Source organism: Collinsella sp. OF02-10, assembly GCF_003463445.1.
Classification (GTDB): Bacteria; Actinomycetota; Coriobacteriia; order Coriobacteriales; family Coriobacteriaceae; genus Collinsella.
Window position 1 is genome coordinate 1 of record NZ_QSCW01000011.1, and the last position, 57,671, is coordinate 57,671.

Genomic DNA, 57,671 nt, shown 5'->3' on the forward strand with positions numbered 1-57,671 from the left:
CGGTTCTCAAGGTGCACGCCTGGCGGCTGATCCGGTCCGACCGGGCCACGCGGCAAGGAGATATATTGCCAGACCGCGAAGCCCTGTGGGACGTCAATTCCACTCTTCACAAGTCCTACACAACATATCGCTTTCTATAGCTAATAGAAAGACTGGTGCGGATCTTCCGCACGTATCAGATGATGACCCTTTGGTTCAGGAATATATAGAGATCGGTCACCTGTAAGTGTCTATCTACCCGCGCTTTTAGCAATGTAAACCGCGCTTCAGATAAAAAGAGGGAGCGCCGCGCACAACGCGACACTCCCCTAGCGATTCAAGAGAATCTATTAGGCTTCGAGAGCCTTCTTGGCGATGGTAGCCAGCTCGTTGAAGGACTCGATGTCCTCGTAAGCCATCTGAGCCAGGACCTTGCGGTCGAGCTCGATGCCGGCAACCTTCAGGCCGTGCATGAACTGAGAGTAAGAAATATCGTTCAGGCGAGCAGCAGCGTTGATACGAGTGATCCAGAGAGAACGGATCTCGCGCTTCTTGTTGCGGCGATCACGATACTGATACTGCAGGGAGTGCTGGACCTGCTCTTTAGCATGCTTGTAAGTACGCGAAGCGGCACCGTAGTAACCCTTCGCACGGTGCATAACGGTACGGCGCTTCTTCTTGGCGGCAACAGCGCGCTTAATACGTGCCATGTTCTATCAACTCCTAGACGGTAAAACGAAAAACGGGAACGCGAACTTAGGCGAGACGCGACTTGATGACCTTGCGGTCGGCAGCGGCGATCTCGGTCTCCTGACGGAAGCCACGCTTACGCTTGGTGGACTTCTTGCTCAGGATGTGGCTCTTGAAAGCCTTGGCGCGCATAAGCTTGCCGGTACCAGTCTTGCGGAAACGCTTCTTGGTGCCGCTGTGGGACTTCATCTTAGGCATGAAATACTCCTTAATCGGTTACAGAACACTAGTTACTTGCTATCGCTTGCCGCTTTATCCTCATCGAAGGCGCCCTTAATCGGGGCGAGCAGCATAAGCATGTTACGGCCTTCCATCTTAGGCTTGGACTCGACCGTAGCGTAAGGCTTGAGATCCTCGGCGAGACGCTCGAGAACGTTAAGGCCCTGCTCCGGGTGAGCCATCTCGCGGCCGCGGAACATGATGGTGATCTTAACGCGTGCGCCCTTCTTGAGGAAACGCAGAACGTGGCCCTTCTTGGTCTCGTAGTCGCCAACGTCGATCTTGGGTCGGAACTTCATTTCCTTGACCTCGACCTTGGACTGGTTCTTACGAGCAGCCTTGGCCTTCATGGCCTGCTGGTACTTGAACTTACCGTAGTCCATGACCTTGCAGACCGGCGGCTCCGCGTTGGGAGCGATCTCGACCAGGTCGAGACCCTGATCGTCGGCGACGCGCTGGGCATCGCGGATGGCGAACAGGCCGAGCTGAGAGCCATCGACGCCAATCAAACGACACGAAGATGCAGTGATCTCGTCGTTGATGCGGGTGTCATCAGACTTAGCTATTTTCCCTACCTCCATTCATAAAAAAATAACCCGGCGCTTCTCAGCAACCAGGTCGTACACATAGACTTCCTCGATTTGAGGAAGGGAATCTAAGTTGTATGACCAGTCAGCTGCTCATTGGCGCCAAAAGGTGGGAACCCTCAGGTTCCTCTTTAGGGCATTGTGGGAACAACGCCTTGCGAATAATAACACGTACAGCGCGTTATCACATTACGTACACGAAAAAGGGACCTTGACCCCCTTGAACACTCGCTTGCATGTATGGTGCTCGAGGCGAGACTCGAAGGGCCTTCGCTTCGCGAAGCCCCGGGCTTCGGGCGCGTGGCGCCCTCGCCACGCTCCGCTACAAACAGGCCACAGGCCTGTTTGCTTAACGCTTCGCGCGCTCACGCGAGTTCGGCACGAAAAAGGGGGCCGCAACCCCCTTGAACGCTCACTTGCATGTATGGTGCCCGAGGCGAGACTCGAACTCGCACGTTGTTGCCAACGGTGGATTTTGAGTCCACTGCGTCTGCCAATTCCGCCACTCGGGCACGCAATGCGTGAGTTAGTTTATCACAGCTTTCTACCGATTAGTCCGAAAATGGAACTTCGAGCATTTCGATGAGTTCGACCGTGCGGAGCATCTCGCGCCGACGGCATCCGCGACCGTCGACCGAAGCCTCACCCATCTGGTTATCGTAAGGGTCCTCGCGCATGCCGTCGAAAGAGGGCTCAAACTCTGCCTGGAATCGATTGTTGGCCACCATACGCCACGGGTCGAGATTGCCAAAGTAGTGACGGCGGCGCCACTCCTCCCCCATCCTGCGAGCAGAAGATCCAAATGACACGTCGGCGTTGAGCCATCCGGTCTGCGGCGTATAGAACTCTGCCCAGTCGTGCGACCCCACCGAATCGGGCGCAACATACAGGCCGCTCTGCCAACGGGCAGGCACGCCCGCGATACGGCACATGGTGATAAACGTGAGCGCCATAACGCCGCAATCGCCGCGGAGCGAATGGGCGCAGTCATCGGCAATAGATCCCAAAAGCAAGTACGGCGGCTGATAGCGATAGTCGATGTACTGCGTCAGGTAATCATAGATAGCACGGGCGCGATCGAGCGGATCCTCGAGCCCGTCAATGACACGGGCTGTCAGCTGCTGTAGATACGGCGTGAATGCAATGTGCGGACGGTCCTCGGAGGTGTCCACGGGCAGTGGCGCGTCCATGCAAGGATGCACCGGAAGCGCACCCCCATAGACATCACGATAAGCGGCATCAATTTGATAGCGATAGGTCACCGAGAATGAGCGCTCACTCGAAGAAGACCACGAGGCGGTACGCGCCGAAGCATTCGCGGGGGCAACAGCACCCTCCGGCGTCATATCGAGAACCTCGATATGAGACTGTTGACGACAGGCGGCGGCAACGGGTAGCCACGCGCGAACGGTCTCCCCTTCCAGAGCGCCGGGGACAGACACGGACGCTTTAAGCGTAATGACGCGAGCCAATCCGTTTTGTGACTCCATCTCCTTGAGCATCTCGTTGCGCAGTGCTATTCCGTCCGTAGAATCGGGCCGCATGCCGGGAACCTCTTTGGGATATACGCGAAGCGAATCGAGGAAGTTGTCGAGAACGAACAGTTCGCCATCGATAAAGCGCCAGTCAATACGCTTACGATTAATCAGGTCATCAAACTGCTCTTCGGTAAACTCTGGCCACTCCTCGCGAATCATCGCAATAGCCTGGTCGCGCGACACCGAAAAATGAAGCGGCGTCTCGAGCATGCGATACCGCTCGGCACGAACACAAGCAGCCAGCGAAGGCTCGGGGTTCTGCTCCAAAAGGCGATCGCAGGCAGCAACAGCCTGCGTCAAATACCCGGCATCCATAAGACGAAGAATCTCGGGCGGCAGTCCAACATCGAGATGACGAAAGTCATCACAGCAAACATCAGCAGAGCAACCAACTGGACCCTCGTCAATAACCTTCCCATCCGAAGGCAGCACATTAATAACAGCCATACCAAAACTCCAAGTCACTAGAACGCTTGAAGCCCATTGTAGCGAGATAAAAAGAAAGCCCCAACAAGGGAGCCATCAACACCGCTGAACGGTAGTCAAATAAATAATTCAGCCTCGTAACCCTGCGGCGTTAAACGAAGGAAGCCCCGTCCCCCGGAGCTGTTTTCTTGGCGCGACTTCTGGCAAAGCCAGGTGAGCGCAAAGGAAACAGTGTAGGGGGACGGGGCTTCCGGCGGGAAGTTTAGCGACGCTTACGCCTTGTTGACGGAGCCAAACTCCTCCATGAGCTCCTTGGTGCGGGCAACGATGTTGTCGCGACCAGGCTTGAGGAGCTTGCGGGGGTCAAAGCCCTTGCCCTGCTGATCCTTGCCAGCCTCGATGTACTCGCGGACGCCCTTGGCGAAGACGAGCTGCAGGTCGGTGTTGACGTTGATCTTGGAGATGCCCAGGGAGATGGCCTTCTTGATCTGATCCTCGGGGATGCCGGTGCCACCGTGCAGAACGAGGGGCAGGTCACCGGTCTGGGCCTTAATCTCGCCCAGACGCTCGAAGGAAAGACCAGCCCAGTCGGCGGGGTACACGCCGTGGATGTTGCCGATGCCGCAGGCGAGGAAGTCGACACCCAGGTCAGCGATCTGCTTGCACTCAGCAGGATCAGCGAGCTCGCCGCTGGAGGTCACGCCGTCCTCGGTGCCGCCGATGCCGCCGACCTCGGCCTCGATGGACATGCCCTTGGAGTGGGCAAGCTCAACGAGCTCCTTGGTGCGGTCGAGGTTAAGCTGGAAGGTCTCCTCGTGAGAGCCGTCATACATGATGGACGTGAAGCCGGCCTCGATGCACTTGAAGCAATCCTCGTAAGAACCGTGATCGAGGTGAAGGGCGACGGGAACGGTAACGCCCGTGGCCTCGACGGCAGCCTTGACCATGTCGGCGCAGACCTTGAAACCGCCCATCCACTTAGCGGCACCAGCGGTGCACTGAAGGATCAGCGGAGACTTGGCCTCCTCGGCGGCCTGGAGAATAGCCAGGGTCCACTCGAGGTTGTTGGTGTTGAAGGCACCAAGACCGTACTTGCCGGCCTCGGCCTTCTTGAGCATGTCTGCTGCGTTGACGAGCATAAAAGAAACCTCCTGTAAGGTTGCTCCGATAACGCCTGAGATTTTACCACGGCGCACCCGAGCATAAACGTTCGTTTGTTCACGAATATCGTCCAAACAGACTTTTTTGACCGTTTGCCCTACGAAATCGACCCGTTGGGGAAAAATAGCTTGACGTTTGGACGCTTCTCGTGCTTCAAAAGCCGACTATTAAGCTAAATCTGCATGAAAGGGTTCTGCATGAGCTCGCGTGCCATGGTGGTCGAATCGCCATGACCGGTTAGGCAAACGGTATCGGGCGGGAGAAGCCGGGCGAGCTTGGAGAGCGAGCGCAGAATCGCCGCCTCGTCTCCTCCAGAAAGATCGGTGCGGCCGTGCCCACCCGGAAACAGGGTGTCGCCCACAAAGGCAATGTTCCCCTGCTCGGTGGCAGCAAACAAGACGATCCCGCCCGGCGTATGCCCTGGCGTCTCGATCACCTGCAGGTAGATATCGCCCACCTTGATAGCATCTCCCTCGGCGAGCAGGTGCGTCGGCTCCCCGGGGTCAGGCGTCTCAATGCCCCACATAGCTCGCTGTTCCTCGATGTTCGCATGCGGCACCGCCACATCCTTAGCACACAGCTCATACTGGCAGCCCTCGCCAACGGTGGTTCGCACGCCGGCAACACCACCAACATGATCGGCATGGCCATGAGTGCATACGGCGCCAAACACGCGTACGCCGGGATGCTCGGCTCGAATATGCTCCACCAAGCGCTCGCCTTCCCATGCGGGGTCGATAATCACGCACTCATTGTCCGAAATGACAGCATAGCTATTGGTCTGAATGGGACCGTTTACGAGCGTCTCGATCTCGATCGATCCCTTGGGAGTTAAATCCAAGGACACAGCACTCATGTCCCTCTCCTCTCTATAGAACTCGAGGCATCAAACGATGCCTCGAGTGTAGCGAATATCGATAATGTGGCACGTTCGTCGCGACTAAACGCGGCGCTTAAGCTGGGCTCCACCCTCGCCGGGCATCAAGCGACGCGCGTCGTAGACCGAGTCAACGCTGCTGATAGAGGCCAGCAGCGGATCCAGACCACTCGCGTCCGAGATCTCGACCATAAAGCGCAGGGTTGCAATACCCTCGCGGTTGGTCGACGTGGCGGCAGAAAGGATATTGCCACCCGCATCGCCAATGGCAATGGTGACATCCTTGAGCAGGCCCATGCGGTCCAGGCACTCGACCACGATCTCGACCTGGAAGAGGGTGTCGGCAGCGCCGTCCCATTCCACATCGATCATGCGCTCGGGATGCTCCATAAGACCCTTGACGTTGGGGCAGTTGGCGCGATGCACCGAAACGCCACGACCGCGCGTGATGAAGCCGACGATGTCGTCGCCCGTCACGGGGTTGCAGCAATGGGCCAGACGGACCAGCAGGCCGCTGTTGCTCTCGCCCTTGACGATAATGCCGTTGCTGGCGCTCTTGCCGCGCTTTTGCGGCTTGCGGTTGGAGCCGCGGGCAGGCTGCTTGACGACCTCGGCGATAGCCTCGGCCTTGGTGAGCTGTTCCTCGGGTTTGGGGTCCAAGATTTGCTCGACCTTATTGCCAACGGCACGTGGGGCGACTTTGCCCGCACCAACGGCGGCAAACAGGTCCTCGAGCTGTTTATAGTTAAACTGCTCCGCCACGGCGTTGAGCGCACGCGTGGATCGTGGCGTAGAGATGCCATATCCGCGCTTGCGCAGGTCCTTAGCCAGTATATCGCGGCCGGCGGCAGCGTCGTCGTCCTTGGTCGCGGCGGCGAAGTAACGGCGGATCTTTGACTTGGCGGAAGGTGTCTTAACGATCTTGAGCCAATCACGCGACGGCTTGGAACTCTTGTTGGTCAGAATCTCGACACGGTCGCCCGTCTTGATCTCGTGCGTGAGCGGGGCCACCGCACCGTTGATCTTAGCGCCGACGCAGTGGTTTCCCACCTCGGTGTGAACGGCGTAGGCAAAGTCGAGCGGCGTGGAGCCGGCACGAAGCGCCATGACCTCGCCCTTGGGCGTAAAGACGAAAATCTCCTGATCGAAGAGGTCGACCTTCAGCGAATGCAGGTATTCCTTGGCGTCGGTGATCTCATCAGACGCAGCCCAATCGAGCGAATGTTTGAGCCAGTTAATCTGGTCGTCCAAGCGCTGGGCATCATTGGTCTTAGACGCGGACGATCCGCCCGACTTCTTATAGAGCCAGTGGGCGGCAATACCGTACTCGGCCTGCTCGTGCATCTCGTAGGTACGAATCTGAATCTCGAGCGGACGAGCCGTGGGGCCGATAACCGTCGTGTGGAGCGACTGGTAGTTATTGACCTTGGGCATGGCGATATAGTCTTTAAAGCGCCCGGGCATGGGGTGCCACAGCGTATGCACCGCACCGAGCGTGGAATAGCAATCGCGCACCGAATGCGTGATGACGCGCAGTGCCACCAGGTCGTAGATCTCGGAAAATTCCTTGCCCTTGCGCTTCATCTTTTGGTAGATGGACCAATAGTGCTTGGAACGGCCGTTGATCTGAAAGCCCTCCAGGCCAATGCGGTTGAGCTCGTCGGTGAGTGTCTTGATGGTCTCGGCCAGATAGCGCTCACGGACCTCGCGCGACTCCGCCACCATGCGTGCGATGCGCTGGTAGGCGTCGGGTTCAAGGTAGAAGAAGGACAGATCCTCGAGTTCCCATTTAATGGAGCTCATGCCCAGACGGTCGGCCAGGGGCGCATACACGTCCATGGTCTCGCGGGCCTTAAACAAGCGACGGTCCTCACGCAGGGCCGCAAGGGTGCGCATGTTGTGCAGACGGTCGGCAAGCTTAACGATGATGACGCGGATGTCCTTGGACATGGCGAGGAACATCTTTCGCAGCGTGAGCGCCTGTTTCTCGTCCATGCTGTCGACTTCGATGTTGGTGAGCTTGGTCACGCCATCGACGAGCTCGGCCACCGTATCGCCAAACAGGCCGGAAACATCGGCAAGCGAGGTCTCGGTATCCTCGACGGTATCGTGCAGCAGCGCGGCGCACACCACATCGCAGTCCATCTTGAGATCGGCCAAAATGATGGCTACCTCGACGGGATGGTTGATGTACATCTCACCCGAGCGGCGCTTTTGGTTGCAGTGCTTCTCGGCAGCAAAACAATAGGCCTGCTCCACCTTAGAAAAGTCGTCCTCATTCATATATTTGAGGCACAGGCGCTCCAGCTTGTCGTAGCTGTCCGCCATAATCTCGGGCGGCAGCTCATCGGCATGCTTATAGTGCTCCATCTCCGAGAACGGCTGGAGGGCGGAATCATGGGCGGTACGGGCTGCGGCATCCATCGAGGTCCCCTTCCCCTAGGCCCGCGGTACGATCGGGCGGTTAACTTTGGCTAGCATATCAGAAGCGCACGAATCGAGCGCCCAACTCCGGAAAGCCGAGAACTCCATGCGCGAGCGCAAGCCCTCCAAATAGCGAATTGACCTGCTCAATTGCACACGGCCGGGGTTTTCGGCCATCGCGATGCGACGGGTGTCGTCAAACCCCGAAACGCGACAGAAGCCAAGCTCTTCGAAGATTCCCAGGCCACTTTCCACCGAGCGCTCATCGACCGGCGTGCGAGCATCGATGGCAAGGCACATCTGCGCGATGTCGATATCGCTCGCGCTAAAGGAATCGTCCCCGGTCTTGCCGCGGTTGGAGCGCCACATGGTTTGCAGCGCGCGATAGAGCGTGACGAGCTCGTCGCGCTCGGGCGCATAGCAGTCGAGTAGGCGCTCGTTAATGCGGGCGTCGCGCGACGAATAGAGCAGGTGAATCACGGCGGGCTGTCCATCGCGACCGGCGCGGCCACTCATCTGGTTAAACTCAATCGCGCCAAACGGCATGTGATAGAGCACGACATGGCGAATATCGGGAAGGTTGACGCCCTCGCCAAAGGCCGAAGTCGAGACGATGCAACTGAGGCTGCCGTCTCGGAATGCTTCCTCCACGCGGCGGCGATCGGGGCGCGCAAGACCCGCGTTATAGAACGCGATATGGGTTGCGCAATCGGGCACACGCTTGCGCAACGTCTTGGCGAGCGCCACGGACTGGTCGCGCGAATTAACGTAGATGACGGTCTTCTCCCCCGTCGCCACGATCGACACCAAACGGTTCTCGCGGCTCGCAAGGTCGCGGTCGTCCTCGAGCTGCAGGTTCTCGCGCACCGTCTCGTCGACCACCGTGCGAGTGATCGGCAGCATGCGGGCAAGCTCGGCCACGACCGGAGCCGTTGCGGTGGCCGTCGCAGCCATAACAACCGGGTCGCCCAGGGCTTTGAGGATATCGGGCATGTCGAGATAGGCGCTGCGGTCGCCGCCCTTGGCAAGGCCGGCGTGGTGCGCCTCATCGATAACGACAAAGCCGATGCGGCCCGAACGCGCGAAGCGGTCACGGTGGATAGATAGGAACTCGGGCGTCGTGAGCACGATACCGGTGCGGCCCGAAGCTAGGCCGGCGAACACATCATCGCGTGCGGCCTCCACGGTCTCGCCGGTCAGCACGCCAACGCCAATGCCAAGCGCTGCCATCGTCGACGAGAGGTGATAGGCCTGGTCGGCAACAAGCGCACGCAGCGGATAGACAAAGATGCTCGCACGTCCGCGAAGGACAGCCTCGCGCGCAGCATGTACATGGAAGATGAGAGACTTGCCGCGGCCCGTTCCCATAACGGCCAAGACGCTCTGGTGGTCGGCCAAGGCATCGAGCGCCTCAACCTGCGCGCGGTGCGGCTGGTTCGATCCGATAAAGCTATGGATAAGCGAGCGCGTGAGCTCGGTATAGGAAAGCTGGGCGAGCGTCTCGCGCTTACGCGACTCCAGGCGCAGGCCGGAATCCGCCGGCTGTACGCCACGACGAAGCTCGCATGCCGGATCGTCGACGCTGGGCAGCGTGGTATCGCGGACCAGAACATCCTTGATCATGAGCTTGGGCTTCACGCGTCCCTGCCAATGCTCGGCCACGGCCTCGAACACCAAGTCGACGGCGCTGTCGCAATTGATGAGCCTATCGATCTGCGGCACGCGGAACATGATGGCCGGCACACTCGCGGCGCCATCGGTCGCCACGAAGCGCATGTGTTCGCCGGTTTTGCCCACCACGGCGCGATCACACATCGTCACGCCCTCGGCGGCCAGCAACGGCACCTTATTGCCCTGGCCAAACGGCTCAAGACGGGAAATCTGCTCGATGGTCTCGATATTTAACTCGGAGAGGTCGACGGTGGCGGCAACCTCGTCGGTGTCTTCAAAGTCCTCGGCGGGAAGCTCCGATAGCACGGCGGAAAGGCGGCGGCGGAACTCATCGAGCTTGGATGCCTCGATGGTCACACCCACCGCACCGGCATGTCCGCCGCGACGAATCAGCAGGTCGGAACAACGCTCGACGGCGTCGAACAGGTTGACCTTGCCCACCGAGCGACCCGATCCGCGCGCAACGCCGTCCTCAATCGAGAAGAGCAGCGCCGGCACGTGATAACGGTTGGTCAGGCGGCTCGCTACGATACCCTTGACGCCCTCGTGCCAGCCCTCGCCACCCACGACGATTGCGCGACCGCCGTCATAGGTCTCCTCGACCTTTGCCATGGCGTCGCGTGTGAGCTCCGCCTCGATCTCGCGGCGCTGACGGTTGATTTCCTCGAGCTCGGCTGCCAGTGCACTTGCCTCGATAGGATCGCGGGCAAGCAGCAGGTCGAGCGCCAGTTTGGGATCAGCCATGCGGCCGGCAGCATTCAGACGAGGGATGAGCGAAAACGACAGGCCGTCGGCCGTAATGGTAGAAAGGTCGGCCTTGGCAAGTGCGGCAAGCGCGATATAGCCGGGACGGGCCGTCACGCGCATCTGTTGGATGCCCTCGGCGACCAGTGCGCGATTCTCGGGCGTGAGCGGCATCATGTCGGACACGGTGCCAAGCGCCGCGACCTCGATCAGCGAACGCCAATACGACGGCTTGCCCAAACGCTCGCCCAGGACCTGCACCAGCTTGAGCGCCACACCGGCACCGGCAAGCTCGCGCGAGGGACCCTCGTCCTCGAGCTTGGGGTCGGTCAGGGGCACGCCCTGCGGCACCTGGTCGGACGGCTCGTGATGGTCCGTGACCACCAAATCGATCCCCAGGCTCTCCAGATAGGAGACCTCCTCCTTGGCGGCAATGCCGTTATCGACGGTCACGATCAGGTTGGGTTGGGCGAGCTCGTTGACGCGGTCGAGCGCCGCACGCGACAGGCCGTAGCCCTCGTCAAAGCGATGCGGAATAAACGGCGTGACGTTGGCGCCAAACGAACGTAGCGCCTCGGTCAACAGACAAGTCGACGTAATGCCGTCGACGTCAAAATCGCCAAAGACCGCGATGTGCTCGTGGTTGCGAATAGCGCGCTCGACGCGGTCGGCAACGACCGCCATGCCCGGAATAATGAGTGGGTCGGCCCAGTCGCGATCGAGCGAAGGCGTCAAAAACAGCTGGCCTTCCTCGATGGATGTTATGCCGTGCGCAACCATAATGCGCGCCACCAGCCCGGGTATGCCCAGGCCAGCCGAAAGCTCCTTTTCGAGCTCGGGGTTTTGCCGAGCGACTGCCCAGCGATGCGTCGTCTTAAGCGATGACATAGGCGCCCACCCCCGATAGGGGCAGGTCGCCGCGATACCTCTCACGGTTCATAGCGATGAGTCCTCTGTGTATACCCGCTTCGGCAGGCAGATCTGTTGAACGGATTTATTATACCGTGCAGCGCGGACGCACAACGTCCAGCACGCCGCGGTTTCGATAAACGAGGGCGGTAATACCCTCGAAATAATCGAGCGTTTCTGACGCACGGACGCATGCGAGCGTCTAGCATATCCATTCAAAACGGATTCACGAGCAAAGGGAGTCACAAGAGCATATGAAGCAATGGGTTGGACTGGGCAAGTTTCTTGCGGGGCACATGCAGGTCATCGTTCCGATTTGCGTGGCACTCGGCGTGCTCTTTCCCCAACAGATTGGCGTACTCAAGCCCATCGTTCCCACCTTGTTTGCCTTTATGACGTTTCAGGGTGCGCTCAGCAACACCTTTCACCAGGTAACCGAGGTGTTCCGCCGTCCGTTGCACCTAGTCTTGGCGCTGCTCGTCTCGGCGGTGCTTATTCCCATCGCGGCGTATGCCATGGGGTCACTCTTCTTTGGCTCCAACCCCAACCTTGTCTGCGGCATTGTGCTCGAATACAGCGTGCCCGTGGCCGTCACCGCTTTTATGTGGATCAGCATGTTCGGCGGCAACGGCCCGCTCGCGCTCACCATCATCCTGACGTCCTCGGTCATCTCACCTGTGACGATTCCGCTTACGCTCAAGCTCCTGCTGGGCGCCACCGTCTCGATCGACGTGCCGAGCATGATGCAGAACATGGCCTTTATGATCGCCATCCCCGCTGTGCTCGGTATTGCCATCAATGAACTCACGCGCGGCTGGGGCCACGAGAAACTCTCTCCCGTGCTCTCGCCCGCCTGCAAGTTCATGATGATGGGCGTCATCGCGTCCAACTCCACCGCTATGAGCGAGTACGTGCTACACATAAACGCGGTGCGCCTGGAAGTCGCCCTCTTTATTTTGGTCTTCGCCATCAGCGGCTTTGTCGTCGGTTTTCTGGTCGCACGTGCGCTGCATCTGCCATATAGCGAGACGACTACCATGTGCTTTACCTGCGGCATGCGCAACATCTCTTCGGGTGCCGTCATCGCCACGCAGTACTTTCCGGGCGAGGTCGTGTTCCCCGTCATGTGCGGCACGCTGTTTCAGCAGGTGCTGGCCTCGATTATCGGGCATCTCTTTGAGCGCCTGACCGGCGAGGAGCGCGCCGCCCAGCGCAAGCGGGTCAAGGCTGGCCGCGATGCCATGGCGCGCTAGGCTGTCCGCATTACGTGGGTGTTAGTCTTGCTATACGAGCGTTTCCAGATGCGCACGCAGACGCTCAGCATCGATATCGAGCGTCGTCTCGGCATTGACTTGGGCCAAACGATAGCCGACAAAGTAGGGCGAAACCACCCAACGTGGCAACGCCTTGGCAATGGTCCGGCCGTCCATGTGGTAGAAGAACAAGTTGTACGACTCCGCGCGACCGCCGTGGTGTTCGTGCAGGATATAGCGCAGGGCCACCTGAATCGCATCGGCAAACAGGTCCGCTTCGGCTTGGTCGCGGGCGTCGTCGCTGGCGGCGATTCCCTGTGGAGCCGAGACGTTAACCTCAAAGAATCCCATGATCGGCTCGGTTGAGACGTTGACCGAGATTCTCCCCTGCCGCCAGACATTGATGCCTTCGAAATTGGCGGAAGCCAGCGAAGCATAGCCGTCTTCTTGCTCCAAACCCACAATCTGCATGTGCGGATGGACCAGACTGCCGCCCGAAAGTGGGCCCTTGTTCTTGTACATGAGAACGCTGCGATACTGTCGGGAGTCAATCATCCGCTGCCAGCAATCCAGGGCAAACCGCATAACATGATGCAGCTCGTCCGGCGCATAGGTCACCAGGTCGGCGTCGTGGTCGGACGACTCAATCAATACGGTCTGGCGAGTGGCCCGCAAGGTCTTAAACTTATTCTCGAGCCAGATGCAGCCACCGTCGCGCCGGATGATATTGGCGAGTTCCTCGGTATCGCAAAAGGGGCACGCGGTGCCGGGACGACGGTTGTCGTCGGGCTTACCGTTCGCCTGCTGAACGTCAAATACCAGCGCCACGGGTTATACCTCCAGCGGCACGATCTTGGTGCCATGGAGTTCGGAGACGCCCAGTGCCGCCGCCACGGTATCGCGATTGGCCGTGGAAATGCCGCCACCGGGAAGAATGGTCAGGCGGTCGCCCGCATACTCGACAAGACGCGACAGGTGCTCCAGGTTGTCCTCGATCGGCGTTCCGGCAGCACCACCATGCGTCAGGATGCGCGTGATGCCGCAGTCGGCGAGTGCGTCAATGGCATCGAGCTGAGCCTCGAGCGAGAGCTGGTCAAAGGCCATGTGGAAGGTGATATCGATGGCCCCGCGCTTGCACTCCTCGGTCGCGCAGCCCGTAGCCATCACGAGGGCGCCGAGGGTGAGCTCGTCGAGCGCCCAGCCGCCGGCACAGGGCTTGCAGCAGCCAAAGACCAGGCCGTCAACGCCGGCGCTCACGGCAAGACCCAAGTCCATCTCCATCATGCGCAGCTCGTCCTGGTTGTAGTGAAAGTCACCGCCACGCGGGCGAATCATGCACATCACTCGCGCGTCATGCTCGTGAGCATAGCTGACCGTAGTGCTGATAACGCCGGCCGAGGGCGTGGTACCACCGACGGCAAGGTTGTCGCACAACTCGATGCGCTTAGCACCGGCATCGATAGCCGCCGGCACACGCTCAAAGTTCTCGGCACAAAACTCGTACAGCATAGATAGCCCCCAGGAGACATTTCGATTTTCATACGGCATTGTCGCACGTTAAATAGCAACCCGCACGATGGAACAAAACCTTGACAAGGAGTGTCCCAAAGTGCCGGCACATAAGGAACGTCCCCAGGTGCCACCTTGAGCGATGGGTACTCATTTAAGTACGTCCCCAATGAGTACCCGCAGGGGACAGACAGACCGGACTCCCTATACGACAACTGTTGACATCATATACTATGTGTCATATAGTAGGTGTTACACAGTATACTACGAAAGGAGGTGTGCGGATGGAGGCACAGATGAAGCGCGGCTTCCTCGAGGCCTGCGTGCTCGCGGCCGTCTCGGGCGAGGAATCCTACGGCTATCAGATCGTGAAGGACGTGCCCGCGAGTATGGGGCTCACGGAATCCACGCTCTATCCGTTGCTCAAGCGCCTGGAGAAGGCGGGCTGCATCACCGCGCGCTCCGCCGAACACAACGGGCGGCTGCGGAGGTACTACCGCATCACGGACGCCGGGCGCGAGCGTATCGCCGAGTTCCTCGCCGAATGGCCATCCGTGCAGGAGATCTACCGTTACGTGGAGGGGGCGCACCATGACGCGCGATGAGTTCTTGAACCGGCTGGGCGAGCTTCTGGCCTGCCTGCCGGCAGATCAGGTAAAGGAAACGCAGGAGTTCTACGCGGAGGCCATCGCCGACCGTATGGAGGACGGCATGACGGAGGCCGAGGCTGTGGCCGCCATGGGCACGCCCGGTGAGGCCGCCGAGGCAACGCTCGACGAACTGCCCGCCGTGCCGCGCGCGATCGCGAGGACCAAGCGCAAGAGCACGGCACTTCTATGGGCGCTCGCCATCGTGGGCTCTCCGGTATGGATTCCGCTGCTGCTCGCGTTCGTCGCCGTTGCCGCTGCAGTCTACATCTGTATTTGGGTTCTTGCGCTCTGCGTGTGGATCGTGGCCGCGGCATTCGGGGGCGCGGGCCTGGTAGGGCTCCTGTTCGCCGTGGACGGCATCATTATCGGGCATGTTCCGTACGTTTTGGCCTCGATGGGAATGGGATTCGCTTCCATCGGTGTGGCGCTCCTCACGGGAGCCGGCGCCTGGACGGCGTCCAAGCAGATCGCGCGCCTCTCTGCCCTTTGGGCGAAGAAAGCCGTTTCGCCCTTCTGGAAAGATCGAGGCAATAAGAGCCGCATGGGCGCTGAAGCGGCGCCGCTCACGGCATAGGAAGGAGTGCAAACATGTCCAGCGTAAAAAGGATTTACCTTGCCGTAGCGGGTGGGCTTGTTGCCACGGGGCTCGTCCTGGCTGCTATCGGATTTGTGGCCTCCGGCTTTAACCTCGCTGTGTTCAACACGCAGATCGACCTGCGCGATGACACCATCATTCTGGGTGGTGTTGAAATAGACGACCCGACAGGGCTTCCACTCATCGAGCAGCTTGCCGAGGTCGGCGAGATCCATATTGGATCTGCAACGACTGGTTCGTCTTCTCCTCGCAAATGATCGAGCTCGTAGCAGCCGTCCCCCCTTCGGGCGCACCACGACGGGCATGAGCACACCGCGCTCGGAGCCTTTTTGCGAGACCTTCCGTCACGCTCTTCCTGCGTGGTGAACCGGTCATCGACCGACGAGAGGCTGATGGGAATCTCTCGACTTCGGGCCAATCCCGCTCACCGATCTGGTCTTCCTTCGTGATGCGCACATAAGCGAGCAGACACCGCGCAGAGCTTCAGCGCGGCCGCACTTCCACGTCTATGACGGAGGTGCCCGGCGGCGTCTTGGCGATCCCCTTGTTTGCAGGCGTTAGCGCGTGGGGATCGCCCACTCGGGGGCCGAGGCCGCCGAGGACGGCGGCGAACCTCGCGGTGTCATTCGACATCGCGAGGTTCCCGGACCATGACCACCTGGCCTCGTACCGCGGCATAGCCCCAAGGGTGAGGAGCTTCGGCACGTCGATCAGGGCGCCCGCACAGCGCCGGCCGGTCCGCCGTTCGGCAGAACGGCGGAAGTCCCTAGCCGCCCAGATATGCCTTGCGAACGTTATCGTCGTGGAGCAGCTCTTGGCCGCTGCCGGTCATGGTGATCTTGCCGGTCTCGAGCACATAGCCGCGTGTGGCGATGGAAAGCGCCATCTGTGCGTTTTGCTCGACCAGGAGCACCGTGGTCCCGGCCTTATGCAGGTCCTCGACGATCTGGAAGATCTGCTCAATCAGAATCGGTGCCAAGCCCATAGAGGGCTCATCGAGCATGAGCAGCTTAGGGTTACTCATAAGAGCGCGGCCCATAACGAGCATCTGCTGCTCGCCGCCCGAAAGGGTACCGGCGACCTGGCGACGGCGTTCCTTCAGGCGCGGGAACTGCTCGTAGACGCGCTCAAGGCCCGGAGCCACCGTTGACTTGGGCTGCGTATAGGCGCCCATTTCCAGGTTCTCCTCGACCGTCATCTGCAAAAAGGCGCGACGACCCTCGGGAACCTGAGCCAGACCCTTACCAACCAGCTTGTCGGCGGGCGTATGGGTAATGTCCTCGCCCATAAACTTGATGGAGCCGGTCTTAGAGCGTAGCAGGCCCGAGACGGTCTTGAGCGTCGTGGACTTACCGGCACCGTTCGCGCCGATCAGAGCCACGATCTCGCCCTCGTTAACGTTAAAGGAGATGTCCTTGATGGCGTGGATGGCGCCGTACCAGACGTTGATGTTGTAGACGGAAAGCATCGGCTCTGCCATTTAGTTCTCCCCCTTATCCTGCTTGCCCAGATACGCCTCGATAACGGCGTCGTTGTTCTGGATTTCCTCTGCCGTGCCCTTAGCGATGACCTTACCAAAGTTGAGCACGCAGATGCCCTCGCAGATGTTCATGACGAGCGACATATCATGCTCGATAAGCATAATGGCGATGCCAAAGGTGTCGCGGATCTTGACGATGTTCTCCATGAGCTCCGCGGTCTCGGACGGGTTCATGCCGGCGGCAGGCTCGTCGAGCAGCAGCAGTTTGGGGTTGGTGGCAAGCGCGCGGACGATCTCCAGACGACGCTGGGCGCCGTAAGGCAGCGAGCCGGCCTGCTCGTTTGCCAGGTGCTCCATATCAAAAATGGACAGCAGCTCCATGGCGCGCTCGTGGGCGGCCTTCTCGTGCTTCCAATACGTCGGCAGGCGCAGCACGCCCTCAAAGCCGGAGTAGCGCTCCTGGTTGTGCAGACCGACCTTGACGTTGTCCTCCACCGTCATGGTGTTGAACAGGCGAATGTTCTGGAAGGTACGGGCAATACCCATGCGGTTGACCTGATAGACCGACTTGCCCGAGGTGTCCTCACCGTCGAGCAGGATGGTACCGTGCGTGGGCTGGTACACCTTGGTGAGCAGGTTGAAGACCGTGGTCTTACCGGCACCGTTGGGACCGATCAGACCGGCGATCTCGGTCTTACCGATGGTCAGGCTAAAGTCGTCGACTGCCTTAAGGCCGCCAAATTCAATGCCCAAGTGGATGCACTCGAGCGCCGGGCGCTGGCCCAGGTCGCGGTCGGGAACGATGGCGCCAGAAGGATACGGGACCATCTTGCCCTTGTTGAACTCAAACTTACTGGGCATCGGCTGCCACCTCCTTCTTGGAAGCAAAGCGGTCCTTAATGCGTGCGAAGAACGACTTGAGCTGCGGGTTGTTGGTAAAGATCATGACCAGAATCAGCACGATGGCGTAGATGAGCATGCGGTAGTCCGAGAACTGACGGAGCAGCTCGGGAAGCACCGTGAGCAACGCCGCCGCGATGACGGAGCCGCGCATATTGCCCAGACCGCCCAGGACCACGAATACCAGGATGAGGATGGACGTGTTGAAGTCGAACTTGGTGGCGGAAAGCTGCGAGAAGTTACCGCCGAAGAGGGCTCCGGCAGCGCCGGCGAGAGCGGCGGAAACCACGAAGGCGATCATGCGGTACTCGGTGACGGAGATGCCCACGGACTCGGCAGCGATCTTGTTGTCGCGCACGGCCATAATGGCACGGCCGGTACGGCTGCGAACCAGGTTGAGCACGATCACGAGCGCGACCATGACCAGGATGGCACCGGCGAGGAAGGTCGAGTACGTCGACACGCCCGATGCGCCCTGCGCGCCCTTGATGATGGCGGTGCCGTCCTCGAGCAGGTGCAGGTCGTCGATCGTGGAGTTACCTGTGATGTTAAAGATCACATGCAGGCCGCGGGAGTCGACGCCCACGATAAGGCAGGTGACGATCTCTTTGATGATCTCGCCAAAGGCCAGCGTCACGATAGCCAGGTAATCGCCGCTCAGGCGAAGGACCGGGATGCCGATCAAGAAGCCCAGGATGGCGGCAGCGATGGCACCGACCACGATGCTGATGATAAGGCGCACCGGATCGGAGGGAACGGCGCTCTCCAGCGCGACGGCGGTGACGATTCCCGTATAGGCACCGACACTCATAAAGCCCGCGTGGCCCAGCGACAAGTCGCCCGCGATGCCGACAACGAGGTTAAGGGAGATGGCCATGACGATATAGGCCGTGATGGGAACCAGCTGACCGGCGATCATGCGCGGAATCATGTGGTTGGACTGCATAAAGAACACGATGGCGAACGCCACAAGGCACATGGCGTACGTAACAAAGTCGTGACGCGTCTGCTTGTCTTTAAGAAACTTCATAACGCTCACCTACACCTTCTCGGGGACGTACTTGCCCAAGAGGCCGGCAGGCTTGACGAGCAGGACGATGATCAGAACACCAAAGACGATGGAGTTGGCAAGGCTCGTGGAAATGTAGGCCTGCGCCATCGCCTCGATGATGCCGATGAGAATGCCACCGACAAAGGCGCCAGGGATGGAGCCGATACCGCCGAAGACGGCGGCGTCGAAGGCCTTGATGCCAGGCATGGCACCCGTCGTGGGCTGCAACACCGGCGAGTAGGAGCACAGAAGCACACCGGCGATGGCGGCAAGGGCAGAGCCGATGGCAAACGTCATCGAAATAGTGCGGTTGACGTTGATGCCCATGAGCTGAGCGGCGGCCTTGTCCTCGGACACGGCGCGCATGGCTTTGCCCATCTTGGTCTTACCTGTAAAGAACATCAGGCCGGCCATGATAACCAGGCAGGCGACGATGGTGACGAGCGATACGGCGCTCACGTTGAACTTGGCCAAGAACTCCGGCACCGGGAAGGTGACGAGCGAAGTGAAGTTCTTGGGCGTGGCGCCCCACAGAAGCTGCGCGGCGTTCTGCAGGAAGTAAGACACGCCGATGGCCGTGATCAGAACGGCCAGCGGGCCCGCCTGACGCAGCGGCTTGTATGCCAGGCCCTCGATGAGAACACCGAGAACGGTACAGACCACACAAGAGAGAATTACAGATGCCCAGCCCGGGAGGCCGAGATACGACGTGGCACAGAACGAGATATAGGCACCGACCATGATGACGTCGCCGTGAGCGAAGTTTAGCATCTTGGCGATACCGTAGACCATGGTGTAGCCCAACGCGATGATGGCGTAGACGCTGCCCATGGACAGGCCGTTGACCAGGTATTGGATAAAGACCGTCATGTTCCACATCCCCCTTTCGAATAGGTTTCCAGTTAATGTATGAAACAGGGACGTTACACTGTCCCTAGATACCAAGCAAGCAGGGAAGGCCAAAACCTCCCCTGCTTGGGATCAAAACCGCTCAATGTAAGGCGGTCTATTAGGCCTGTACGTACTTGCCGTCGGTGATAACGTACGCCGTGGGGTCCTTCTGGACCTGGCCCTTATCGTTCCAGGTGAGCTTGCCGGTCAGACCGTCAACGGTAATCTTGAGCATAGCCTTGGGCAGCTTCTCGGCGACCTCGGTCGGGTCGGCGTCGACACCAAGACCGGCCTCCTTGAGGGCCTCGGCCACCGCGTGCACGCCATCGTAGGCGTCGGCGGCAAACTGGTCGGGGGTATCGCCGTACTTATCCTTGTAAGCGATGACGAAGTCGGCGTTCTTCTCATCGTCGGCGGAGAACGGGGTCATGAGCAGCAGACCCTCGGCAAGAGAGGTGTCGAAGCCCTCAACGCCCAGGATGCCGTCCATGCCGTCGCAGCCCATCATCTTGACGTCGTAGCCCATGTCCTTGGCATTCTTGAGCAGGACGGACGCCGGCGTGTAGTAGATCGGCGCGAAGATCATGGTGGCACCGGCCTGTTTGGCCTTGGTCAGCTGGTTGGTAAAGCTCGTGGCGGAGTCGTCCTTAAAGGTCTCCTCGTCGACAACCTCGAGCTTGGACTCAGCGGCCTGGGCCTTAAAGGCATCCGCGACACCCGAAGAATAAGCGTCGCCGGAGTTATAGAACAGCACGAACTTCTCGTCCGCATACTTCTGCGCCAGGAACTTGGCAGCGTTGACGCCCTGGTTGGGATCGGTAAAGCAGACCTGGAAGACGCAATCCTTGCCGTCGGTGACGTCCTCGGAGGACGCGGACGGGGTGATCATGAACGTCTTGGGGTCGTTACCGCACTCGGCGGCAACGGCAACCGACGCACCCGTGGTGGTTGGGCCGACGAGGGCCTGCATACCCCAGTCGAGCAGGGTGTTGAAGGCGTTAACGGCCTTCTCGCCGTCGGCCTGGTCGTCCTCGGCCTTGCTGGCAAGCGGCAGCTCCTTGGTCGAGAAATCCTTGCAGCCAAGCTCGACGCCCTGGGTAACGGACTTGCCGTAGGACGCGGCGGCACCGGTCAGCGGGCCGATGGTGCCGATCTTAAATGAAGCGTCGCCCGAAGCGGAGCCACTGTCGCCGCCGTTGGAGGAGCAGCCCGCCAGAATGGACATCGCCCCCAGACCTGCTGCGCTCGCGATAACGCTCCTGCGATTCATTACAGGGTTAAATGACTTACCGGTGAGGCTCGACATGCGGCTCTCCTCTCAAATCTCGTCGGGTTTTGGTTACCCGACAGGCCATCCTTCGCCGTGTTCGGCGTTCGCAAAATAGTAGACGCTTTAGTTAGGAAAAGTGGCGATTATTTCAACTTTTCTTTGGATTTGTTCATTTATCCATGTTACTGCGTATTTCTATTATTTTATGCAGTAATGCCACTTTATTATGTAAAAGTAATGTTTCCATTCTGTTACAAGCGTCCCTGCCCTGAATAATACAGCCTCACCGGTCGCGTTTTATGCGCACTTAGGCAGCGATGTACTTGCCGTCCTGGATCACATAGGCTGTAGCGGGCTTCTCGACTTGGCCCTCGTCGTTCCACGTGAGCTCGCCCGTCAGGCCCTCGATCTTGATCTTGCGCATGGCCTTGGCAAGATCGCCGGCAATGTCGGCGCCGTCGGCCGTAATATCGATGTCTGCCTTATCGATAGCCTCGACAATCGCATGGACGCAGTCATAGGCATCGGCGGCGAACTGGTTGGGCGTCTCGTCGTAGGCGTCCTTATAGGCCTTGACGAAGTCGGCGTTCTTCTCATCGTCGGCAGAGAACGGGGTCATGAGCAGCACACCCTCGGCAAGAGAGGTATCGAAGCCCTCAACGGAGAGCAGACCGTCCATGCCGTCGGTGCCCATGAGGGTCATGTCGTAGCCCATGTCCTTGGCGTTCTTGAGCAGGACGGACGCCGGCGTGTAGTAGATCGGCGCAAAGATAAGCGTGGCGCCGGCCTCCTTGGCCTTGGTGAGCTGGTTGGTAAAGCTCGTGGAAGAGTCGTCCTTAAAGGTCTCGGTATCGACGATGTCGAGCTTGGATGCCTTGGCCTGCTCGGCAAAAGCGTCGGCAACGCCCGAGCTATACGTATCGCCGGAGTTGTAGAACAGGGCGATCTTGGCGTCTGCATACTTCTCGGCCAAGAACTTCGCGGCGCTGGCACCCATGGTGGGATCGGTGAAGCAAACCTGAAAGACCGTTGTCTTATCCTTGGTCACGTCGAGCGACGAGGCCGAAGGCGTGACCATGAGCATATCGTCGGCGATCTCGCCCGAGACGGCGACGGCAGCACCGGTGGTGACGGGGCCGACGAGCGCCTGCATGCCCCAGTCGCACAACGTATTGAAGGCGTTGATGGCCTTCTCGCCGTCGGCGACATCGTCCTCGGACTTAAGCGAGAGCTTGAGGTCCTTGGTCGAGAAATCCTTGGCGGCGAGCTTGGCGCCCTTCTCGGCCGAGACGCCATAGGTTGCCGCGGCGCCGGTCAGAGGGCCGATAACGCCAATCTTGAAGGTCTTGCCGTCATCGGCGGAGCCGCCGTCCGAGCCACCCGACGAACAACCAGCGAGTGCCGCGGTGCTGCCGAGCGCCGCGGCGCCGGCGAGAAAGTTCCTTCGGCTGAGCGTGCTGTTGATGTTGAACATGGTGTCCCCCTTTTTAGCTGGCCGCAGTGCGGCCGTCTTGCGGTACGGGGCAAACCTTATGGCGCAAACGTTGACAGTTTGTTACGGAGTTCCGTTTGTAGCGAGCATGTTTCCAATGTTTCCGCAGCGTTTCGGGGGTGCCGTTTTGTGCGACTCCTGTTGCCTGGCGAGCACGCGCCCTCGGTTCACGCTAGAATGCACTCAACCTTTAAGCGGTTAATCCATCCATAAGATGCACGAAGGAGCTATCTATGAGCGAATCCCTGCGCACCGTGAACGTCGGTCTGATCGGTCTGGGAACCGTCGGCGGCGGCGTGGCCCGTCTGATCAAGAGCCACCACGATGAGTACCTGGCAGCCTACGGCATCGACCTTAAGCTGACCCGCGCCTGCGCGCTTGCCTGGGAGCAGGCCGAGGCAGCCGGTATTGAGCACGAGGCCTTTACGAGTGACTGGCATGACGTCGTCACCGACCCCGCCGTCGACATCGTCGTCGAGCTGATTGGCGGCGAGCACCCCGCGACCGAGATCTTCACCACCGCCTTTGAGCACGGCAAGCACGTCGTCTCTGCCAACAAGGCCCTGCTGGGCCGTCATGTCGAGACGCTCGCCGAGAAGGCGCGCGCGTGCGGCGTGCAGATTAAGTGCGAGGCCAGCTGCGGCGGCGGCATCCCCATCGTGAGCACGCTCGAGCACGACCTGGTGGGCAACAAGATCCTGACCATCGCCGGCATTCTCAACGGTACCACCAACTATATCCTGTCGCGCATGGACGCCGAGGGCGCCGATTACGCCGACGTACTTGCCGACGCGCAGGCCAAGGGCTATGCCGAGGCCGACCCGTCCGCCGACGTCGACGGCTTCGATGCCGCCAGCAAGACGGCCATCCTCGCCTCCATCGGCTTTGGCACCCGCGTTACCACCGATGATGTGTACCAGCAGGGTATCCGCACCATCGGCGCCGAGGACATCGCCCAGGCCCGCGAGCTCGGCTACACCATCAAGCTGCTCGGCATCGCCCGCAACACCGACGCCGGCGTCGACGTTCGCGTGCATCCCACGCTCATCCCGGCAGACCATATGCTTGCCAAGGTCAACGGCGCCATGAACGCCGTCTACGTGGTAGGCGACGCCGTGGGCGAGACCATGTTCTACGGCGCGGGCGCAGGCTCCTTCCCCACCGCGAGCGCCGTCGTGGGCGATATCCTGTCGCTCTCCGAGCAGATCAGCCGCGGCGTGGCTCCGCTGCCCGAGATTGAGCCCTATGGCCACAACCTCACCTTTAAGCCCATGGACGAGCTCCAGACCAAGTACTATGTGCGTCTGAAAGTCGCCGACCGCGTGGGCGCCCTGTCCGAGACGGTCGACATCTTTGCCAAGCACAACATCTCGATCTCGCTCATCAACCAGGTCGAGGACGGCAAATCGGGCGTCAGCGATGCCTGCTCGGTCATCTTCCTGACGCACCGCGCGCTCGAGAAGGACGTCCAGGCTGCCGCCGCCGAGCTTGCCAGCGTCGGCTGCGTGGCCGAGGTCGCCAACGTCCTGCGCATCGAGGACGTTGAGGCTTGGACCGAAGGCGTCATGGCGAACTAGCCCAACGCTCGCCTAGCAATACGCGCCTTGAGGGCTCCCGTCCGATGTGGGACGGGAGCCCTTTTGTCACCTGCCCTAAGCACAACGGCAAAGCATATTTGCGCGAGCCGCTCATCGGTAACGCGGGCTACCGTTCACCGATATGCAAACGCGGCCGATTCCGACTACCGCTACGCTGTGCTGCGAATGTCCGCCCGCGATGAGAGGAAGCACCATGTTGCTCGAGGGCAAGAAAGCAATCATCACCGGAGGCACACGCGGTATCGGCTATGCCATCGCCTGCCGTTTTATCGAGGAAGGCGCTGCCGTCACCGTCTTTGGCTCGCGCCAGGAGACTGCCGACACGGCCGTTGAGAAGCTGACAGCCGCCTATCCCGACGCCAAGGTCTGGGGTCGCTCCTGCGATCTCACCTCGCTCGAGGCCGTGACTGAGGCCTTTACGCAGACTGCAGCCGACATGGGCGGCTTGGACACGGTCGTCAACAATGCCGGAATCTCCCAGCGTTCACCCCTCTTGGACTACACGGCCGAGGAGTTCGCAAAGGTCATGGACCTTAACGTCGTCGCCGTCTTTAATGGCCACCAGGCTGCCGCCAAGATCATGACCGAGGCCGGCCACGGCGGCACCATCACTACCACAAGCTCGATGGTCGCCAAGTACGGCCAGCCCTCCGGCGTCGGTTACCCCACGTCCAAGTTTGCCGTCAACGGTATGGTCCAGTCGCTCTCGCGCGAGCTCGCCCCCATGGGCATCCGCGTCAACGCCGTCGCCCCCGGCGTGACTAAGACCGACATGGTCGCCAACCTGCCCGAAGAGGTCATCAAGCCCATCATCGCCACCATTCCGCTGGGTCGCATGGGCGAGCCCGAGGATGTCGCCAACGCCTTTGTTTTCCTGGCGAGCGACATGTCCTCCTATGTCACGGGCGCCGTGCTCCCCGTCGACGGAGCCGCCCGCTCCTAAGGAGCCACAAGCTTTGGCTTCAAGCTTCAACATAGCTCAACCAAAAAGGCGCGCCGTCTGAATCAACTGCAGACAGCGCGCCTTCTCCTGTTATGAAAGGGAAACTATGTCCCAGTATTTCGGATCAGAACGGGGCACGGTTTCCCCCAGGACTTCCTTGCGGAAACTGCATCCCACTCTGAGCGCCCATTCCGGGACACAGTTTCCCAACGGCCCCCGTTTCGGAAACCACATCCCGTTCCGAGCCTTCAAAGCGGGACGCGGCTTCCCCGAGAAAGTATCGACTACTTACCGTCGTCGTCTTCGGCTTCTTCGCGCGCATAGAGCTCCAGCATGCGGCGGCGGTATTCGCGCACAGCGAGCTTGGCGCGCTCCAGGCGGCGGCGCTCACGCGGAGTCAGCTCGGACGGGTCGACCTCGTCTCCATAGGTCTTATCGGCAAGCAGGTGCGCCGCGTCCACGATGCGGGCATCGATGTGGCCGCTCGCTGCCTCGGCGGAAAGACGCTCGGCAATCGTATCGAGCGTAGGCAGGCCCTCGAATACGCGACCATGGCCATGCGAGGTCAGCAGCTCGTGCTCGCGCGCGAGCAAGCTCGCTAGGTCGTGGTGGGCGCGCAAGATGTCGAGCGCATCGGATGGATGCTCGGCAACCTCTGCCACGGCGGCGACCGGTGCGGCATCCACCACGCGGTAGAAGAGCTGCGCGAGCAATGGCATCAAGAACACCGTGATGGCACCGGCGGCAACCATGACCGACGCAATATCTTGCGACAGCGCGCCCGCGTTGACGGCAACGCTCGTAACGGCAACGATGATCGGCAGCGCCGTGGTGCAGTACAGGGCCACGGTAATGCGACCATACGCCGACACATCGCGCGTCGCAGGACAAATGCTCATGGAAATAAGAATAGGCACGGCACGAATAATCAACAACGCCACGATAAAGCCCGCGAGCAAGCCCGGGCGCGACGCCACGGCCGTCAGATCGATCTTTGCGCCCGATACGGTAAAGAACACCGGAATCAAAAAACCGTAGGCCAGACCGTCGAGCTTGGTCTCGAGCGTATGGTTGCCCTCGGGGATGATATAGCGCAGGACAAAGCCGGCGGCAAAAGAACCCAACACGATGTCGAGATCAAAGACGGCCGAGAACGCCACGAGCGTGACCAGGATGAGCACCGTCAGGCGCACGAAGGTCTGCGACGTGGTATCGGCGCGCTCCTCGACAAACGCAAAGAAGCGGCTGCCGACGCGCTTGGAGCGGCTTGGGACCACGGCCAGCAACACGCAAACCACCGCAAACAAGCCAAGGATTACGAGCGTTTGGATGCCAGTGCGGGCAGACAGCAGCACCGACATGGCGAGCACGGGACCGAGCTCGCCCCAAGTGCCATACGCGAGAATCGAGTCGCCCACGCGCGTGCCGGTGAGCGAGCGCTCGCGCATGATGGGCACAAGCGTACCGAGCGCCGTCGAAGTGAGGGCAAGCGTCACGGCGATACCGTCGAAATGACTGACTGAGAACCACGGGGTAAAGCGCACGGCAAGCCAGGCGATACCAAACGTGACGACCCACGTCGCCAAGCCGTAGCGCCCCTCGACGCCCGTGATGCTCTTGGGGTCGATCTCAAAGCCGGCAAGCAGGAACAAAAAGGCCAGGCCGAGCTCGGACACGAGCGAGACCTCGGCATCCACATGGATAATGCCGAGCATATGAGGTCCCAGCACCGCGCCGAACACGAGCAAAAAGACCGTCTCGGGAACGGGTTTTCCGGGAATCGCCGAGGCGATGAAGGGGCTTGCAAAGGCCACGAGTGCGATGATGGCGAGCGAAACAAATGCCATGTGATGCCTTTCTCTTGTTTGCGCTCCACTGTAGCACCCTCGCCGTCCTCAACGCGCCACGAGCTGTCGTATCATAGTGAGGTTTAAAAGTATGCGGCTCAAGGCGACCGCGAGGCTTGCCCCGCAAACCGACCGCTGCCGCATACCGTACCGTACGCCCAACCGATCAGGAAGGCAGGAACCAATGGTCTCTCGTATCTACGTGGAGAAGAAACCCGGGTTCGACGTCGAGGCTCAGCAGCTCAAGGGCGAGCTGACCGAAATTCTCGGCATCAAGGGCATCGAGGCCCTGAGGATTATCAACCGCTACGACGTCGAGGGCATCGACAAGGAGCTTTTCCGGTCCTGCGTGCCGACCGTCTTTAGCGAGCCCCAGGTCGATGTGACCTACGACGAGCTCCCCGCAAGCGATGGCGCCGTCTTTGCCGTCGAATTCCTGCCTGGCCAGTTTGACCAGCGCGCCGACTCCGCCAGCGAGTGCGTGCAGCTCATCAGCCAGGGCGAGCGCCCCGCCGTGCGCTCCGCCAAGGTCTATATGATCTTGGGCGCTCTGGACGAGGCCGCCATCGATGCCATCAAGCACTACGTGGTGAACCCCGTCGAGGCGCGCATCGCCTCGCTCGACCTGCCCGAGACGCTGTACATGGAGACCCCCGAGCCCCAGCCCGTCGAGGTGCTCGACGGTTTCCGCGAGCTCGACGAAGCCGGCCTTGCCGCCTTTATTTCCGAGCGCGGCCTTGCCATGGACGAGGCGGACATCGCCTTCTGCCAGCAGTACTTCCGCGATGAGGATCGCGACCCCACCATCACCGAGATCCGCGTGATCGACACCTACTGGTCCGATCACTGCCGCCACACCACCTTCGGCACCGTCCTGGACGACGTGACGATCGACGACGCCGTGGTGCAGCAGGCCTTCGACCGCTACATGGAGATGCGCCACGAACTCGGTCGCGACACCAAGCCCGTCTGCCTCATGGACATGGGCACCATCGGCGCCAAGTACCTCAAGAAGACCGGCGTCATGACCGATGTCGACGAGTCCGAGGAGATCAACGCCTGCACCGTCAAGGTGAAGGTCGATGTCGACGGCGAGGACCAGGACTGGCTGTTCCTCTTTAAGAACGAGACCCACAACCACCCGACCGAGATCGAGCCCTTCGGCGGTGCCGCCACCTGCGTGGGCGGTGCCATCCGCGACCCGCTGTCGGGCCGCAGCTACGTGTACCAGGCCATGCGTGTCACCGGCGCCGGCGACCCCACCGTCCCCGTGTCCGAGACGCTCGAGGGCAAGCTGCCGCAGCGCAAGCTCGTAACCACCGCTGCCGCCGGCTACTCCAGCTACGGCAACCAGATCGGCCTTGCCACCGGCCAGGTCAACGAGCTCTATCACCCCGGCTACGTCGCCAAGCGCATGGAGGTCGGCGCCGTCGTGGGCGCTACCCCGGCAAACCACGTGCGTCGCGAGTGCCCCGCCCCCACTGACAAGATCATCCTGCTGGGCGGCCGCACCGGCCGTGACGGCATCGGCGGCGCCACCGGCTCCTCCAAGACCCAGAACACCGAGTCCATCGAGACCTCGGGCGCCGAGGTCCAGAAGGGCAACGCCCCGGTCGAGCGCAAGCTGCAGCGTCTGTTCCGCCGCGGCGACGCCTGCCGCCTGATCAAGCGCTGCAACGACTTTGGCGCCGGCGGCGTCTCGGTCGCCGTGGGCGAGCTTGCCGACGGCCTGTATGTCGACCTGGACACCGTGACCAAGAAGTACGACGGCCTGGACGGCACCGAGCTCGCCATTTCCGAGTCCCAGGAGCGCATGGCCTGCGCCGTCGCCGACGGTGACGTCGAGGAGTTCATGGGCTACGCCGCCGAGGAGAACCTCGAGGCGACCGTTATCGCCGAGGTTACCGCCGAGCCGCGCATGCGCATGGCCTGGAACGGTGTCGCCATCGTCGATCTGTCCCGCGAGTTCCTCAACTCCAACGGCGCGCCCAAGCACCAGGTCGCCCACGTCTGTGCCCGCAGCGTGTGGCAGCCCAGCTGGGCCGGCACCACGCTTGCCGAGCGCATGACCTCGCTTGTCACTGACCTCAACGTCGCCTCCAACAAGGGCCTGTCCGAGCGCTTCGACTCCACCATCGGTGCCGCAACCGTGCTCATGCCCTTTGGCGGCAAGACGCAGCTCACCCCGAGCTCGGCCATGGTTGCCAAGTTCCCCGTGGACGGCGAGACCACCACGGCGAGCGCTATGGCATGGGGCTTCAACCCCTACCTGATGGAGGCCGACCAGTTTGCGGGCGCCTACCTGTCCGTGGTTGAGTCCATCGCCAAGCTCGTGGCTGCCGGCTTTGAGCACAAGCGTGCCTATCTCTCCTTCCAGGAGTACTTCGAGCGTCTGCGCACCGAGGCCGAGCGCTGGGGCAAGCCCATGGCAGCCGTCCTGGGCGCCCTTATGGCCCAGGTCGATCTGGGTGCCGGTGCCATCGGCGGCAAGGACTCTATGAGCGGCTCGTTTGAGGACGAGGCCGGCGAGCTCAACGTTCCGCCGACCCTGATCAGCTTCGCCGTCGCCGTGGGCAAGGCGGCCCGCGCTGTCTCCCCCGAGTTCAAGGGCCTCACACACCGCGTCGTCCGTATCGCCCCCGCCACCTATGGCGAGGACTACCGCCCCGATGCCCAGCAGCTGCTCGCCGCGTTTGACGCCGTCGAGGCGCTCACCGCTACCGGCGACGCCCTGGCCGTCTCCACGCCCGGCTACGGCTGCGGCGCCGAGAGCCTCTTTAAGATGTGCGTCGGTAACCAGATCGGTATCGAGCTTGCCGAGGACGTGGACGTGGAGAGCCTCTTCACCCCGCTCTACGGCAGCTTTATCGTCGAGCTCGCCGAGGACGCCGAGCTGCCCGAAGTCGCCGACGGCGTTGTCGTCGAGCCCCTGGGCACCACCGTCGAGGGCTATGTCATCGACACCGGCTCCGAGGTCATCGAGCTCGCCGAGCTCCAGGAGGCCTGGGAGAGCGGCATCGAGGGCGTCTTCGCCTACCGCAGCATCGGCGAGACCGCCGAGGTCGAGACCATCGACTTCCGCGCCAAGGATATCCACGTGTACGGCGGCGCCAAGATCGCCCGCCCGCGCGTAATCATCCCCGTGTTCCCCGGCAACAACTGCGAGTACGACAGCGCCCGCGCCTTCCGTGCCGCCGGTGCCGAGGCCGACACCTTCGTGATCAACAACCTCACGCCCGAGGCCGTCGCCGAGAGCACCCACGAGCTCGCCCGCCGCATCCGTGCAAGCCAGATCGTCATGATCCCCGGTGGCTTCTCGGGCGGTGACGAGCCCGATGGCTCCGCCAAGTTCATCACGGCGTTCTTCCGCGCTCCCGAGGTCACCGAGGCAGTCCGCGACCTGCTCAAGGCCCGCGACGGCCTGATGCTGGGCATCTGCAACGGCTTCCAGGCCCTGGTCAAGCTCGGTCTGGTGCCCTATGGCGACATCGTCGACGCCACGCCCGATGCGCCCACGCTGACCTTTAACACCATCGGCCGCCACCAGAGCCGTCTGGTGCGCACTCGCATCTCGTCCAATCTGTCCCCGTGGCTGTCGCAGTGCAGCCTGGACGACCCCTACACCGTCGCCATCAGCCACGGCGAGGGCCGCTTTGTCGCCAACGACGAGGTACTCGCCCAGCTGATCGCCAACGGCCAGGTCGCCACGCAGTACGTGGGCGAGGACGGCAAGCCCAGCATGGATCTTTCCGTCAACCCCAACGGCTCCGTACTCGCCATCGAGGGCATCACGAGCCCCGACGGCCGCGTCCTGGGCAAGATGGGCCATGCCGAGCGCCGCGGCGACAACCTGTACCGCAACGTGCCCGAGCATGTCCCCGGCGATAAGTTCATGCCGATCTTTGAGAGCGGCGTAGCCTACTTCGCTTAAAGCTTTCCCATCGGGTACAATCCCCTCGGGTAACAACGCCCGCCACTGGCACACCCGGTGGCGGGTTCTTTTTTGCTTCGCGCATACAGGAAGGACATCATGGAAAGCCGCAAGCCGCATCTCGCCACCCTGCCTGGACTCATCCTGGGCTGTCTTGTTTGTTGCGCGCTCTGGGGGTCGGCTTTCCCCTGCATCAAAATCGGCTATGCACTCTTTGGTATCCCGGCGCACGATAGCGCCTCGCAGCTGCTCTTTGCAGGTTTGCGCTTCACGCTTGCCGGTATCCTGGTTATCGCCGGTATGAGTGCAGCCCAGCGCCGCCCGCTCGTCCCACAGGTACGCGACATTAAGCCCATCTGCATCCTGTCGCTCTTCCAGACTATCGGACAGTATTTCTTTTTCTATCTGGGACTCTCGCGCGCCAGTGCCATGTCGAGCTCCATCATCGAGGCCAGCGCCAACTTCTTGGCCATCCTCTTTGCCGCCCTGGCGTTTCGCACCGAAAAGCTCGATGCGGCCAAGGTTCTTGGCTGTGCGCTGGGCTTTGTCGGCGTTGCGCTCGTCAACCTTTCAGGCGCGGATGGTACCTTTGGCTTCAGGCTCGATGGCGAGGGCTTTATCCTGGCCTCCACCGTCGCGGGTGCCCTTTCGACCTGCCTGATCGGCATCTTCTCGCGCAAGCATGACGGCGTCTTGCTCGCCGGCTGGCAGTTTTTAGTCGGAGGTTTGGTCCTTACCGCCATCGGGTTTTTGATGGGCGGCGCGCTCTCCCCCACCGCGATCATCCCCGCCATCGCACTCATTATCTATATGGCACTCATTTCCGCCGTCGCGTACTCGCTATGGTCGCGTCTGCTTGCCGTCAACCCCGTCAGCCGTGTGTCGGTCTTTGGCTTTATGAATCCAGTCTTTGGCGTACTGTTGAGCGCTCTGCTGCTCGGCGAGGGCGCTGGCACGAGCCCTGTTACCGTACTTGTTGCCCTTCTGTTGGTCTGCGGCGGCATCATCATCGTCAACAGGCCCAAAAAGGCCTAGCGAGCTCACCTTTTTAGGGAGGATGTTCGCACACTTTAGCTTAATGGAGTACATCGGAGAGCCGAGGGCCGCCATGCACGCAAGCTTGCACCCCTTTATCTAGCGTATCTGGATGCCAGCTTTCTTTTTCTCGGCCTTGACACGGTAGAGCTCCGCATCGGCAGCGCGAAGCAAGTCTTGCCAGGTATCGACGCCATCACCAACCCGTGCGTAGCCGATGGACATCCGCAACAGATACGGAACCTCGGCGCGCGCGAGCTCATCGTTGATTGTCGCGCACAGATGCATGATATCCTGTTCCGCCACTGCCTTTTGGAGCACCACGAACTCATCGCCACCATAACGTGCGATAAAGCCGCCAGACGCCGAGCAGACTTCTTTGAGCGCAGCGGATATGACCTGAAGAGCGTGGTCGCCCTCCACATGCCCATAGCGATCGTTAATCTGCTTAAAGCCGTCGGCGTCCATCATAAGCAGATATACATCTTCGGCCTGATCCACATTTGAGAAGAGCGACAGCATATAGGTCTCAAAACGGTTGCGATTGTTAAGTCCAGTCAACGGGTCGGTCGAGATGAGCTGCTCCTGGTAGATGATGTAAAGCAGCAACATGCTAATCATTATGCCGACACAAAGGCCGGGCACCGAGTATACGACCTGAAAGGTACCGCCCACCAGAGCCGGAATGGCGAAAAATGCCAAGGTTCGATAGATGGCCTTCGTCTGCAGGCTCTCGACCCTGCGAGATTGCACAAACGCATGCAGGGACGTATGTATAACGTAACAGTAGCTGACGATGGGCTGGATCATATAGGCAAAGCCGCGACGATACACGCCCTGCGAATCGATATAGAACAGGGCGTGCGTCCAGTAACTGGTAAACGCCAGCACGACCACCAGAGCCGTAGGCAACGCTACAAGCACCACCCTATAGCGCGAGGTCAAAAGACGAGAACCCTGCACCGTCTCGGAATAGATAAACCAAATGAGACACGCGATAGCAAAGAGCGAAAACGAAACCGCGTTGGAAATCCAGTTGGCAGCAATGCCCAACGTGCCGTCCACACCGTCCGAAAGCGTCCAGATCATATCGAATAATATGTACGCGGCAGAGGTGTAGCCAAGCATGCTAAACAATAGCTGCTGGGTGCTCGAGAACAAGGAGCAACGACTTCGCACGGCAAGCCCGATAAGAACAATCATGCATAGCACGAATATCTCAATCTTGAGTGCCTTAACCACTAGCGCCATCCCTTCAATACCCAAGTGGTCAGAATCGCCCAATTCGAATCAGGGCAATAAACACCCCTTTACTCCGCAGGGGTAAAGGGGATAATAGCAGAGCGCCCGAACATCACTGCAAAACAGTTTCTGTTCGGGCGCCCATACGGCGCGAATTGCACACGCCGGCATCATTGATGGGTATCGATTGCTACTCGCCATCGATGTCAGTCGCGACGGCCTCCTCGATGGCCTCGACACCGACAGGCGACAGATCCTCCTTGCCTTGGCAGAACTTCTTGTCGACCCAGCCAGTCAGAATCGGAGCCATGATCGCCGTGATGATAACGGCGGTGGCGATCTGAGCGTACGCGGTGGGCGCAAGCTCGGCGTAACGCGGTGCGACCTCGGCGAGGGCAACCGGTGTGGTCATAGCCGTGCCGGCAATGGTGGAGCAAGCCACAGCGGCCTTGCCATTGCCGCCGCACAGACGCTCGAACGCAAAGGTGATGGGACCGACGACAAACAGCGTGACAAGGCCCAGCAAGATGCCGGAAATACCGCCGGTGATAAAGCTCGACAGGCTCATGGACGCACCGAGCTGAAATCCGATGACGGCAATCGCGGGATTGGCACCGGGAACCAGCAGGTTCTTGATAAACGGGAACAGGTTGCCCAGAACCATGCCAATAACGAGTGGCAAGATGGAGCCGATAATGGTGCCAATGGGAATGTTGGCGAGGCCGGAAACACCGAGGATGATCATCGTGACGGCGGGGCCAGCCGTAAAGAACAGGATACCGACGGCGCCCTGCTCGGACTCATCGCCGAACTCGCCCATGATGCCCGTATAGAGCGCCATGTTGCAAAACGTGATGCCGCCGATGATAGACACGGAGCTCAGACCCAGGAAGTTGTCGTTAAAGAAATATGCCACGCCCAGGCCGAGAGCCGCTGCGACGACCAGCTTGGGGATCAGCACGACGATACCGGTCTTGATGGCACCCGGCGTGGACTTAAAGCTGATGCCGGCGCCCACAAACAGCAGGATCGCGGCGACGATGGTATTGGAGCCACCGCGGCAGGCAGCCGTAAAGAAGCCGCCGATCTCAAAAACCTGCGGGCAGAAGGTGTTGAGCAAAAGACCGACGATCATCGGATAGATCATGATGTCGCCCGGGATGCGCGGGACCTTGAATTTCTTTTGCTCGTTGGCGGTCGCTTCCTGTGCCATGAAACCCCCATTTCCGCTGACGGGGTACAAAAGCCCACGTCACGCTTTGCTACAGTAAAGTTTGACCATGGTACCAGAAGAAATAGACCAGCTCGGTGAAAAATTGGATTCGTTGGCCGGGATGCTAAACGTGTCCCGCTCTTATACGAGGCTCAAAACGATATAGAGCACGATGCCCGAAACACAGCACCACAACATCGACTTTGTCCTGATTGCCACCACCACGACGCCGGCAGCCGCAATCCAGGGAACCAAGGCAGGCCAGAGTCCCGCGTCGAACGCCCCGGGGCTCACCAAGTCGTTGGCGACCAGCGCGGCAAAGGCAGCGGGCGGGATATAACCCAGGGCCTCGGTAATGCGGGGCGACAGCGTTCTCCCGCGCAAGGCAAACGCCGGCGCGATGCGAAAGAACGCGATAACAGCCCACGACGACAGCCACAGAACCAAGAACTCGTTAACGGGCATCGCGGGCACCTCTTCCGTCTAATACAGCATCGCACGCCAGCGCAATGGCAATGCCGACCACGACGCTTGCCGGCACGGCAATATTCGTGAGGCCCAAGAACTTGCATACGGCGACGGACACCGCGCCCGAAACCGCCGCGACAACGTTGCCGCGCGACAGCCGCTGCGAAAAGAGTAGACAGATAAAGAGCGACGTGCAGACGAAACTCGCAATAGCGGTGGGAACATCGACAACGGCACCGACGATGGCACCCATCGTGCACGAAGCGCCCCATGTCGCGATGAGGATCACGTTGAGCACGAAGGATTCGCGCGGGCCCCAATCCTCCCCCTCAACCAGCTTGGCAAGCGAGATGCCGTATGCCTCCTCGGTGAGCGTCGCGGCAACAGCCAGCGTCTGACGCTTCGAGGCGCCCGCCAGATGGGGTGCGATCGATGCCGAGTAAAGAGCGAAGCGCGAGGAGATGGCGGCGACGCTCGCGATAATCGAAGGTGCCGGTACGCCCGCCAGCCAAAGATTGCAGATCATAAACTGGCCGCTGCCCGTCACAAACGTGCTGCTCAGAGCAAAGACCATCCAGGGCTCCATTCCCGTCTGCCCCATGATCATTCCGCACGGCGCGCCTATTGCAACATAGGTAAGCATCACTGGCCAGACGATTTTAAAGATCCTAAGGACCATGCCACTCCCATTCTGGTAAGTCGTCTGCAGCGCGCCTTGCAACGCAGCAGAAATATCAACCGGTGGCAATAAAGTTCACCTACAATTGCCACCGGATCGAAAGACACAACTTTTTAGGAAGTCATTATGACAGCTATCGATCGAGACCGGGCGCGCGCGGCCTTCAAAAGCTACACCGATGCCTACGACGCCACCAACCCACGCATCGCGCTCAAAATCGAGCATACGTACCACGTGGCCGAGGCATGCGATGCCGTAGCGCGCGAGCAGGGCTGGTCGTCAGAAGATATTGACCTGGCATGGCTTTGCGGCCTGCTGCACGATATGGGCCGCTTTGAGCAGCTGCGACGCTGGGACACCTTTAAGGACGCCGAGAGCATGAGCCATGCAGTGCTGGGCATCGAGGTCCTCTTTGGCGAGAATCCCGCCGATGCACCCGCCGTAATGAGCATCCGCGACTTTATCGATGACCCGGCAGAAGATGAGCTCATCCGAGCGAGCATCGCCTATCACAGCGATTTCCGTCTACCCGCACAGCTCGACGAGCGCACGCGGCGCTTCTGCGATATCGTGCGCGATGGCGACAAGATCGACATTATGCGCACCATCGCCGACAGCACCGTCGACACCATCCTCAAGGTGGATGAGGACACGTTTCTCGCCAGCCACTTCTCGACACCGGCGCTTACCGCCTTTGACGAGCATCGCTGCGTCGCGCGTGACGAGCGCAACGAGCCGGCGGACTACCTGGTGGGGCTCATCTGCTTTATGTTTGAGCTCGTCCATCCGGCAAGCCGTGCACTGGCGCGCGAGCAAGGCGATATCTATCGCCTGCTCGACGCGCCCTTTGGCATTACGCGACCCTTTACCGACCCCGCCGCGCAGGCAACCTGGAGCCGCCTTAAGGACGAGCTGCGCCGCTGGCTGGCAAGCGCTTAGCACTCGAGCTGAGCCAGCAGTTCCTCAACGATCTCAACGGCATCGCCGACGACCTTGTACCGGGCGGCACCGAAGATGGGGGCATCCGGGTCCTCATTGATGGCGACAATGCACTCCGCCCCACCGATGCCGGCGAGATGCTGGATAGCGCCCGAGACACCGATGCTCACGAGGAGCTTGGGCGAGACCGATACACCCGTCTGGCCAATTTGGTGGCGATACTCCAGCCAGCCGGCCTCCACCACGGGGCGCGTGCAGCCAAGCTCGGCACCCAGAGCCTCGGCAAGCTTTCGCATCAGCGGTAGGTTTTTCTTGGAGCCGATGCCGCGGCCCACCACGACTAGACGCTCGGCATCGGCAATTGAGGCCTGCTGTCCCCACTCCTCGGCGGGAATCGAGATCTCGACACGGGCCTTAACGTCATCCGCTAGCACTACCTGGGCAATCGTGCCGGAGCGGCTATAGTCAAACTCGGGCGCCTTAAAGATGCCGGGGCGCACCGTTGCCATCTGAGGACGGTGGTTGGGGCAGATAATGGTGGCCATCAGGTTGCCGCCAAACGCCGGGCGCGTCTGCTGCAGCAGACCCGTCTCCGTATCCATCGAAAGCACCGTGCAATCGGCCGTAAGGCCCGTCTGCAAGCGCACGGCCACACTGGGCGCCAGCTCGCGACCAAAGGCGGTCGCGCCGTACAGAATGGCCTCGGGCTTGCGCTCGGCTACCAAATCGCAGATCAAGCGGGCGTAGACCTCCGCGTCGTTCTGACGCAGGCGCTCGTCACGACAGACCAGAACTTCGTCCGCACCGGCGCAAATCAGATGCTCCAGGTCCCCGAGTGAGCCCTCGGGGCTCATGCCGACCAGTGCCACCAGACGGCAGCCGCGGGCATCGGCAAGCTCGCGCCCCTTGCCCATGAGCTCGAAGGCCACGGATGCAACGGCATCGTGCTCGTCAGTCTGCACGAAGATCCAGATGTCTCGATATGCGTCAAGGTCTGCCGCGCCGGCGGCCTCGTCGCGCTCAATCGAGATGGCGTTGACGGGGCAGGCGTCGACGCACCCACCGCACAGGATACAGCCGTCGGTTACGCGGGCACAGCGATTGGGGCGCTCACCCTCCACCACAATGCCGCCCGAGGCGCAGGCGCGAACGCAGCGACCGCAGCCGATACAGGCTTCGCTATCGATAATCAGCCCGCTCATCTATGCCATCCCCTCGATAATCTTGGCAAGTTTTACCGCCTGCTCGGACGCCGTTCCCTCGACGGCCTCGCACGTTTGGTCACGGTCGGGCACAAACGAGCGCACGACCTGCGTCGGTGATCCGGCAAGGCCGCAACGCGAGGGGTCGGCGTTTACGTCGGCAGCGCTGGCCACGCGCACGTCTGCATCCTCGGCCGCGCGAATACCGGCAATACTCGGCATGCGCAGCTGGCCAATCTCCTTGGCAGTCGTCATCGCACACGGCATCTCCAGGTACACCGTCTCCTCGCCGGCATCGCAGCCGTGAACGAGCGCCAGCGAGCCACACGTCGTAAATCCCGCGCTCTGCACACAGCTCACGTCGGTCACGCAGGGGACCCCAAAGGCGCCGGCCAGCTCGGGGCCGATCTGGGCCGTATCGCCGTCCACCGCCATCTTGCCGCAGATGAGCAGGTCAAAGTCCTCATCGAGTGCCTCGATGCCGCATTTGAGGGCATAGGTGGTGGCTAGGGTATCGGCGCCCGCAAAGGCGCGATCGGTCAGCAGCAGCGCGTCGTCGGCACCGCGGGCGATGCAGTCGCGCAGCAGCGATTCGGTCGCGGGGATGCCCATCGACACCACCGTCACACGCACGTCCATGCCAAAGCCGATAAAGTCGTCCTTCAGCGCTAGCGCACATTCGAGGGCACTTGCATCGAAGGGATTAATGACCGCCTGCTTGCCATCACGCACGATAGTATTGGTCTTGGGGTCCATCTTGACCTCGGTGCTTCCGGGCACCGCCTTGACGCACACCACCATATGGAAATCACTCATCTTCACGCGCCCCCTTTCTGGACGAGTTCATCCAAGAGCTTCTCCGTAAACAGGTTGCCGCGACCCAACTGGCCGGCAGGATCGAGCTGGAGTTTGAGGCGCGCCGACTCGACCATGGCCTCGTGGCCGTACATCGTCTCCAAGAAGCCCGCCTTGATCTTGCCGACGCCGTGTTCGGCAGAAACGGCACCGCCCATGGCCGTGACCTCGGAAGCCCACTGGGCAAAGAGCTCTCCACCACGACGGTAGTCTTGCGCATCGCGCGGCAGGATGTTCACATGCAGATGGTTGTTCCCGATGTGTCCCCAGGCAGCAGACTCAAGCCCGCTTTCGGCCAGCGTGCGGCGATAGAGGGCCATGACATCGGCAAGGCGTGCATTGGGCACCGACATATCCGATCCCAGCTTGGTAATGGTGGGGTCGGTGCGGCGACGCTCGTCAATGAGCATGTTGACGCTCTCGGGCACCGCGTGGCGGAAGAACCGCTGGCACTCGCGATCGACTTCGGTGCGGGCGACCCATGTCGCATCGTCGCGGCCGCCCGCAAACTCCAGCACCCATCCAAGGTGGTACAGCTCCTCGGTCGCCTGCGCCTCGTCATCGCAGTCGAGCTCCACGTAGACACAGACCTTTGCCTCGTCGTCGAGCGCCGGCAGCGAGGCAAACGCTGTCGACTGCTCGCGCTGGCGACGCAGGATATCCAGGGCGCCAGCATCGAAATACTCAATAGCGGCGGCATGGGACAGCACGGGACGCACGGAATCGGTAAAGGACACGGCCTTGTCTTCGCTATCGAAAAAGCAACTCACACCCCATACGACCGAAGGTGCCGCCTGCAGGGCGATCTCGAGCTCGGTAATGACGCCGAGCGTGCCGCACGCACCGATAAAAAGATCGATGGCGTCCATATCGTCCGCAACAAAATACCCCGAGGCATTTTTGGTCTTGGGCATGGTGTAGTCAGGAAGATCAAGCTCGAATGTATGACCCTCTGCCGTCACGAGCGACAGGTGGCGGCCCTGGGCAAAAGCCTCGCCGCGCTGAAGCTCAAGCAAATCGCCATCAGCCAGCGCGACGTGGAGTCCCGTGATATGCGGGCGCATGGGGCCGTAAGCGTAGCTGCGGGCGCCGGAGGCGTTGCATGCCGCCATGCCACCCAGACAGGCAGATGCCTCGGTGGGATCGGTGGGAAAGAACTGCTCGGGGGACTCTTGGAACTCCTCGTAGGCCTCAAGCGATGCCTGGTCCCAACCAGCGGTCGGCAGTACCTTCTTGCTCAGCTGCTTACGCAGCTCCGAGAGCACAACGCCCGGCTCCACGCGCAGCAGAAATTGGCCTTGTTCATCGCGGCGAAGGCCCAAGTAGCGATTCATACGGGAAGTATTGAGGATATGCCCACCGTGGGGCACGGCACCGGCGGCAAGGCCGGTTCGGGCGCCCTGAACCGTTACCGGGACACGCTCGGCATGGAGCGTTTCCAAAATGGCACGGACCTCGTCTTCCGTTGTCGGAAACGAGATGCTCGATGCTTCGCCCGATGCACGAGATTCATCGCGGCCATACTCTTCGAACTCATCGGTGAAGGGTTTAATGGTTGCAGACACGCGAACTCCCCCTTTAGCTAACTACAGTGTTTGCAGGGAGATGTTACCGCATCGTTTCGTCGACGTGTTCGAGACCGTCTCCATAATTGGCGATTTTTACGTTTGTGCAATTCGGCGAACGGCAAGGCTTCCTCGGCAGACGATGCTTTTGACACATATCGCCCCGCCGTCGCCGATCGCGTAAATGTCACTCGAAAAAAGTTGAAGTATTTTTTACTGCCTTTTACCTGCGGAGATGTCAATCCGTCAAGCATTTGGTCAGAAATTGGTCAAGTAGCGGCTGATACGGTCGGCGTCGACAGCCAAAACCGATAGAAGTTTTGGCCCCAGAAGCAGGGAGGTTCCCATGGCATATTACTGGCCCCAGTACGGCGTCGCCATCGAGGTCGACGACGATCCCTATCTCCTGCCTTTCGACGAAGAGGCGTTCCCCGATACGGCGGTCTACCACGTCACCACCGATGTTATCTGCGACCCCGAGTCGTTCTCGGCGCTCGCCCACCACATCGCACGTATCCACGACATCGAGCTCCCTCACGACTTTGACGAGCTCATCTACTCGCGCCGCCTGATGCTTCACATGCTCTTTGGAGCGGACCCGTCCACGTTCGCACGTGTCTACACCACCAAGGACGCCGCATGAGTGCGAAGAAGCCGCCCCGCCTTGCAGGACTGGGGCGTCGCAAGAAACTCGTCGTTGTCTGCCTGGCTATCGTCTGCGCCCTCATCGCCGTAGGGCTATACGCCTGGCAGTCGCAGCCCGTGCCCGAAGCGGGCGCCTCAGTCACGACGGCAGAGGGTAAATCGCGCCAAGAAATCCAAGATGAGCTCGATGCCATCGTCCGCGACAACATGATGACGATTTCGGTCGCGCCGGTCGCTCAGCTACAGGAGGACGGCAAGCTGCGCGTCAACGTGCAAAACGTCCAAGACAATAAATTTCCCCAGCGATTCCGCGTCATCCAAAACGACGAGACCATGTACGAATCCGGTGTGGTCGAGACCGGCAAGACAATCGAGACGTGCCCCGCCGGCGACATCAAAGAAGGCGAGGCATACATCGAGATCCAGGCACTCGATGCCAAGACCCTCGACAGCCACGGCAATCCGACACGTGTCAGGGTACGGGTTGAGCAAGCCGAGAACTAGCTTTTTCGGCCGACGCGGCACCGCACGCAATTCACCAACATTCGTCCAATCATCGCGGGGACGGCCCGCGGCGAATAGAAAGGAACGACCATGGACATCACCAGGAACATGAACGGAGCCAGAGCGCTCGTCGTGGGCGCAGGGCTCGCGCTCGCGCTCGCAATGGGCGCCGCCCCGACGCCAGCTCTGGCAGCCGGGCGCGTTGGAACCACGAAAGTAATGGTCAGGACCGAGATCGACAACGTAGAGTTCAAAGTTCCGACGGTTATTCCCTTCGTCGCCAAGGCCGACGGCACGCTTCAGGGCCCCTCAGAAGACGCGACCACCATCGACAATCATTCGGCCTACGGCATCCATGTCACCAACATGAAGATCGACGCCATGAACACCTGGACCATTGCCGCCGACGCCAAGGCCGGAACCGCGCAGAATTCCATCGACTTTAAGGTCGGCCCCGACGGCGCACTCCAGAACGCCAGCGCCGCAATGCAGGGGACGGGCCTCGATCTTTCCAAGAATGCAGCCTTCGACATGGGCTACCAGGGCATTGCCGGCGGCGCGGACAAAATTAAGCTCAAGACAAGCGGAAACGTCGCCCGCGTCACGCGCGACATCTTCCGCGTAACCGGCGAAGGCGATCAGGTTGCAACGATCACCTGGACGGTCGAGCCCGGTGCGCACACGGCATAAGGCTATCGCCCTGGCCGCCACCGTCAGCATCCTAGCGTTTGAGCCAGCCATGGCCTTTGCCCAGCAAGAACAGGCACAGGCCGCCACGCAAGTGACGGTCGATCTCTCGGAACTCGACCGCGGCGACCGCGAGGAACCGTTGGCGCAGACAGGCGACAGACGATGGCTCTTGGCAGTAGGTGCCACAGCAGCAGGCGCGGGGACCGCCGGCCTCGGTCTGCACATCAAACACAGCCAGAAACAAAACACGGATAGGCCGCACTAAAATAGCTAAGGAGACCCCATGGCATCGAAGAACCTTTTGCCCGTCGTCGCACTCTGCGGCGCGCTCGCAACCGGAACGCCTGTCGCCGCTTGGGCGACTCCCGTCATGGCAGACTCCTTACCAGCAGCCCTAAGCTCCGCACCAAATCCGTCGAGCGCCATTGCGTGTAAGCGTTTTTCGATTGCACAGGCCGCAATCTCAACCTCGGGATGCCTTCGTCGTAATACGGACGGCTCGATAGTCGTGGATATCAATCGTTCGAACAAGGTAAACGGCTCCCAGGCGGGGTGCGCCGTCTGCACGTGGCGCTCGGTTGTGCTCGATGCAGATGGCGATCCATGCAATTTAGAGCTGCGCATCGACATCGCTTCGGTCGATGACTCGGCGAACGGAGCGAAGGTCGCCTTTGACGGTGCGTTTTTCGAGAAAGGAGGCGGTATATGTCTGGGCTGCGCCGCCGCGAATGCAGACGACACGCAGCCCACCCTCTCATTCACGGCATCGTTGCGGCTGGCCAAAGCCGGCACCGATGCCATCGCGGCGGGAGAAACGTCCCTGCTGTTCTACGCCGCCAGCACCAAAGATACAGACGCTCATTTCGAGAAGCCAGCCGGATCACTCAGCCTTACACGAGGGATAGAGGCAGGCCCTATTGAAATCGATGCCCACGCGCAAAGCAGGCAACGCATTCTTGCCGACCCGGCGCTTCTCGAAATGGAGTGGAACGGATCCGGAGCCATCGGAATTCTCCCCTCCGCGCTTGACGCCAAGACGCTCCCCTCAAACGACGAACCCATCAACGCAACCATACAAGAAGAGAGCGCGGACAAGGAAGCGGGTGCGGGCGACACGTCATCGCCGACAAACAGCGTCCCAGCTTCTTTCGAAGCACCGAATGAGCCCGCTACCGATCAAAACGATCCCGAGCTCGCGGACAGTCTGGGGCTTGCTGATCCTCAAGAAATCGATGAAGGTAACTGCTGCGTGTTTGCCGCGCTCGACCACACGGAGGTCATCGACGCTGCAAGCATCGAAGTTGCCGCCGCCAATCAGCCCGTCCGCAAGTCGGCCATCATCGCATTTCCCGAATCCATCGAAGTCGTCTTTTTGCCATCAGGCGAGGTCGTGGCCCCAACACTGCTCACCTTGTTGGGCGCCAAGAATACTCGAAACGAAATTAAAAAGGTCACGGTTGTCGACCCTGCAACCACCGCTAAACTGCGTCTATACGCCGTTGCCCCAGACGGAAGCAAGACCCTGGAATTCGATGGCGACACACTTCTAGCCTGGCGACGTCTGGACATTATGCAAGACGTCTCGTATCAGATCGAACTCGAAGGGTTTGATCGTGCCCGCGATGCCAATATCATCGCCGCGGCTATTGAATCCCCACAGCGGCTTATGACACTGCGCTTTGACTACTATCCCTATGTCCCGACAACCACCTGAGGCTTAAATGCTGCGCATCATTCCTAATACCACTTATATAACGTATTAGATGAGTCGCGATGTGTCTCGCATTTCGTTCTGCTACGATTGCCACGTTGGCATCAATACAGGAGGGCTCATGCCGGGCTTGGGAACAATCATCAACGTTGCGCTTTTAGTTGCGGGCGGTCTTTTGGGATTAGCGGGCGGCCGCTTCATTACACCGCGCATCCAAGACACGCTCATGAAAGCATCGGGGCTGTGCGTCCTGTTTATCGGCCTGGGCGGCACCATGCAAAAGATGCTCATCATCGATGGAAAGGCGCTAGCGACCACCGGTACCACCATGCTCATCGTCTCATTTGCGCTCGGTTCGCTCATCGGCGAGGCCATCAACTTGGAGGCCGCCATCGAGAACCTTGGCGAATGGCTCAAGCGCAAGACTGGCAGTGAGGGCGATAACGAGTTCACCAACGCTTTTGTCTCGACTTCACTCACCGTGTGCATCGGCGCCATGGCCATTGTGGGATCGATCCAGGACGGCCTGCTCGGCGACTGGTCAACGCTTGCCCTCAAGGGCGCACTGGACTGCATCATCGTCTGCACCATGACGGCCTCGCTTGGCCGCGGCTGCATCTTCTCCGCCCTGCCCGTCGCCGTGTTCCAGGGGACGATCACGTTGTTTGCCGGCGCGCTCTCCCCCATCATGACCACAGCAGCCCTCAACAGCCTTTCGCTCGTAGGCTCCATGCTCATCTTCTGCGTCGGCGTCAACCTCATCCGTCCTCAGACCTTCCGCACGGCCAATATGCTTCCCTCCGTCGTCATCGCCGTCATATACGCCCTCCTGTTCTAAATCTATCAACGCAGCGGTATCTCGAACATCTGTTTGATGCTGTGCTATGATATGAGGTCACCGTAGCTGCGTTCGAGAGGAGGAGCGGTGGCCGACCAGGACATCAAGATGCTCATCGAGCGCATTATGGCCGAGGCCCGGACCCATCAGTCCGCCCGCTTCTCAAACGAAACCTACGCAGACGAGCCGATTCTCAAAACCGGCCGACAGATGCAGAATTTCCTCCCCGACCAGTACCGTAAAATGCGCGAGATATCGCGCTGGCAGGATGACCCCAAGGGCGGTGCGGGCCGCTGGCTTTCGGAAGCCGAGCTTTTTTACCGCCAGGGCCTGCTGATGGCCGACTTTGAGGACGACTGTCCCTACAACGGCACCTTTAAGTCGTACTTTCCCACCTACAACGCCATGAGCGACCGGCAACTGCGCGGCTACTTTACCTGGCGTGCCCAAGTGCGCCGCGGAACCGTCGAGGAAACGTCTACGTCCTTTGCCTTTCTGTATCTCTATGAGCTGATCTGCGGCATTGGCGTAGATAATCCACTCGATGGTTTTAACAAGATCAAGGCTTTTTGGGATGTCTATCGCGCCTTCGAGCCCGGCATCGACCGGTTTGCGCGCGTGTGGCTGCAAGATTACGCCGTGTTCCACGGGCTCGACCCCAAGCTGCTTCGCGACTCTAAAACCGTCATGTTCGATAACGCCCTTATCGAACTGCGGCGCGCGGCACGAGACCTTGTACCGGCACCGTCCAGCCAGACCCCTAAGCGTCGCAAAACCTCCGAGCCCACGCTCCCCCTTCCGCCCGATGAGGTGCGCGAGGAGCGACTCATGGCCGCCATCAACGCCCTCTCCACGTACAACCTAAGTAGCTCGCGGCTCGACCGCAGCCACCACCGCGATCTGCGCCACGTGGCGTGCGCCGTGTATGTCCGCATGGTGCGCTACTATGACACGCACCGAAAGACCGGCATCGTGGCAAGTTTATTTGGGGAGGAGACGGCCATGCCCTACACCATGTTTGCCTCGGCCGTATTCTTTGCGCCCGAGCGCCACGAGGACTGCGAATACCGTCTGGACCCCATCCATATCTACCGTTGCCAAAACGGCTTTTGGGAATGCATGCGTATCCACGGTAGTAGGCAAAAGAGCAGCAAGCTCGGTGAAATGATGCGCGCCTGCGACCAACGCCTGCGCCTGGCGCTGGACCCTGCCCATCCCCTTAAGGAAGAAAAGGTCCCCAAATATCTGGCCAAGATTATCGATGACGAGATTGTGGCATGGCTTTCGTGGGACGCCGCACACCAGCCCGTCAAGATCGATATCGATCTGAGTCAGCTGGGGCATATTCGGAGCGCCGCCGCACAAACGCGCGAGGCGCTTTTGATTGACGAGGAACGCGAGGACGGCGCGTCCGCAGAAGCCGAGGCAGCGGACTCAGGGCAACCGGAAGCCGAGCCCGTAGCCGACGCGATGGTCGAGGCGGTCGCGGCGGCTGCAGGGCAGGACGAGTCCGACGAGCCGACCATATCCACCGAACAGTTTGGTGTCGTGGCACCGCTTCTCGCGCCGACGCCCGCGTTCGCAGCTGCTACGCCCGCTGACGCCACAAACGAACTCGTGCCCGCCGCAGACGCCTATCTCCGCGCGCTGCTCGAGCACAACGCAGTACAGGCGGAATCGGCGGTAGTGCAATCGGAGCAGAGCGAGGACATGCTCGTCGATACCATCAACGAGGCGCTCTTTGACCTGGTGGGCGACACCGTAATTGAATTTAGCGCGGCAGGGCCGCAGATTATCGAGGACTACGAAGCAGACGTGAGAGGATACCTAGACCATGAGTGATACCGCATCCGCAGCACCTCGCGTGCCCAAGCGCGTCGCTGCCGTCATTCTCAACTCGCTCAAGGGCGGCGTGGTCCCGCGCATCGGCCTTCCTTACATCACCGTAGGCCGCGAGGTCGAGATCCGCGCCCTGCTCACCGATCTGAGCCTCATCGCCGACGGTGGCGCGAGCTTCCGCTTTCTGGTCGGTCGTTACGGCGCCGGCAAGAGCTTTTTGCTCCAGACCATCCGCACGCACGCCATGGGCGAGGGATTCGTCGTCGCTGATGCCGACCTGTCGCCCGAGCGCCGCCTGCAGGGCGGTCAGGGACAGGGCCTTGCCACCTACCGCGAGCTCATCCGCAATATATCGACCAAGACGCGCCCCGAGGGCGGTGCGCTCAACCTTATTCTGGATCGCTGGGTCGCCTCATGTGCCGACGTCGACGAGTCGGTCGTCAATGCCCAACTGGCCCCGCTCGAGGAGATGGTCCACGGCTTCGACTTCACCCGTATGCTCCGCCGCTACCGCATGGCCGTATCCGAGGGCGACGAAGAGGCCATGAGCCGCGTGACCAAATGGATCCGCGGCGAATACCGCACCAAGAGCGAGGCGCGCGCCGAGCTGGGCTCCTCGACCATCATCAGCGACGACGATTGGTACGACTACGTCAAACTCATCGCGCGTTTTTTGGTTTGCAGCGGCTACAAGGGCATGCTGGTGCTCATCGACGAGCTCGTGAATCTGTATAAGATTCCCAATGCCATCACGCGCCAGTACAACTACGAGAAGATCCTGACCATGTACAACGACACACTTCAGGGCAAGGCGCAGTACCTGGGCATGATCATGGGCGGCACGCCAACCTCCATCGAAGACCGCCGCCGCGGCGTGTTCTCCTACGAGGCTCTGCGCAGCCGACTCGCTCAGGGTCGCTTTGCGCGTGAGGACCTTAAGGACATGCTCGCACCCATCATCCGCCTGCAGCCGCTCACCTACGAGGAGCTACTGGTGCTCATCGAAAAACTCATGCAAATTCACGCCGGCTACTTTGGCTGGACGCCCACGCTTACCGAGAACGACTTGGTGGACTTCCTCAAGATCGAGTTCGGTCGTGTGGGAGCCGACACGCATCTGACGCCGCGTGAAGTCATTCGTGACTTTATCGAGTTGCTCGACATCCTATGCCAAAACCCCGACGCCAACGTGGCCGAGCTGCTGCAAAGCGTCGGCGGCGACGCGCTGGCGCCGGCAGCCGCAACAGGCGACACCGGCACCGCAGGCGGCGACCGCAACTTCGCCGAGTTCACCATCTAACCTACCAAAAAGGGACAGGTTTATTTTGGCAGGTTTTATCTGGGCAAACGTTGAAGCAGTAATGCAGCAAGCCGTTGCCAGCCGCGTTGAGAGATTCGTTGTTGAAAGGAGGCCCCGTGAACGCCTTTGACCGCTACGCCCCGTTTATCCAAGACTTCATCTACTCCCACGATTGGGAGAGCCTACGCTCTATCCAGGTTGCAGCAGCTGATGCCATCTTTAACACGCAAGATAATGTGCTCCTGACGGCATCCACGGCTTCCGGCAAAACCGAGGCAGCCTTCTTTCCCATCCTGACCGAGTTTTGGGAGAACCCGCCCGCAAGCGTGGGCGCCCTCTACATTGGCCCCCTCAAGGCGCTCATCAACGACCAATTCGTCCGCCTCAACGACCTGTGCGAAGAAGCCGATATCCCCGTCTGGCACTGGCATGGCGATGTCTCGCAATCACACAAGGCCAAACTCATCAAAAAACCGAGCGGCATCCTACAGATTACGCCCGAGTCGCTCGAGGCGCTCCTGATCCATAAGCACATGGCGATCCCGCGCATGTTTTGCGACCTGCGCTATGTGGTTATCGACGAAGTCCATTCGCTCATGCGCGGCGACCGCGGCGGGCAGACGCTCTGTCTTATCGAGCGCCTCTCGCGCATGGCAGGCGTGCAGCCCCGCCGCATTGGCCTTTCGGCCACCATCGGCGACCCCGAGCGCACGGGCGCCTTTCTCTCGCAGGGAACGGGGCGCGACTGCGTTATCCCCCGCTTTGAGGAACCGCGCCGCGTGTGGCGCATCTCCATGGAGCACTTCTACAACTCGGGCCCCCAGGCTCAGCAACGAGGATTCGTAGGCACAGGTCCACAAGAAGCCGAGGTGCTTGCTTGCGAGCGTATTGAGACGGCGGCGCCCGCGGCGCTGCCCGCATCCGGACAAGACATGTGCCACAGCGGACAGCTTACACAGGAAGAACACCATCAACGTCGTGAGCAGGCGCGGGGCAAGGCCGCTCCCAAAGACCGTCGCACTTCCTCGGCCCCCGAGGGCGAAGTCGACATCCCACGAGCGACCGAGCAGGCGCTTCTCAACCCCACCGACACGGCGCCCGACAACGCCGACCCCGGCATGGGCTATATCTTTGAGCATACGCGCGGCCGCAAATGCCTGGTCTTTGCCAACTCGCGCGAGGAGGCAGAGGCCGTGTGCTCCATGCTGCGCAGCTACTGCGAGAGCCGGCACGAGCCCGACCGTTTTCTCATCCATCACGGCAATCTTTCGGCATCGCTACGCGAGACGGCCGAGGAGCTCATGCGCGACGAGGAGCAGACGCAGACAACCGTCACCACCTCTACGCTGGAGCTCGGTATCGATATCGGCCGCCTGGAGCGCGCCTTCCAGATTGACGCGCCGTTTACCGTCAGCTCCTTTTTGCAGCGCATGGGGCGCACAGGCCGTCGCGATCTTCCGCCCGAGATGTGGTTTGTCATGCGCGAGGAAGAGCCCGAGCCGCGCACGATGATGCCCGAAACCATTCCCTGGAAGCTCCTGCAGGGTATCGCGCTCGTACAACTCTATCGCGAGGAAAAGTGGGTCGAGCCACCCGAGCTCGATCGTCTCCCCTACAGCCTGCTCTATCACCAGACTATGTCGACCCTCGCCAGCACCGGCGAGCTCACGCCGGCCGAACTTGCCCAGCGCGTGCTCACGCTCAGCTATTTCCACCGTGTCTCGGCAGACGATTACCGTGTGCTGCTACGTCACCTCATTAAGATCGACCATATCCAGGTCACCGAAGGTGGCGGGCTCATCGTGGGTCTCGCGGGCGAGCGCATCATCAACAACTTTAAGTTCTACGCCGTGTTCCAGGAAAACGAGGAGTTTACCGTCCGGAGCGAATCGGCCGAGCTGGGCACGATCGTTAATCCGCCCCCGCCCGGTGAGCGCATCGCCATCGCCGGACACTGCTGGATTGTCGAGGAAGTGGACTGGAAGCGCCACACTGTCTTTGCCACGCAGGTCAAGGGCCGGGTGCCGGCCTACTTTGGCGACTGCCCCGGCGACATTAACACGCATGTGCTCGAGCGCATGCGCCAAGCGCTCACTGAGCACGCAGCATATCCGTACCTTATGGGTAACGCACGGGCTCGCTTGGCGCAGGCTCGTCATACCGCCGAGATTTCGGGCGCGGGAACTAAGCCGCTCATCAACCTGGGTGGCGACACCTGGGTGCTCTTCCCCTGGTTGGGCAGCTACGCCTTCCTAGCACTCGAGCGCATGCTTAAAATCAAATGCGCCGCTGAGCTGGGCCTTCGCGGACTCGACCCGTCACGCCCGTACTTTATGCAGTTTAAGATGAAGGCCGACGAGGAGACGTTCTTTGAGGTGCTCGCCGCCGAGGCCGAAAAGGACTTCGATCCCATCGAGCTCGTCTATCCTGGCGAGGTGCCTTACTTTGACCGCTACGACGAGTTTGTTCCCGAAGAGCTCGTGCGCAAGGGCTTTGCCGAAGGCGTGCTCGACATAGAGGGCATGAAGCAGCGCGTTCACGGCTGGCGCGACCACGCCTAAGACCAGTCCTTTTTGGGACGGGGAGACTTACTTGTCGTGAAGGACGGTGCCGAGGAAGTCGGTGTCGAAGGGCACGGCTTCGGCAAAGGCGAAGTCGCCGTCGCTGGCGATGAGCAGGTAGTTTTCCTCGCCGCTGAACTTCGCATCGCCACATGGGACCACCCAGGCGTGGACGAATACCTCGAGTGCCGTGGCAGCGCAGTCGCGAAGGAACGTCACATCGCTCCCCTCGTTTGCGCTCACGATATTGGCCACGTAGATACCCCCGGGGTTCAGGCTGCCCCGCACCAGGCGCAGCGCCTCAACGGTCGCCAGCTCGCGCACGGGCTCGGCACCGCCAAAGCAATCGCTCACGACCACGTCATAGCGACGATGGCCCACGCTCGTCACGCCCAGATACGAGCGAGCCTCAGCGGTAATCACCCGCAGGCGATCGCCCACCGCGTGCTCCAGTTCATCCAGATAGAACCAACGGCGCGCCAAGCGCGTTATCTCTCCGTCATACTCGATGACGTCCATGCGCAGGACCTTGTGCGACATCAGCGCAAATTTGGGATAGGCAAACCCGCCGCCACCTAGCATAAGCATACGGTTGATACCGTGACCATAAGCGTCGCGCATCGCATCCTCGGCCTCAAACACGTCGTCAAACGCGCGATAGTACGCAAAGACGGGCTCCGCCCAGCGCTCGCCAACGTAACTCGCGCTTTGGTAGACGCCGCCTTGCACCAATACGCGAACTTCGTCGCCGCCCTCATCGTGCACGCGCTTCACACGTGCCAGCCCATTGCGGGTCCTCGCGACCTGCAGACAGGCAGCACGAACAGCGACAGCGGCCGCACCAAGCGCCGCGGCTCCCAGAGCAACGCCGGCAACGATGCCAGCAGAAACACTCGGCTTGTTCATCTAGAGCTCCTTTTGCAGATAAAGGCCATGGTCATAAAATCCAAGATGGCGATAGTACTCGCGCGTACCGATCGCGCTGATCACGTTGATGTACGTATAGCCAGCGTCCCGAGCTATCTGGCACGCACGCTCCACGAGCAAACGTCCCAATCCATGGTGCTGCGCTGCCTGGCCCTGATCGCCCACGCGCGCCGCCATGCCATACACGTGCACCTCACGAATCATCGCCTCGTCCGGCATCGTCGGCAGCTCGTCCGCATGTGCGGCAACAAAAGCGCGATCGGGCAGCGACAACCGCAAAAAGCCCGCGATCTTGCCCCGCGGCGTCACCCACTGCAAAAAGCGCTCGTAAGTCACCGGCGTCTCGTACGCTACTTCCTCATCAAGAGATAGCTCATCCAAGTCGGCACCCGCCGTGCTGATCTCGCGATAGCGAATCTCACGCACCGTCGCACCGTCACCCCGAGCAGCCAGGCGGTTCTCGACGAGCTGACGCAGGTTGGGCTTCTTGTTGCCCACCATGATGTCATCGGAACTAAAGTCGCGAATCATGCGGCTGATGCGGCAGAATGCCGGCGTCACCACGATGTCATCGGCCAACACATCGAGCAGTTCTTCCTCGGTATAGGGGCGCCACTCGCCGCACTCGTAGCAGCCCACCAGGCGCGAGCCCTCGATGAGCGCACACGGGTAGACTTTGACCTCGTCGGGCATAAAGGCCCCCTCGGTCATAAAGCGCTCGTAGTCGCGCTTGTCCCCCTCGGGTGTGGCGCCCAGCAAGTTGAGCATAAAATGCGCATGGATCTTAAAGCCAAACAGGCGCGCAAGCGAAAACGCCCGCTCAATCTGAGCCACCGAAATGCGACGCTCGTTGATATCGAGTAGATGCTGGTCAAGGCTTTGGATGCCCATCTGTATCTTGGTGCAGCCCAGACGGCGGATGAGCGTAAGCGCCTGCGGCGTTACGGTATCGGGGCGCGTCTCGATAACGAGTCCCACCACGCGATGCTTCGCCGTCTCGTTGATGCGCTGCTGACGCTCGAGCTCCTCCATCGTTGCCGTCTGCCACTCGGTGACCTCGCCCCACGGCGTACCGGGGCCGTACAGACGACGCACCGCGCGGTTATAGCCGCCCACGGCAGCATCCACACGCTCCTGCTCGTCGGCAACGCCGGCAGCGAGCTTGGCCTCGTCTGTCGCAATGCCGGCAGCCCGATAGCACTCGCGGCGCTCTGTTACCACCGGCGGCAGGGCATCGGCGGGAGCGTCATCGAGCAGGCGCCCCGCCTCGGCACGGCTGATGCCCGGACGCGCCAGCATGGGGTTTGCCGCCACCCCGGCGACGGCATCGTCATTGAGCGCACGGAAAAGCTCGGACATAAACCACGTCTGATACCCTTGCGGATAGTCGCTCCAGGTGCCACCGAGCACGATAAGCTCAATCTTGTCGGTCGCATGCCCCATCTGCGAAAGTGCGGTCAGGCGAGCGCTCACCTGCAAATACGGGTCAAAGCAGTTTTGCTCCGCACGAGCGCATGCCGGCTCGGCATGCAGATAGCTTTTGGGCATGCGCAGATCGTTGGGGCAAAACAGGCAATCGCCCGAACAGGGCCACGGCTTGGTGATGACGGTAATGGTCGCCACGCCCGAAGCCGTGCGGCGCGGCTTCATGCGCAGCACCTGCAGCAGCTGACGCTCCAGCTCGGCATCGACATTCCATCCAGCCCAACGAGCCGGCTTCTCACGTTTAACCCGCTGGTAGAACGGCAGCAGACGGCGCTTGGCCAGATCTCGTTTGTCGGCACCCTCACGGCGCGCCTCGGCATGTATCAGTTTGACGAGCGCCTTGTCGTCCACGGCCTCACCGCGACGCAGAGCCTCGAGTATGTTCAAAATAATCTGTTCCATGCCCCCATTGTAAAGGCAAAGGCGCCGGAGCCAGTCACGGCCCCGGCGCCTCCATCAAAGAGCATGCCTATATGCACCGATCTCCGAAAACCGCATGTCACACCGATTCGAACGACATGTCGCCCGAACCGACCTTAAAACGATACGTTGCAGACTTGTCACCGTTGTCGAATTCAGCATTCAATATGGTCTCGCCATCGTAGCCAAGCGGAAGGAAATCGCTCTCAAAGTCACCGCTGCCCACGGTGAGGCTCGCCTTAAAGCCCGTAGAGTTCGGAACCGATATCTCCACATCGCCCGAGCCCACGCTTACGTCCATCGACTTCGCGGGGGCCTGGTAGAGCTCGAACGCCACATCGCCCGAACCGACCTCGGCATCCAAGGTGTCGGTTACGGTGCCCGCAAACTCAACGTCTCCCGAGTCCAACGTCAATTCGAAGTCGTGACATGCAATGTCCGCGACCGTCAGTTCTCCCGACCCCACCCTCGCCGTAATGCCGACCAGGTTATCCGCAAGATCTCGCGGCAGCTCAATAGTGACTGTGCGGTCAATGGCGCGCTCGTCATCGCAATCGAACTGGCGAATCTTGAGCGTAGAACCCTTAACCTCGGCCAGATTTTGGGTTGCCGCATCGAAGGCAACGGTCCCCGTTGCCACACGACCGCTTTCAATTACGCGCACCGGCCCGCCGGAGACGTGTTTGACCTCGACCGTGCCCGACGTCACGTCTAAGTCAAGCGATGTGAACGCGTCGGCATCAAACGTTTCGCTCGAAAGCTGTTGAGGCTGAGCGGAATAGTTACCGCTATTCAAGGAATCGTCCTCGTCATCCACATCGCCCATACCAGACAAACCGGATACAACATCGTCGAAATCCCACGGTCCATCAAAATGAATCAAAGTCCGCGAAGTGCCAACGACAAGTCCGATGATGAGCACAAACGCTCCGATGCCAATGCCCAAGCGCTTCTTAGACTCATGCGAGAGCTTCATCATTCATCACCTTCTTTGGCACTCGACTCAGCGGTGGTCGCGGCAGCCGTGTCAGCGTCAACCGCTGTGGAAACGTCCTCCCCCTTAGTCCTAGCGACCGCCGGCGCCGGACCAACCCGGATATCCCCACGCGCCCAATCGCCATCGAGCGCACGTGCCACCCAGTGATAGATGGGAATCGTAAAGAAGATCAGTGCGGCAAAGGGGGCGCCACCAAACAGGAACATCAGCAAAAAGAACAACAGCCAGCACACGGCCCAATACGGGAACGACTGGAACGGGCCCTTCACCGGAGTCGAGCCAACTGCGCCGTCACTCGTCACCTGCGCCGTAGCGGCATTGGCGGCCTGCGCACTCCAGCTTGCCGCTTGCGCCGCCTTGGCCGCAGCATCACTCGCCTGCGCAGCTGCCTCCGTGGCGCGCGCCGCCGCCTCATGGGTGCGGGCACGTTCCGCCGCCTCGGCCTCGCGCTGACGGGCGCGGTCCTCGTTCTCAAACTCGATATCGTCCTCAATTTCATCGCTCGGATTGAGCAGCTCGTCCAGGCTCACGCCATAGAGTTTGGCGAGCGAGATCAGGTTCTCGGTATCGGGCGAGCTCTCCGCGCGCTCCCATTTACTGACCGCCTGGCGCGACAGCCCCAACTTTCGTGCCAGCCCTTCTTGGCTAAAGCCCTTGCTACGACGAAGGTCGGCGAGCCGCTGCGCAGTTTCTACATTCATGGTTCCTCCTATGTTTTTGCCAGCCGTGCCGCCGGACCGTTTTTTTCTTAAGGCGCCTTGCACAGTTAAAAATCTATCCGCCACCGCCAAAAGCATGCCACCTATTCTAGTGAGATTTTTGACAACCGGCGGTTGCGGGTGCATATGAGCTGCGGAAATGTGTCCAAACAAAGCAATGACCCGTAGCTTGGTTGTCCCCGTTGCGGCGTTAACGGTAGTATGGTCGTACTGTTTATTCCGCACCGCCAACGGAGGGAGTTCCGCGCCGTGAACCGCGATTTCGCCTCATCGCTCATCCAGCTCAACAACACGTTCTATCGCGAGCACTCCGCCTCCTTTTCCGATACGCGCCAAGCCCCGTGGCCCGGCTGGGTGCGCACCATGGACATCGCGCTCGGACAGCTCGACGTCGCCACCATCGAGCATCCCGTCCGCGTCTTCGATCTTGCCTGCGGCAACATGCGATTCGAGAACTTTGCCGCCGGCGGCGCACTTGCCGCCAAGGGCGTCGATGGCGCAAACCCCTCGGCAGACGCCAGCTGCCCCTTCGAGTTCTATGGCGTCGACTCATGCCAGGACCTGGCCATCGATGCACGCGGCCACGCCCTGCGCATTCCCAACCTGCACTTCCAGGAACTCGACGTGCTCGATGCCCTCATGAAACTCAATCCCGCCGAGACGCCCGACGTGCTTTTCGACGCCCCGCTCGCCGACATCTCGGTCTGCTTTGGCTTTATGCACCACGTGCCGTCGTGCGAGTACCGCGTACGCGTGCTCGACGCCCTGGTGCGCCAGACGCGCCCGGGCGGCATCATCGCCATCAGCTTTTGGGAGTTTATGAACGACGAGCGCATGGCGCGCAAGGCCGTTCGAGCCGAAGCCCGCGCCGAGCTCACCCCGCCGTTTGAGGGTTACGATTCCGCACAGTTTGAAGCAGGCGACCACCTCATCGGCTGGCAAAACGACCGCCACGCCTACCGCTATTGCCATCACTTTGACGATCAGCAGATCACCGACCTGGTGCGCGGCGTGCGCACGTTCTACAAGAGTGGCGAGGTTCCCGTACGCGAGCTTGAGCGCTTCCATGCCGACGGTCGCAGCGGCGAGCTCAATCGCTATGTGATCCTCAAGCGCCTGTAGGCATCGACGACTCGCCGCCGGGCCGCACCGCACCTTTCGGGCAAACTATGCCCACCCTTTTCCAACCCATTGACGGAACGTGCAGCTATGCGTTCCACACGTATGACCAAGGAGCCTCATGGGAGCCGTCCACGTTCGCACGCCTAAGAACTTTGTGCTCGAAGAGCGCCTGGAGCGCTACGCCGATGCGATTGAGACGAACCCCGAGGCCTATGCTGGAGAATGGCGCAAGGTCTGTGCGCCCGCAGGCAGCAAGCCTTTCGAACACCTTCACCTGGATCTTGGTTGTGGCAAGGGAACGTACCTTGTAGAGCGTGCGGTCCACGATCCAACCACACTCTTTATCGGTATGGACCAGGAACCCATCTGCATCGCCTATGCCGCACAGAAAATCTGCGAGCAGGAACTGGCCAACGCACTCGTCCTGCCCCGAGGCGCCGCATCGCTGCCACAGCTGTTTGCCGCAGGCGAGCTCGATGCCATCACCATCAACTTTCCCACGCCGCAGCCCAAGGCCAAGTACGCCAAAAAGCGACTCGTCCATGTCGACCATCTGATGCTCTATCGCCCGCTCTTTGCAGCCGGTGCCACCGTCACGTTGCGAACTGACAGCAAGCCATTGCGCGACTACGCCCTGGGGCAGTTTGCCGCGGCCGGCTACGACACGCTTTGGGTAAGCGACAACGTGCGCCGCGACCATCCCGAGCACCCCGAGACCGAATATGAATGCCGCACGCGCGAGATGGGTGCCGTCGTCTATGGCATTTGCGCCGCACCCGGTGCGCAGCCAACCGATGAACAGCTCACAGCGGGCCGCGTGCAGGAGCAGAGCCTTGCCTGCTACCTGCCCGATAACCTCGATGAACTCACCTATGTACCTCTTGGCATGGAAGAGGCCGTCGAGAACTTTAAAAACCGCGCCCGCAAGGGCAAGAAACGCTTACCGCAGGAGTCCCAGGGGCTTCTGATGGTCGCGGCGTCGGTAAACAAGCGCAAATAAGCGCCAGCAAACGACCCTCAAGCCTAAGTGAGTAGACTTTTTTGCAATAGCCAAGCACAACCCGCATAACGAAAACTAAAACCGCAGGTAAATCCCTTACGCAAAAGCCATGTGCTCGCGATATTGCAAAAAGTCTACTCACTTAGCCGGTAACTGCGCCAAACGGCTGGATAGAACGCCCATTTCCTGCATTTTCTCGCGCGCTGGCACCCCGCGTCGCTGCTACGCCATCATAATAGTTGGCGGACAATCGCGAGAGAAAGCAAACACATGGCACAGAACACGACAGATATCGCCGCCAGCATCGTCTCCAGCGCCGGCGCCGCCAGCTCATTCTCGGGCGGCACGGGAACCGAAGCCGAGTTCGGCTCGCTCGGCGCGCTCTCCCCCACCTGGTGGGAGCCCGAGGACGGCAGCGAGCCCGAACCATGGCTCACGCCCGATCAGGCCTTCGAGCGCTTCTTTGAATGGACGAGCGATCGCGGCATTGAGCTGTGGGACCACCAAGAAGAGGCCCTCATGGACCTGGCCGCCGGAGATCACGTCATTTTGGGCACGCCGACCGGATCGGGTAAATCGCTCGTCGCGCTGGGCATGCTCTTTATGGGCATGGCACAGGGCAAGCGCTGTTATTACACGGCCCCTATCAAGGCCCTGGTCAGCGAAAAGTTCTTCGATCTGGTACAGGTGCTCGGCCGCGATAACGTCGGTATGATCACCGGCGACACGCATATCAACACCAAGGCGCCCGTCATCTGCTGCACGGCAGAGATCCTTGCCAACGACGCACTGCGCGAGGGCGAAGATGCCGATGTTGGCTGCGTGGCCATGGACGAGTTCCATTACTTTGCCGACCCCGACCGCGGCTGGGCCTGGCAGGTGCCGCTACTCACCCTGCCCCATACGCAGTTTATGCTCATGAGCGCCACACTCGGTGATGTCACCGCGATCGCCGCCTCGCTCGAGGAACACACCGGCGCTACCTGCGACTTGGTCATCGACGCCCCGCGTCCTGTTCCG

Annotated in this window: 49 protein-coding genes, 1 tRNA gene and 1 pseudogene (1 of these 51 running past the window's edge); 21 read left to right on the top strand and 30 right to left on the bottom strand. The window is 60.7% G+C overall.

Annotated features, from left to right (window positions below):
* Positions 1-329 precede the first annotated feature (329 nt).
* From rplT to recJ, 9 genes are all read right to left on the bottom strand, one after another.
* The gene (gene rplT, locus DXA43_RS06575) at positions 330-689 is read right to left on the bottom strand and encodes a 50S ribosomal protein L20 (RefSeq protein WP_006234421.1); all 360 of its coding nucleotides are present in this window, start codon (positions 687-689) and stop codon (positions 330-332) included.
* Between the two features lie 46 nt (positions 690-735).
* Positions 736-927, bottom strand: coding sequence for a 50S ribosomal protein L35 (gene rpmI, locus DXA43_RS06580; RefSeq protein WP_006234422.1), 192 nt, complete (start codon positions 925-927; stop codon positions 736-738).
* Between the two features lie 32 nt (positions 928-959).
* Positions 960-1,529: a translation initiation factor IF-3 gene (gene infC / locus DXA43_RS06585; protein WP_089573296.1), complete on the bottom strand. Its 570-nt coding sequence runs from the start codon at positions 1,527-1,529 to the stop codon at positions 960-962.
* A 431-nt stretch (positions 1,530-1,960) separates the two neighbouring features.
* A tRNA-Leu gene (locus DXA43_RS06590) sits at positions 1,961-2,047 on the bottom strand.
* Positions 2,048-2,086: 39 nt separating this feature from the next.
* A complete protein-coding gene (locus DXA43_RS06595; protein WP_117778876.1) occupies positions 2,087-3,520 on the bottom strand; it encodes a transglutaminase-like domain-containing protein in 1,434 nt (477 codons plus the stop codon).
* Positions 3,521-3,771: 251 nt separating this feature from the next.
* Positions 3,772-4,638, bottom strand: coding sequence for a class II fructose-1,6-bisphosphate aldolase (fba, locus tag DXA43_RS06600; protein WP_035137086.1), 867 nt, complete (start codon positions 4,636-4,638; stop codon positions 3,772-3,774).
* A 194-nt stretch (positions 4,639-4,832) separates the two neighbouring features.
* Positions 4,833-5,516 carry an MBL fold metallo-hydrolase gene (locus DXA43_RS06605; RefSeq protein WP_117806615.1) on the bottom strand — a complete coding sequence of 228 codons (684 nt, stop codon included), beginning with the start codon at positions 5,514-5,516 and terminating at the stop codon, positions 4,833-4,835.
* 84 nt (positions 5,517-5,600) lie between these two features.
* A complete protein-coding gene (locus DXA43_RS06610; RefSeq protein WP_117806616.1) occupies positions 5,601-7,961 on the bottom strand; it encodes a bifunctional (p)ppGpp synthetase/guanosine-3',5'-bis(diphosphate) 3'-pyrophosphohydrolase in 2,361 nt (786 codons plus the stop codon).
* 15 nt (positions 7,962-7,976) lie between these two features.
* Positions 7,977-11,264 (bottom strand): single-stranded-DNA-specific exonuclease RecJ, encoded by a 3,288-nt coding sequence (gene recJ / locus DXA43_RS06615; protein WP_117806617.1) that lies wholly within the window; start codon positions 11,262-11,264, stop codon positions 7,977-7,979.
* A gap of 275 nt (positions 11,265-11,539) precedes the next feature.
* Between recJ and DXA43_RS06620 the strand changes: the two genes are divergently transcribed.
* A complete protein-coding gene (locus DXA43_RS06620; RefSeq protein ID WP_117806618.1) occupies positions 11,540-12,538 on the top strand; it encodes a bile acid:sodium symporter family protein in 999 nt (332 codons plus the stop codon).
* Between the two features lie 30 nt (positions 12,539-12,568).
* Here DXA43_RS06620 and DXA43_RS06625 read toward each other — a convergent pair whose 3' ends face one another.
* Both DXA43_RS06625 and DXA43_RS06630 read right to left on the bottom strand, forming a co-directional pair.
* On the bottom strand, positions 12,569-13,366 hold the full coding sequence (locus tag DXA43_RS06625; protein WP_117806619.1) for a DUF4931 domain-containing protein: 798 nt from the start codon (positions 13,364-13,366) through the stop codon (positions 12,569-12,571).
* A 3-nt stretch (positions 13,367-13,369) separates the two neighbouring features.
* Entirely contained in the window at positions 13,370-14,047 is a 678-nt protein-coding gene (locus tag DXA43_RS06630; protein ID WP_117806620.1) for a copper homeostasis protein CutC, read from the bottom strand.
* Between the two features lie 284 nt (positions 14,048-14,331).
* On the opposite strand from DXA43_RS06630, the gene DXA43_RS06635 reads away from it, so the two are divergent.
* From DXA43_RS06635 to DXA43_RS06650, 4 genes and pseudogenes are all read left to right on the top strand, one after another.
* Positions 14,332-14,652: a PadR family transcriptional regulator gene (locus DXA43_RS06635; RefSeq protein WP_187362357.1), complete on the top strand. Its 321-nt coding sequence runs from the start codon at positions 14,332-14,334 to the stop codon at positions 14,650-14,652.
* A complete protein-coding gene (locus tag DXA43_RS06640) occupies positions 14,639-15,271 on the top strand; it encodes a DUF1700 domain-containing protein (protein WP_117806621.1) in 633 nt (210 codons plus the stop codon). Before DXA43_RS06635 ends, DXA43_RS06640 begins: the two co-directional genes overlap by 14 nt.
* Before the next feature lie 14 nt (positions 15,272-15,285).
* The gene (locus tag DXA43_RS06645) at positions 15,286-15,549 is read left to right on the top strand and encodes a hypothetical protein (RefSeq protein WP_117786370.1); all 264 of its coding nucleotides are present in this window, start codon (positions 15,286-15,288) and stop codon (positions 15,547-15,549) included.
* Positions 15,550-15,800: 251 nt separating this feature from the next.
* Positions 15,801-15,998: pseudogene (locus tag DXA43_RS06650) on the top strand (transposase); the annotation flags it as partial.
* A gap of 60 nt (positions 15,999-16,058) precedes the next feature.
* On the opposite strand, the gene DXA43_RS06655 reads toward DXA43_RS06650, so the two are convergent.
* The 6 genes from DXA43_RS06655 to DXA43_RS06680 all read right to left on the bottom strand — a co-directional run bounded on the left by DXA43_RS06655 (position 16,059) and on the right by DXA43_RS06680 (position 22,358).
* Positions 16,059-16,760: an ABC transporter ATP-binding protein gene (locus DXA43_RS06655; RefSeq protein WP_117774297.1), complete on the bottom strand. Its 702-nt coding sequence runs from the start codon at positions 16,758-16,760 to the stop codon at positions 16,059-16,061.
* Positions 16,761-16,772: 12 nt separating this feature from the next.
* Positions 16,773-17,633: an ABC transporter ATP-binding protein gene (locus tag DXA43_RS06660; protein WP_089573307.1), complete on the bottom strand. Its 861-nt coding sequence runs from the start codon at positions 17,631-17,633 to the stop codon at positions 16,773-16,775.
* Positions 17,623-18,702 carry a branched-chain amino acid ABC transporter permease gene (locus DXA43_RS06665; RefSeq protein WP_117655179.1) on the bottom strand — a complete coding sequence of 360 codons (1,080 nt, stop codon included), beginning with the start codon at positions 18,700-18,702 and terminating at the stop codon, positions 17,623-17,625. Before DXA43_RS06665 ends, DXA43_RS06660 begins: the two co-directional genes overlap by 11 nt.
* 9 nt (positions 18,703-18,711) lie before the next feature.
* Positions 18,712-19,593, bottom strand: coding sequence for a branched-chain amino acid ABC transporter permease (locus DXA43_RS06670; RefSeq protein WP_117806622.1), 882 nt, complete (start codon positions 19,591-19,593; stop codon positions 18,712-18,714).
* A 139-nt stretch (positions 19,594-19,732) separates the two neighbouring features.
* The gene (locus DXA43_RS06675; protein WP_117806623.1) at positions 19,733-20,920 is read right to left on the bottom strand and encodes an ABC transporter substrate-binding protein; all 1,188 of its coding nucleotides are present in this window, start codon (positions 20,918-20,920) and stop codon (positions 19,733-19,735) included.
* 271 nt (positions 20,921-21,191) lie between these two features.
* Positions 21,192-22,358: an ABC transporter substrate-binding protein gene (locus DXA43_RS06680; protein ID WP_117806624.1), complete on the bottom strand. Its 1,167-nt coding sequence runs from the start codon at positions 22,356-22,358 to the stop codon at positions 21,192-21,194.
* A gap of 251 nt (positions 22,359-22,609) precedes the next feature.
* Between DXA43_RS06680 and DXA43_RS06685 the strand changes: the two genes are divergently transcribed.
* A complete protein-coding gene (locus DXA43_RS06685; RefSeq protein ID WP_117806625.1) occupies positions 22,610-23,953 on the top strand; it encodes a homoserine dehydrogenase in 1,344 nt (447 codons plus the stop codon).
* A gap of 214 nt (positions 23,954-24,167) precedes the next feature.
* Complete coding sequence (locus DXA43_RS06690; protein WP_117645711.1) at positions 24,168-24,917, top strand: SDR family NAD(P)-dependent oxidoreductase; 750 nt, start codon at positions 24,168-24,170, stop codon at positions 24,915-24,917.
* Between the two features lie 284 nt (positions 24,918-25,201).
* On the opposite strand, the gene DXA43_RS06695 is transcribed toward DXA43_RS06690, so the two are convergent.
* Positions 25,202-26,764, bottom strand: coding sequence for a cation:proton antiporter (locus tag DXA43_RS06695; RefSeq protein ID WP_117806626.1), 1,563 nt, complete (start codon positions 26,762-26,764; stop codon positions 25,202-25,204).
* Positions 26,765-26,948: 184 nt separating this feature from the next.
* Here DXA43_RS06695 and DXA43_RS06700 point away from each other — a divergent pair, with 184 nt between their 5' ends.
* Together DXA43_RS06700 and DXA43_RS06705 are read left to right on the top strand one after the other, a co-directional pair.
* Positions 26,949-30,695, top strand: a complete 3,747-nt coding sequence (locus DXA43_RS06700; RefSeq protein WP_117806627.1) for a phosphoribosylformylglycinamidine synthase — start codon at positions 26,949-26,951, stop codon at positions 30,693-30,695.
* 99 nt (positions 30,696-30,794) lie between these two features.
* Positions 30,795-31,730, top strand: a complete 936-nt coding sequence (locus tag DXA43_RS06705; RefSeq protein WP_117806628.1) for a DMT family transporter — start codon at positions 30,795-30,797, stop codon at positions 31,728-31,730.
* Positions 31,731-31,829: 99 nt separating this feature from the next.
* Here DXA43_RS06705 and DXA43_RS06710 read toward each other — a convergent pair whose 3' ends face one another.
* The 4 genes from DXA43_RS06710 to DXA43_RS06725 all read right to left on the bottom strand — a co-directional run bounded on the left by DXA43_RS06710 (position 31,830) and on the right by DXA43_RS06725 (position 35,332).
* Entirely contained in the window at positions 31,830-32,972 is a 1,143-nt protein-coding gene (locus DXA43_RS06710) for a diguanylate cyclase (RefSeq protein WP_158564952.1), read from the bottom strand.
* Positions 32,973-33,162: 190 nt separating this feature from the next.
* Positions 33,163-34,185: a 2-keto-3-deoxygluconate permease gene (locus DXA43_RS06715; RefSeq protein WP_117645720.1), complete on the bottom strand. Its 1,023-nt coding sequence runs from the start codon at positions 34,183-34,185 to the stop codon at positions 33,163-33,165.
* 141 nt (positions 34,186-34,326) lie between these two features.
* Entirely contained in the window at positions 34,327-34,650 is a 324-nt protein-coding gene (locus DXA43_RS06720) for an AzlD domain-containing protein (RefSeq protein WP_117806630.1), read from the bottom strand.
* On the bottom strand, positions 34,640-35,332 hold the full coding sequence (locus DXA43_RS06725) for an AzlC family ABC transporter permease (protein ID WP_117645722.1): 693 nt from the start codon (positions 35,330-35,332) through the stop codon (positions 34,640-34,642). The genes DXA43_RS06720 and DXA43_RS06725 overlap by 11 nt, the downstream gene beginning before the upstream one ends.
* A gap of 126 nt (positions 35,333-35,458) precedes the next feature.
* Here DXA43_RS06725 and DXA43_RS06730 point away from each other — a divergent pair, with 126 nt between their 5' ends.
* A complete protein-coding gene (locus DXA43_RS06730; protein WP_117806631.1) occupies positions 35,459-36,271 on the top strand; it encodes an HD domain-containing protein in 813 nt (270 codons plus the stop codon).
* Here DXA43_RS06730 and DXA43_RS06735 read toward each other — a convergent pair.
* The 3 genes from DXA43_RS06735 to DXA43_RS06745 are packed head-to-tail and all read right to left on the bottom strand — an operon-like array spanning position 36,268 to position 39,893.
* Positions 36,268-37,473, bottom strand: a complete 1,206-nt coding sequence (locus tag DXA43_RS06735; RefSeq protein WP_117806632.1) for an electron transfer flavoprotein subunit alpha — start codon at positions 37,471-37,473, stop codon at positions 36,268-36,270. The two genes, DXA43_RS06730 and DXA43_RS06735, sit on opposite strands and share 4 nt — an antisense overlap.
* Entirely contained in the window at positions 37,474-38,289 is an 816-nt protein-coding gene (locus DXA43_RS06740) for an electron transfer flavoprotein subunit beta/FixA family protein (RefSeq protein WP_089573320.1), read from the bottom strand.
* Positions 38,290-38,291: 2 nt separating this feature from the next.
* A complete protein-coding gene (locus DXA43_RS06745; RefSeq protein WP_117655188.1) occupies positions 38,292-39,893 on the bottom strand; it encodes an FAD-binding oxidoreductase in 1,602 nt (533 codons plus the stop codon).
* Positions 39,894-40,239: 346 nt separating this feature from the next.
* Here DXA43_RS06745 and DXA43_RS06750 point away from each other — a divergent pair, with 346 nt between their 5' ends.
* The 3 genes from DXA43_RS06750 to DXA43_RS06760 all read left to right on the top strand — a co-directional run bounded on the left by DXA43_RS06750 (position 40,240) and on the right by DXA43_RS06760 (position 41,732).
* The gene (locus DXA43_RS06750) at positions 40,240-40,536 is read left to right on the top strand and encodes a hypothetical protein (RefSeq protein ID WP_089573322.1); all 297 of its coding nucleotides are present in this window, start codon (positions 40,240-40,242) and stop codon (positions 40,534-40,536) included.
* Positions 40,533-41,042 carry a hypothetical protein gene (locus DXA43_RS06755; RefSeq protein WP_117803729.1) on the top strand — a complete coding sequence of 170 codons (510 nt, stop codon included), beginning with the start codon at positions 40,533-40,535 and terminating at the stop codon, positions 41,040-41,042. Before DXA43_RS06750 ends, DXA43_RS06755 begins: the two co-directional genes overlap by 4 nt.
* A 90-nt stretch (positions 41,043-41,132) precedes the next feature.
* A complete protein-coding gene (locus DXA43_RS06760; protein ID WP_117806633.1) occupies positions 41,133-41,732 on the top strand; it encodes a hypothetical protein in 600 nt (199 codons plus the stop codon).
* Between the two features lie 31 nt (positions 41,733-41,763).
* Here the strand turns inward: DXA43_RS06760 and DXA43_RS10200 are convergent, their stop codons facing one another.
* Positions 41,764-41,994 (bottom strand): hypothetical protein, encoded by a 231-nt coding sequence (locus DXA43_RS10200; protein WP_199580542.1) that lies wholly within the window; start codon positions 41,992-41,994, stop codon positions 41,764-41,766.
* 21 nt (positions 41,995-42,015) lie between these two features.
* Here DXA43_RS10200 and DXA43_RS06770 point away from each other — a divergent pair, with 21 nt between their 5' ends.
* The 5 genes from DXA43_RS06770 (at position 42,016) to DXA43_RS06790 (ending at position 49,981) form a co-directional block, all read left to right on the top strand.
* Positions 42,016-43,446: a hypothetical protein gene (locus tag DXA43_RS06770; protein ID WP_117806635.1), complete on the top strand. Its 1,431-nt coding sequence runs from the start codon at positions 42,016-42,018 to the stop codon at positions 43,444-43,446.
* A gap of 118 nt (positions 43,447-43,564) precedes the next feature.
* On the top strand, positions 43,565-44,281 hold the full coding sequence (locus DXA43_RS06775; RefSeq protein WP_172622415.1) for a DUF554 domain-containing protein: 717 nt from the start codon (positions 43,565-43,567) through the stop codon (positions 44,279-44,281).
* An 87-nt stretch (positions 44,282-44,368) separates the two neighbouring features.
* Positions 44,369-46,123 carry a TerB N-terminal domain-containing protein gene (locus DXA43_RS06780; RefSeq protein ID WP_233524947.1) on the top strand — a complete coding sequence of 585 codons (1,755 nt, stop codon included), beginning with the start codon at positions 44,369-44,371 and terminating at the stop codon, positions 46,121-46,123.
* On the top strand, positions 46,116-47,420 hold the full coding sequence (locus DXA43_RS06785) for an ATP-binding protein (RefSeq protein ID WP_117806636.1): 1,305 nt from the start codon (positions 46,116-46,118) through the stop codon (positions 47,418-47,420). Before DXA43_RS06780 ends, DXA43_RS06785 begins: the two co-directional genes overlap by 8 nt.
* Positions 47,421-47,536: 116 nt before the next feature.
* Positions 47,537-49,981 (top strand): DEAD/DEAH box helicase, encoded by a 2,445-nt coding sequence (locus DXA43_RS06790; RefSeq protein WP_117806637.1) that lies wholly within the window; start codon positions 47,537-47,539, stop codon positions 49,979-49,981.
* Positions 49,982-50,008: 27 nt separating this feature from the next.
* Here the strand turns inward: DXA43_RS06790 and DXA43_RS06795 are convergent, their stop codons facing one another.
* From DXA43_RS06795 to DXA43_RS06810, 4 genes are all read right to left on the bottom strand, one after another.
* Positions 50,009-50,887, bottom strand: a complete 879-nt coding sequence (locus DXA43_RS06795; RefSeq protein ID WP_117806638.1) for a spermidine synthase — start codon at positions 50,885-50,887, stop codon at positions 50,009-50,011.
* Positions 50,888-52,795 (bottom strand): elongator complex protein 3, encoded by a 1,908-nt coding sequence (locus tag DXA43_RS06800; protein ID WP_117806639.1) that lies wholly within the window; start codon positions 52,793-52,795, stop codon positions 50,888-50,890.
* A 97-nt stretch (positions 52,796-52,892) separates the two neighbouring features.
* Complete coding sequence (locus tag DXA43_RS06805) at positions 52,893-53,789, bottom strand: DUF4097 family beta strand repeat-containing protein (RefSeq protein ID WP_199580543.1); 897 nt, start codon at positions 53,787-53,789, stop codon at positions 52,893-52,895.
* Entirely contained in the window at positions 53,789-54,511 is a 723-nt protein-coding gene (locus tag DXA43_RS06810; RefSeq protein ID WP_117806641.1) for a helix-turn-helix domain-containing protein, read from the bottom strand. Before DXA43_RS06810 ends, DXA43_RS06805 begins: the two co-directional genes overlap by 1 nt.
* Before the next feature lie 267 nt (positions 54,512-54,778).
* Here DXA43_RS06810 and DXA43_RS06815 point away from each other — a divergent pair, with 267 nt between their 5' ends.
* The 3 genes from DXA43_RS06815 to DXA43_RS06825 form a co-directional block, all read left to right on the top strand.
* Positions 54,779-55,651 (top strand): hypothetical protein, encoded by an 873-nt coding sequence (locus DXA43_RS06815; protein WP_117806642.1) that lies wholly within the window; start codon positions 54,779-54,781, stop codon positions 55,649-55,651.
* 118 nt (positions 55,652-55,769) lie between these two features.
* Positions 55,770-56,651: a tRNA (guanosine(46)-N(7))-methyltransferase TrmB gene (locus DXA43_RS06820; protein ID WP_117806643.1), complete on the top strand. Its 882-nt coding sequence runs from the start codon at positions 55,770-55,772 to the stop codon at positions 56,649-56,651.
* Positions 56,652-56,921: 270 nt separating this feature from the next.
* Positions 56,922-57,671 carry the beginning of an RNA helicase gene (locus DXA43_RS06825; RefSeq protein ID WP_117806644.1) on the top strand. Its footprint extends 1,932 nt past the window's final position, so only the first 750 of its 2,682 coding nucleotides appear in the window; the start codon lies at positions 56,922-56,924; the stop codon falls past the right edge of the window.

Bases quoted from the DNA above. Each gene is read 5' to 3' on its own strand.
- rplT (WP_006234421.1), bottom strand. From the start codon at position 689: ATGGCACGTATTAAGCGCGCTGTTGCCGCCAAGAAGAAGCGCCGTACC.
- rpmI (WP_006234422.1), bottom strand. From the start codon at position 927: ATGCCTAAGATGAAGTCCCACAGCGGCACCAAGAAGCGTTTCCGCAAG.
- infC (WP_089573296.1), bottom strand. From the start codon at position 1,529: ATGGAGGTAGGGAAAATAGCTAAGTCTGATGACACCCGCATCAACGAC.
- DXA43_RS06595 (WP_117778876.1), bottom strand. From the start codon at position 3,520: ATGGCTGTTATTAATGTGCTGCCTTCGGATGGGAAGGTTATTGACGAG.
- fba (WP_035137086.1), bottom strand. From the start codon at position 4,638: ATGCTCGTCAACGCAGCAGACATGCTCAAGAAGGCCGAGGCCGGCAAG.
- DXA43_RS06605 (WP_117806615.1), bottom strand. From the start codon at position 5,516: ATGAGTGCTGTGTCCTTGGATTTAACTCCCAAGGGATCGATCGAGATC.
- DXA43_RS06610 (WP_117806616.1), bottom strand. From the start codon at position 7,961: ATGGATGCCGCAGCCCGTACCGCCCATGATTCCGCCCTCCAGCCGTTC.
- recJ (WP_117806617.1), bottom strand. From the start codon at position 11,264: ATGTCATCGCTTAAGACGACGCATCGCTGGGCAGTCGCTCGGCAAAAC.
- DXA43_RS06620 (WP_117806618.1), top strand. From the start codon at position 11,540: ATGAAGCAATGGGTTGGACTGGGCAAGTTTCTTGCGGGGCACATGCAG.
- DXA43_RS06630 (WP_117806620.1), bottom strand. From the start codon at position 14,047: ATGCTGTACGAGTTTTGTGCCGAGAACTTTGAGCGTGTGCCGGCGGCT.
- DXA43_RS06635 (WP_187362357.1), top strand. From the start codon at position 14,332: ATGGAGGCACAGATGAAGCGCGGCTTCCTCGAGGCCTGCGTGCTCGCG.
- DXA43_RS06640 (WP_117806621.1), top strand. From the start codon at position 14,639: ATGACGCGCGATGAGTTCTTGAACCGGCTGGGCGAGCTTCTGGCCTGC.
- DXA43_RS06645 (WP_117786370.1), top strand. From the start codon at position 15,286: ATGTCCAGCGTAAAAAGGATTTACCTTGCCGTAGCGGGTGGGCTTGTT.
- DXA43_RS06655 (WP_117774297.1), bottom strand. From the start codon at position 16,760: ATGCTTTCCGTCTACAACATCAACGTCTGGTACGGCGCCATCCACGCC.
- DXA43_RS06660 (WP_089573307.1), bottom strand. From the start codon at position 17,633: ATGCCCAGTAAGTTTGAGTTCAACAAGGGCAAGATGGTCCCGTATCCT.
- DXA43_RS06665 (WP_117655179.1), bottom strand. From the start codon at position 18,702: ATGAAGTTTCTTAAAGACAAGCAGACGCGTCACGACTTTGTTACGTAC.
- DXA43_RS06670 (WP_117806622.1), bottom strand. From the start codon at position 19,593: ATGACGGTCTTTATCCAATACCTGGTCAACGGCCTGTCCATGGGCAGC.
- DXA43_RS06675 (WP_117806623.1), bottom strand. From the start codon at position 20,920: ATGTCGAGCCTCACCGGTAAGTCATTTAACCCTGTAATGAATCGCAGG.
- DXA43_RS06680 (WP_117806624.1), bottom strand. From the start codon at position 22,358: ATGTTCAACATCAACAGCACGCTCAGCCGAAGGAACTTTCTCGCCGGC.
- DXA43_RS06685 (WP_117806625.1), top strand. From the start codon at position 22,610: ATGAGCGAATCCCTGCGCACCGTGAACGTCGGTCTGATCGGTCTGGGA.
- DXA43_RS06690 (WP_117645711.1), top strand. From the start codon at position 24,168: ATGTTGCTCGAGGGCAAGAAAGCAATCATCACCGGAGGCACACGCGGT.
- DXA43_RS06695 (WP_117806626.1), bottom strand. From the start codon at position 26,764: ATGGCATTTGTTTCGCTCGCCATCATCGCACTCGTGGCCTTTGCAAGC.
- DXA43_RS06700 (WP_117806627.1), top strand. From the start codon at position 26,949: ATGGTCTCTCGTATCTACGTGGAGAAGAAACCCGGGTTCGACGTCGAG.
- DXA43_RS06705 (WP_117806628.1), top strand. From the start codon at position 30,795: ATGGAAAGCCGCAAGCCGCATCTCGCCACCCTGCCTGGACTCATCCTG.
- DXA43_RS06715 (WP_117645720.1), bottom strand. From the start codon at position 34,185: ATGGCACAGGAAGCGACCGCCAACGAGCAAAAGAAATTCAAGGTCCCG.
- DXA43_RS06720 (WP_117806630.1), bottom strand. From the start codon at position 34,650: ATGCCCGTTAACGAGTTCTTGGTTCTGTGGCTGTCGTCGTGGGCTGTT.
- DXA43_RS06725 (WP_117645722.1), bottom strand. From the start codon at position 35,332: ATGGTCCTTAGGATCTTTAAAATCGTCTGGCCAGTGATGCTTACCTAT.
- DXA43_RS06730 (WP_117806631.1), top strand. From the start codon at position 35,459: ATGACAGCTATCGATCGAGACCGGGCGCGCGCGGCCTTCAAAAGCTAC.
- DXA43_RS06735 (WP_117806632.1), bottom strand. From the start codon at position 37,473: ATGAGCGGGCTGATTATCGATAGCGAAGCCTGTATCGGCTGCGGTCGC.
- DXA43_RS06740 (WP_089573320.1), bottom strand. From the start codon at position 38,289: ATGAGTGATTTCCATATGGTGGTGTGCGTCAAGGCGGTGCCCGGAAGC.
- DXA43_RS06750 (WP_089573322.1), top strand. From the start codon at position 40,240: ATGGCATATTACTGGCCCCAGTACGGCGTCGCCATCGAGGTCGACGAC.
- DXA43_RS06755 (WP_117803729.1), top strand. From the start codon at position 40,533: ATGAGTGCGAAGAAGCCGCCCCGCCTTGCAGGACTGGGGCGTCGCAAG.
- DXA43_RS06760 (WP_117806633.1), top strand. From the start codon at position 41,133: ATGGACATCACCAGGAACATGAACGGAGCCAGAGCGCTCGTCGTGGGC.
- DXA43_RS06770 (WP_117806635.1), top strand. From the start codon at position 42,016: ATGGCATCGAAGAACCTTTTGCCCGTCGTCGCACTCTGCGGCGCGCTC.
- DXA43_RS06775 (WP_172622415.1), top strand. From the start codon at position 43,565: ATGCCGGGCTTGGGAACAATCATCAACGTTGCGCTTTTAGTTGCGGGC.
- DXA43_RS06785 (WP_117806636.1), top strand. From the start codon at position 46,116: ATGAGTGATACCGCATCCGCAGCACCTCGCGTGCCCAAGCGCGTCGCT.
- DXA43_RS06795 (WP_117806638.1), bottom strand. From the start codon at position 50,887: ATGAACAAGCCGAGTGTTTCTGCTGGCATCGTTGCCGGCGTTGCTCTG.
- DXA43_RS06800 (WP_117806639.1), bottom strand. From the start codon at position 52,795: ATGGAACAGATTATTTTGAACATACTCGAGGCTCTGCGTCGCGGTGAG.
- DXA43_RS06805 (WP_199580543.1), bottom strand. From the start codon at position 53,789: ATGAAGCTCTCGCATGAGTCTAAGAAGCGCTTGGGCATTGGCATCGGA.
- DXA43_RS06810 (WP_117806641.1), bottom strand. From the start codon at position 54,511: ATGAATGTAGAAACTGCGCAGCGGCTCGCCGACCTTCGTCGTAGCAAG.
- DXA43_RS06820 (WP_117806643.1), top strand. From the start codon at position 55,770: ATGGGAGCCGTCCACGTTCGCACGCCTAAGAACTTTGTGCTCGAAGAG.